This is a genomic window from Streptomyces sp. TSRI0107, from assembly GCF_001905845.1.
GTDB lineage: Bacteria > Actinomycetota > Actinomycetes > Streptomycetales > Streptomycetaceae > Streptomyces.
The window spans coordinates 1-47,893 of the sequence record NZ_LIVZ01000023.1 but is presented as its reverse complement, the minus strand read 5'-3'; the positions used below and the strand labels follow the sequence as shown (position 1 = coordinate 47,893).

General features: G+C 73.5%; 43 protein-coding genes and 1 pseudogene. 26 read left to right on the top strand and 18 right to left on the bottom strand.

Annotated features, from left to right (window positions below):
• Positions 1–51 precede the first annotated feature (51 nt).
• Together AMK31_RS38075 and AMK31_RS38070 are read right to left on the bottom strand one after the other, a co-directional pair.
• Positions 52–447 (bottom strand): hypothetical protein, encoded by a 396-nt coding sequence (locus AMK31_RS38075; protein WP_073945342.1) that lies wholly within the window; start codon positions 445–447, stop codon positions 52–54.
• A gap of 283 nt (positions 448–730) precedes the next feature.
• A complete protein-coding gene (locus AMK31_RS38070; RefSeq protein WP_073945341.1) occupies positions 731–1,303 on the bottom strand; it encodes a transglutaminase domain-containing protein in 573 nt (190 codons plus the stop codon).
• 191 nt (positions 1,304–1,494) lie between these two features.
• Between AMK31_RS38070 and AMK31_RS38065 the strand changes: the two genes are divergently transcribed.
• The gene (locus tag AMK31_RS38065) at positions 1,495–2,895 is read left to right on the top strand and encodes a hypothetical protein (protein ID WP_073945340.1); all 1,401 of its coding nucleotides are present in this window, start codon (positions 1,495–1,497) and stop codon (positions 2,893–2,895) included.
• Positions 2,896–2,959: 64 nt separating this feature from the next.
• Here AMK31_RS38065 and AMK31_RS38060 read toward each other — a convergent pair whose 3' ends face one another.
• Genes AMK31_RS38060 through AMK31_RS38050 form a run of 3 tightly spaced genes read right to left on the bottom strand, consistent with a single transcriptional unit; the run spans position 2,960 to position 6,209 of the window.
• The gene (locus AMK31_RS38060) at positions 2,960–4,030 is read right to left on the bottom strand and encodes a threonine aldolase family protein (RefSeq protein ID WP_073945339.1); all 1,071 of its coding nucleotides are present in this window, start codon (positions 4,028–4,030) and stop codon (positions 2,960–2,962) included.
• Positions 4,027–4,776: an SDR family oxidoreductase gene (locus AMK31_RS38055; protein WP_073945338.1), complete on the bottom strand. Its 750-nt coding sequence runs from the start codon at positions 4,774–4,776 to the stop codon at positions 4,027–4,029. The genes AMK31_RS38060 and AMK31_RS38055 overlap by 4 nt, the downstream gene beginning before the upstream one ends.
• A gap of 35 nt (positions 4,777–4,811) precedes the next feature.
• Positions 4,812–6,209, bottom strand: a complete 1,398-nt coding sequence (locus AMK31_RS38050) for a DUF6421 family protein (protein WP_073945337.1) — start codon at positions 6,207–6,209, stop codon at positions 4,812–4,814.
• A gap of 230 nt (positions 6,210–6,439) precedes the next feature.
• On the opposite strand from AMK31_RS38050, the gene AMK31_RS38045 reads away from it, so the two are divergent.
• Positions 6,440–7,123 (top strand): glycerophosphodiester phosphodiesterase, encoded by a 684-nt coding sequence (locus tag AMK31_RS38045; RefSeq protein WP_073945336.1) that lies wholly within the window; start codon positions 6,440–6,442, stop codon positions 7,121–7,123.
• Positions 7,124–7,126: 3 nt separating this feature from the next.
• On the opposite strand, the gene AMK31_RS38040 is transcribed toward AMK31_RS38045, so the two are convergent.
• A complete protein-coding gene (locus tag AMK31_RS38040; protein WP_073945335.1) occupies positions 7,127–7,666 on the bottom strand; it encodes a GNAT family N-acetyltransferase in 540 nt (179 codons plus the stop codon).
• A gap of 70 nt (positions 7,667–7,736) precedes the next feature.
• On the opposite strand from AMK31_RS38040, the gene AMK31_RS38035 reads away from it, so the two are divergent.
• The 4 genes from AMK31_RS38035 to AMK31_RS38020 all read left to right on the top strand — a co-directional run bounded on the left by AMK31_RS38035 (position 7,737) and on the right by AMK31_RS38020 (position 11,033).
• A complete protein-coding gene (locus AMK31_RS38035) occupies positions 7,737–8,129 on the top strand; it encodes a VOC family protein (protein ID WP_073945334.1) in 393 nt (130 codons plus the stop codon).
• Positions 8,130–8,233: 104 nt separating this feature from the next.
• Complete coding sequence (locus tag AMK31_RS38030) at positions 8,234–9,061, top strand: LppX_LprAFG lipoprotein (RefSeq protein WP_073945333.1); 828 nt, start codon at positions 8,234–8,236, stop codon at positions 9,059–9,061.
• Positions 9,062–9,139: 78 nt separating this feature from the next.
• A complete protein-coding gene (locus AMK31_RS38025) occupies positions 9,140–9,904 on the top strand; it encodes a VOC family protein (RefSeq protein WP_073945332.1) in 765 nt (254 codons plus the stop codon).
• Positions 9,905–9,980: 76 nt separating this feature from the next.
• Complete coding sequence (locus tag AMK31_RS38020; protein WP_073945331.1) at positions 9,981–11,033, top strand: aldo/keto reductase; 1,053 nt, start codon at positions 9,981–9,983, stop codon at positions 11,031–11,033.
• A gap of 214 nt (positions 11,034–11,247) precedes the next feature.
• On the opposite strand, the gene AMK31_RS38015 is transcribed toward AMK31_RS38020, so the two are convergent.
• Positions 11,248–11,802 (bottom strand): MarR family winged helix-turn-helix transcriptional regulator, encoded by a 555-nt coding sequence (locus tag AMK31_RS38015; RefSeq protein WP_073945330.1) that lies wholly within the window; start codon positions 11,800–11,802, stop codon positions 11,248–11,250.
• Positions 11,799–13,460, bottom strand: coding sequence for an FUSC family protein (locus tag AMK31_RS38010; RefSeq protein WP_073945329.1), 1,662 nt, complete (start codon positions 13,458–13,460; stop codon positions 11,799–11,801). The genes AMK31_RS38015 and AMK31_RS38010 overlap by 4 nt, the downstream gene beginning before the upstream one ends.
• A gap of 171 nt (positions 13,461–13,631) precedes the next feature.
• Here AMK31_RS38010 and AMK31_RS38005 point away from each other — a divergent pair, with 171 nt between their 5' ends.
• The 6 genes from AMK31_RS38005 to AMK31_RS37980 all read left to right on the top strand — a co-directional run bounded on the left by AMK31_RS38005 (position 13,632) and on the right by AMK31_RS37980 (position 17,935).
• Entirely contained in the window at positions 13,632–14,183 is a 552-nt protein-coding gene (locus AMK31_RS38005; RefSeq protein ID WP_073945328.1) for a DUF5134 domain-containing protein, read from the top strand.
• A gap of 91 nt (positions 14,184–14,274) precedes the next feature.
• Entirely contained in the window at positions 14,275–15,210 is a 936-nt protein-coding gene (locus tag AMK31_RS38000) for a M56 family metallopeptidase (RefSeq protein WP_073945327.1), read from the top strand.
• Between the two features lie 66 nt (positions 15,211–15,276).
• On the top strand, positions 15,277–15,948 hold the full coding sequence (locus AMK31_RS37995) for a phosphatase PAP2 family protein (protein WP_073945326.1): 672 nt from the start codon (positions 15,277–15,279) through the stop codon (positions 15,946–15,948).
• Positions 15,945–16,460 (top strand): hypothetical protein, encoded by a 516-nt coding sequence (locus AMK31_RS37990; protein WP_073945325.1) that lies wholly within the window; start codon positions 15,945–15,947, stop codon positions 16,458–16,460. Before AMK31_RS37995 ends, AMK31_RS37990 begins: the two co-directional genes overlap by 4 nt.
• A 9-nt stretch (positions 16,461–16,469) precedes the next feature.
• On the top strand, positions 16,470–17,159 hold the full coding sequence (locus tag AMK31_RS37985; protein WP_073945324.1) for an HAD family hydrolase: 690 nt from the start codon (positions 16,470–16,472) through the stop codon (positions 17,157–17,159).
• Between the two features lie 323 nt (positions 17,160–17,482).
• The gene (locus AMK31_RS37980; RefSeq protein WP_073945323.1) at positions 17,483–17,935 is read left to right on the top strand and encodes an excalibur calcium-binding domain-containing protein; all 453 of its coding nucleotides are present in this window, start codon (positions 17,483–17,485) and stop codon (positions 17,933–17,935) included.
• 64 nt (positions 17,936–17,999) lie between these two features.
• On the opposite strand, the pseudogene AMK31_RS37975 reads toward AMK31_RS37980, so the two are convergent.
• Positions 18,000–18,389: pseudogene (locus tag AMK31_RS37975) on the bottom strand (hypothetical protein); the annotation flags it as partial.
• Between the two features lie 188 nt (positions 18,390–18,577).
• Here AMK31_RS37975 and AMK31_RS37970 point away from each other — a divergent pair.
• On the top strand, positions 18,578–19,252 hold the full coding sequence (locus AMK31_RS37970) for a TetR/AcrR family transcriptional regulator (RefSeq protein ID WP_073945321.1): 675 nt from the start codon (positions 18,578–18,580) through the stop codon (positions 19,250–19,252).
• Here AMK31_RS37970 and AMK31_RS37965 read toward each other — a convergent pair.
• A complete protein-coding gene (locus AMK31_RS37965) occupies positions 19,240–20,742 on the bottom strand; it encodes an LVIVD repeat-containing protein (protein ID WP_073945320.1) in 1,503 nt (500 codons plus the stop codon). The two genes, AMK31_RS37970 and AMK31_RS37965, sit on opposite strands and share 13 nt — an antisense overlap.
• A gap of 194 nt (positions 20,743–20,936) precedes the next feature.
• Here AMK31_RS37965 and AMK31_RS37960 point away from each other — a divergent pair, with 194 nt between their 5' ends.
• Positions 20,937–21,581 (top strand): DUF305 domain-containing protein, encoded by a 645-nt coding sequence (locus AMK31_RS37960; RefSeq protein ID WP_073945319.1) that lies wholly within the window; start codon positions 20,937–20,939, stop codon positions 21,579–21,581.
• A gap of 7 nt (positions 21,582–21,588) precedes the next feature.
• Here AMK31_RS37960 and AMK31_RS37955 read toward each other — a convergent pair whose 3' ends face one another.
• Complete coding sequence (locus AMK31_RS37955; RefSeq protein WP_073945318.1) at positions 21,589–22,086, bottom strand: DUF6214 family protein; 498 nt, start codon at positions 22,084–22,086, stop codon at positions 21,589–21,591.
• A 237-nt stretch (positions 22,087–22,323) separates the two neighbouring features.
• Between AMK31_RS37955 and AMK31_RS37950 the strand changes: the two genes are divergently transcribed.
• Positions 22,324–23,676: an FAD-dependent oxidoreductase gene (locus tag AMK31_RS37950; protein ID WP_073945317.1), complete on the top strand. Its 1,353-nt coding sequence runs from the start codon at positions 22,324–22,326 to the stop codon at positions 23,674–23,676.
• 37 nt (positions 23,677–23,713) lie between these two features.
• A complete protein-coding gene (locus AMK31_RS37945; RefSeq protein WP_073945316.1) occupies positions 23,714–25,102 on the top strand; it encodes a nucleobase:cation symporter-2 family protein in 1,389 nt (462 codons plus the stop codon).
• Here AMK31_RS37945 and AMK31_RS37940 read toward each other — a convergent pair.
• Positions 25,022–25,378: an ArsR/SmtB family transcription factor gene (locus AMK31_RS37940; RefSeq protein ID WP_198948670.1), complete on the bottom strand. Its 357-nt coding sequence runs from the start codon at positions 25,376–25,378 to the stop codon at positions 25,022–25,024. The genes AMK31_RS37945 and AMK31_RS37940 overlap by 81 nt on opposite strands.
• A 122-nt stretch (positions 25,379–25,500) precedes the next feature.
• Here AMK31_RS37940 and AMK31_RS37935 point away from each other — a divergent pair, with 122 nt between their 5' ends.
• On the top strand, positions 25,501–26,580 hold the full coding sequence (locus tag AMK31_RS37935) for an NADH:flavin oxidoreductase/NADH oxidase (RefSeq protein ID WP_073945314.1): 1,080 nt from the start codon (positions 25,501–25,503) through the stop codon (positions 26,578–26,580).
• 540 nt (positions 26,581–27,120) lie between these two features.
• Here AMK31_RS37935 and AMK31_RS37930 read toward each other — a convergent pair.
• From AMK31_RS37930 to AMK31_RS37920, 3 genes are all read right to left on the bottom strand, one after another.
• Positions 27,121–31,437 carry a cation-translocating P-type ATPase gene (locus AMK31_RS37930; RefSeq protein ID WP_073945313.1) on the bottom strand — a complete coding sequence of 1,439 codons (4,317 nt, stop codon included), beginning with the start codon at positions 31,435–31,437 and terminating at the stop codon, positions 27,121–27,123.
• A 129-nt stretch (positions 31,438–31,566) separates the two neighbouring features.
• Positions 31,567–32,124, bottom strand: coding sequence for a hypothetical protein (locus tag AMK31_RS41945; RefSeq protein WP_241842870.1), 558 nt, complete (start codon positions 32,122–32,124; stop codon positions 31,567–31,569).
• A gap of 138 nt (positions 32,125–32,262) precedes the next feature.
• Entirely contained in the window at positions 32,263–33,591 is a 1,329-nt protein-coding gene (locus tag AMK31_RS37920) for an extracellular catalytic domain type 1 short-chain-length polyhydroxyalkanoate depolymerase (protein ID WP_079187116.1), read from the bottom strand.
• Between the two features lie 328 nt (positions 33,592–33,919).
• On the opposite strand from AMK31_RS37920, the gene AMK31_RS37915 reads away from it, so the two are divergent.
• Entirely contained in the window at positions 33,920–34,720 is an 801-nt protein-coding gene (locus tag AMK31_RS37915; protein ID WP_073945311.1) for a pectate lyase, read from the top strand.
• Positions 34,721–34,804: 84 nt separating this feature from the next.
• On the opposite strand, the gene AMK31_RS37910 is transcribed toward AMK31_RS37915, so the two are convergent.
• The gene (locus AMK31_RS37910; RefSeq protein WP_073945310.1) at positions 34,805–35,545 is read right to left on the bottom strand and encodes a PaaX family transcriptional regulator C-terminal domain-containing protein; all 741 of its coding nucleotides are present in this window, start codon (positions 35,543–35,545) and stop codon (positions 34,805–34,807) included.
• 74 nt (positions 35,546–35,619) lie between these two features.
• Between AMK31_RS37910 and AMK31_RS37905 the strand changes: the two genes are divergently transcribed.
• The 6 genes from AMK31_RS37905 to AMK31_RS37880 all read left to right on the top strand — a co-directional run bounded on the left by AMK31_RS37905 (position 35,620) and on the right by AMK31_RS37880 (position 43,572).
• A complete protein-coding gene (locus tag AMK31_RS37905) occupies positions 35,620–37,341 on the top strand; it encodes an acyl-CoA dehydrogenase family protein (RefSeq protein WP_079187115.1) in 1,722 nt (573 codons plus the stop codon).
• Positions 37,342–37,677: 336 nt separating this feature from the next.
• Complete coding sequence (locus AMK31_RS37900; RefSeq protein ID WP_385312983.1) at positions 37,678–39,462, top strand: HEAT repeat domain-containing protein; 1,785 nt, start codon at positions 37,678–37,680, stop codon at positions 39,460–39,462.
• 92 nt (positions 39,463–39,554) lie between these two features.
• Positions 39,555–40,697 (top strand): WD40/YVTN/BNR-like repeat-containing protein, encoded by a 1,143-nt coding sequence (locus tag AMK31_RS37895; RefSeq protein ID WP_073945309.1) that lies wholly within the window; start codon positions 39,555–39,557, stop codon positions 40,695–40,697.
• 81 nt (positions 40,698–40,778) lie between these two features.
• A complete protein-coding gene (locus AMK31_RS37890; protein ID WP_073945308.1) occupies positions 40,779–41,456 on the top strand; it encodes a uracil-DNA glycosylase in 678 nt (225 codons plus the stop codon).
• Positions 41,453–42,463: an N-acetylglucosamine kinase gene (locus AMK31_RS37885; RefSeq protein WP_073945307.1), complete on the top strand. Its 1,011-nt coding sequence runs from the start codon at positions 41,453–41,455 to the stop codon at positions 42,461–42,463. Before AMK31_RS37890 ends, AMK31_RS37885 begins: the two co-directional genes overlap by 4 nt.
• 185 nt (positions 42,464–42,648) lie before the next feature.
• Positions 42,649–43,572 carry a sirohydrochlorin chelatase gene (locus AMK31_RS37880; RefSeq protein WP_107468847.1) on the top strand — a complete coding sequence of 308 codons (924 nt, stop codon included), beginning with the start codon at positions 42,649–42,651 and terminating at the stop codon, positions 43,570–43,572.
• A 102-nt stretch (positions 43,573–43,674) separates the two neighbouring features.
• Here the strand turns inward: AMK31_RS37880 and AMK31_RS37875 are convergent, their stop codons facing one another.
• Positions 43,675–44,703: a lactonase family protein gene (locus AMK31_RS37875; RefSeq protein WP_073945305.1), complete on the bottom strand. Its 1,029-nt coding sequence runs from the start codon at positions 44,701–44,703 to the stop codon at positions 43,675–43,677.
• Positions 44,704–44,812: 109 nt separating this feature from the next.
• Complete coding sequence (locus AMK31_RS37870) at positions 44,813–46,312, bottom strand: FUSC family protein (RefSeq protein ID WP_073945304.1); 1,500 nt, start codon at positions 46,310–46,312, stop codon at positions 44,813–44,815.
• Between the two features lie 314 nt (positions 46,313–46,626).
• Between AMK31_RS37870 and AMK31_RS37865 the strand changes: the two genes are divergently transcribed.
• Together AMK31_RS37865 and AMK31_RS37860 are read left to right on the top strand one after the other, a co-directional pair.
• Complete coding sequence (locus AMK31_RS37865; RefSeq protein WP_073945303.1) at positions 46,627–47,103, top strand: Lrp/AsnC family transcriptional regulator; 477 nt, start codon at positions 46,627–46,629, stop codon at positions 47,101–47,103.
• Positions 47,104–47,161: 58 nt separating this feature from the next.
• Positions 47,162–47,842: an HAD family hydrolase gene (locus AMK31_RS37860; RefSeq protein WP_073945302.1), complete on the top strand. Its 681-nt coding sequence runs from the start codon at positions 47,162–47,164 to the stop codon at positions 47,840–47,842.
• Positions 47,843–47,893 lie beyond the last annotated feature (51 nt).

Sequence of the window (47,893 nt, the reverse complement as noted above, 5' to 3'; positions counted from 1 at the left end):
TGACGACGCACCACGAACAGACCAACGCGCCAACCACTTTGCGGACACGCCCTAGGACTGGGCGGCTGGATCGCCGAGCCGTACGTCCAGGACTGAATGCTGGTGCGCGGTGCCTGTTCGGGGGCGCTGCCCGGTGACGCCGTACGGCAACTGGCGAGCAAGGCGGACCACTTCGAGGACGCCGAGTCGAGGACGTACGAGGAGCTCGGCGACTACACCTGCCAGGTGACGAAAGTCGACGTGTGCCTCGCCGGGAGCGAGGAAGCGGCCGTACCGGCTGTGGCCCTCCTTGTCCGGTTCGGCCAGCTCCGGGGATGCCACCGGGAGGGCGGCAGAGCTGGAGGCGGACAGGTAACGGGCCTCGTCCACCACGTAGTCGGCCAGCACGCGGGCGACCGAGGGGGCCATGCCGTCGGGTACGTCCGCCCAGGAGAGGGCCGCGACCACGGCGTACGCAGCGCGCCTGGGCCACGGTGTGCGGTGCGCCGGGGTCGGCCGGGTCCTCGGCGAGGACCAGGGGGACGGCCGTGCCGGCGGCGAGCAGGGCGAGCACCGCGGCCGAGGTGAGCAGCCGGTGCTTCCTCAGGCGGGCGAACCGCACCCCGGATCGCTCTGCTGCCTCATCGGTGGCGGTGTCCTCCGGCGTCGCTCCCCCATCGCGCATGGCGGGGAGATCAGCGACCGTGACGGACCGGTGGCGCGGCGGGGTGCGCGTTCGGGCGGGGCGCGGTCAGAGGGCGGTGGGGAGCGTCCGCATCAGGTGCTCCCGGTCCGTGGCGGCCTTCAGGACAGCCACGACGGCCGGATGGGGTGCGGCGTACAGGACCGGGTGGTCCGTCTCGCCTGATTCCGGGTCGGTCACGAAGGCCAGCTGTTCGCCGTCCAGGGAGAACCGCGCGTTCACGCCGCCCACGTTGCCCCGGGCGTCCTGGCGGTGCCAGGCCCCCTGGAAGCGGACGGCGACCAGGCCGTGCACCACGTCGAACTTCTGGTAGCACAGCGCGGTCGGGATGTCCTCCGCGCGCAGCAGGGCCGCGAGCGCGTGGGCTTTGGCGTAGCAGATGCCGGTCCTCTGCTCCAGCACGTCGGAGGCCCGCCAGGTGACGCGCATGTCGCCCGAGTCCTGGGAGTGCGGGATGGCGTCGCGGACGAATTCGAAGGCCGCTCGCGCATATTCATACGAGTTGGACACATCGCGGGCGAGGTGGGCGGCCGTCTTCCGCACCAGCGGATGCTCGTGGTCGATGACCTCGTCAGCGGCCAAGTAGGCGGAGAGATCGGCGGTTTCCTGGATCAGCTGCATGCCCGTAGAGCCTAGGCGGGTAAATGATCAGGAGTCAATATAGTTTCTGAAGTCTGCATATATATGCAGCAGGCTCTTGCTAGTCCGAGAACGGCCGAAGACCGCCGCAACCCTTTCCCGCCACCACAACCCTTCCCGGGCCTCGCGTGTCTCGGCCACCGGCGGACCACCATCAAAAGGGGGATGAAGACATGCAGGACCGACGGACCGGACCGGCGCGACGCGCCGGGCGGCGGCTCCTCGGAGTGGCGCTCGCCGGCTCTGCCCTGGCGGCGGTCGGGACGGGGCCGGCGTACGCCGAGTCCGACCAGCTGTGGATCGGCGCGCCGTCCGAGACGGTGCTGCCCGGGCCGGACGCGGACGGCAGCGCGCGTGAGCGTACGGTCGCGGTGCGGGTCACCCACGACAACGTCGACAACGGCGTTCCGGCCGGGCGGCTGACCGTCGACGTGGCCGAGATCGCCGCCTTCGCGCAGGTCTCGTGGCCCGTCGGCTGTGTGCCCGAGTCGGCGGTGAAGGCGGTCTGCGACGTCCCGGAGATGCCGGCCGGGACGGAGAGCGTGCCGGCCGCGACGCTGGGCATCCGCGCGCTGCCGGACGCCGGCCTCGGCGCGTCCGGATACGTGCGCTACACGGCCGCCGCCGGCGAGCTGGAGGCGTACCCGGCGGAGACGCTGGTCTCCGTGGGCAACGGCCCGGACCTCGGGCTCAGCCAGGCCGAACGCCAGAGCGGGCTCAGGCCGGGGACCGGCACCGAGGTACGGGCGACGCTCTCCAACAGCGGCAACCGTGCCGTGGACCGGACCCTGCTGTCGCTGAACGCCTCGTACGGGCTGCGGTTCGCGGAGCGCAACTCCAACTGCGAGTACCGGGAGCACCCCACCGGCACGTCCGCTCTGTGCGTGCTGGACGAGGCGGTGGCACCAGGACAGGAGTACGCGCTGGTGACGGGGCTGGGGGTCCGGCGGCAGGCGCTGTACGAGCGTTTCGACCACTCGGTCCAGCCCTACTCGGACGAGGCCCTGGAGGAAGCGCGCGGCAACGAGACGTGGACGCCCGGCACCGGCTCCGAGCTTGATCTGCGTCCCCTGACCGGGACGCGGGCGGCGGCGTCGGAGCCCGATCTCGATCCGACGGACAACTACCGGACCGTCATGCTGGACGCCAGGAACACCGCCGACATCAAGCTCACCGGCAGCAGGGTGGCCGGGGCGGTCGACGACGTCGTGACCGCGCGGGTGACCGTCTCCAACCGCGGCCCCGCCTGGGTGGCGTCGCTGGGCGCGGGCGCCCCGGCGGCCACCGTACGGTTCCGGGCACCCGAGGGCACGTCGGTCGTCGGCCTGCCCGAGGACTGCTGGGTCCAGCCGCCGCCCGAGGACGGCACGGCCCCCGAGACCTACTACTGCGGAACGCCGATCCATCTCCACGACAAGGCGTCCCACACCATCGAGGTCCGGCTGCGGATCGACCAGGTGGTGCCCGGGGCCCGCGCCACGGTCGCGACGGTCGACGACAACCCGGAACTGGAGCTGCGGAGGTTCGACCCGGACCTGCGCAACAACAGGACGTCGATCGTGGTCAACGGATGAACGACGCGGGAGCGGCCGCCCTCGCCGGGACGGCCGCTCCCGCGCACCTCGCTCACTCGGGCCCTCAGCGGGCCATCTCCTCCTTGACGGCGGCGACGAACGCGTCCACGTCGTCCTCGGTGGTGTCGAACGCGCACATCCAGCGCACGACCCCGGCCGCCTCGTCCCAGAAGTAGAAGCGGAAGCGCTTCTGCAGGCGCTCGCTCACGTCGTGCGGGAGCCTGGCGAAGACGCCGTTGGCCTGCACCGGGTAGAGGATCTCCACCCCGTGCACCGCGCGGACGCCCTCGGCGAGCCGCTGGGCCATCTCGTTGGCGTGGCGGGCGTTGCGCAGCCAGAGGTCCTTGGCGAGCAGCGCCTCCAGCTGCACCGAGACGAAGCGCATCTTGGAGGCGAGCTGCATGGACAGCTTGCGCAGATGCTTCATCCGGCGGACCGCGTCCTGGTTGAGGACGACGACCGCCTCGCCGAACAGCGCGCCGTTCTTCGTCCCGCCCAGCGAGAGGATGTCGACGCCGACCGCGTTGGTGAACGTGCGCATCGGCACGTCCAGCGAGGCGGCCGCGTTGGCTATCCGGGAGCCGTCCAGGTGCACCTTCATGCCGTGCGCGTGGGCGTGCTCGCAGATGGCGCGGATCTCGTCGGGCGTGTAGAGGGTGCCCAGCTCCGTGCTCTGGGTGATCGAGACGACCTGCGGCATCGCCCGGTGCTCGTCCTCCCAGCCCCAGGCCTGCCGGTCGATCAGCTCCGGCGTGAGCTTGCCGTCGGGGGTGGGCACGGTGAGCAGCTTCAGGCCGCCCATGCGCTCGGGGGCGCCGCCCTCGTCGACGTTGATGTGCGCGCTCTCGGCGCAGATCACCGCGCCCCAGCGGTCGGTGACCGCCTGGAGCGCGACGACGTTGGCGCCGGTGCCGTTGAAGACCGGGAACGCCTCGGCCGTCGCCCCGAAGTGGCTGCGGATGATCCGCTGCAGGTTCTCGGTGTAGACGTCCTCGCCGTACGCGACCTGGTGCCCGCCGTTGGCGAGCGCCAGGGCGGCGAGCACCTCCGGGTGGGCACCGGCGTAGTTGTCACTGGCGAAACCGCGGACCGAGGGGTCGTGATGGCGACGCGCGTCGGTCTTCGGAGGGTTCACGGCTTCTCGGTCAGCCACAGACGGTTTCCGTTCACTTCCGCGGCGGGCTTGGCCCAGACGTCGACGATGGCCTCGGCGAGGTCCTTGACGTCCGTGAAGCCCGCGAACTTCGCGTTGGGCCGCTCGGCGCGCATCGCGTCGTGCACCAACGCCTTCACCACCAGGATCGCAGCCGCCGAGGTCGGCCCCTGCTCGCCGCCGGCCTTGCGGAAGTAGTCGGCCATGGCCAGCGTCCACGCCTCGGCGGCGGCCTTGCCGGCGGCGTAGGCCGCGTTGCCCGCGGTCGGCTTGGTGGCGCCGGCCGCGCTGATCAGGACGTACCGGCCGCGCTCGCTGCGCTGCAGCGCCTCGTGGAAGGCGAGGGAGGTGTGCTGCACGGTACGGATGAGCAGCAGCTCCAGGAAGTCCCAGTCGTCGAGGCTGGTCTTGGTGAAGGTCTCGCTGCCGCGCCAGCCGCCGACGAGGTGGACCAGGCCGTCGACGCGGCCGAACTCCTTCTCGGTGCGGTTGGCCCAGTCGCGGGTGGCGTCCAGGTTGAGCAGGTCGACCGTCTCGCCGGTGACGGCGGCTCCGCCGGAGGCGTAGCGCGCCGCGTCCACGGCCTCCGCGAGCCGCTCCGGGTCGTTGTCGGCGCCGACGACCGTGGCGCCGGCCTCGGCCAGCCGCAGCAGCGCCGCCCGTCCCGCGGGCCCGCCCGCGCCGGCCACCGCGATCACCGCACCGCTGAGAGCACCGTTCCCCGTCATGATCCTCGCCTCCTGAGCAGCGTTGTCGCGGTCGCTCACGCGGCGACCCGCTCGGCGCGGTCCGCCGTGATGCCCTTGGTCGAGGCAATCACGTTCTTCAGCTTCTTGGACAGCGCCTCATAGAACATGCTCAGCGGAAACTCGTCCGGAAGCACGTCATCGACGAGCTTGCGCGGCGGCTGGGTCAGGTCCAGGGCGTCGGGGCCCTTGGCCCACTTGGAGCCGGGGTGCGGGGCGAGGTAGGTGGAGACCAGCTCGTAGCCGGCGAACCAGTGGACGAGCTTGGGGCGGTCGATGCCGTCGCGGTACAGCTTCTCGATCTCGGCGCAGAGCTGGTTGGTGACCTGCGGGGCGCGCTGCCAGTCGATGTGCAGCTTGTTGTCGGTCCAGCGGACGACGTCGTGCTTGTGCAGGTAGGCGAAGAGGAGCTGGCCGCCGAGGCCGTCGTAGTTGCGGACCCGCTCGCCGGTGACCGGGAAGCGGAACATGCGGTCGAAGAGGACCGCGTACTGCACGTCACGGGCCTGCGGGACGCCGTCCGACTCCAGCTTCACGGCCTCCTTGAAGGCGGTGAGGTCGCAGCGCAGCTCCTCCAGGCCGTACATCCAGAACGGCTGCCGCTGCTTGATCATGAACGGGTCGAACGGCAGGTCGCCGTGGCTGTGGGTGCGGTCGTGGACCATGTCCCAGAGCACGAAGGCCTCTTCGCAGCGCTTCTGGTCGTGGACCATCGCGGCGATGTCCTCGGGCAGGTCGAGGCCCAGGATGTCGACGGCGGCGTCGGTGACGCGGCGGAAGCGGGCGGCCTCGCGGTCGCAGAAGATGCCGCCCCAGGTGAACCGCTCGGGGGCCTCGCGCACGGCGATGGTCTCGGGGAAGAGGACGGCGGAGTTGGTGTCGTACCCGGCCGTGAAGTCCTCGAACTTGATGCCGCAGAACAGCGGGTTGTCGTAGCGGGTGCGCTCCAGTTCGGCGAGCCAGTCCGGCCAGACCATGCGCAGTACGACCGCTTCGAGGTTGCGGTCGGGGTTGCCGTTCTGCGTGTACATCGGGAAGACGACCAGGTGCTGCAGGCCGTCCGCGCGGCTCGCGGCGGGCTGGAAGGCCAGCAGCGAGTCCAGGAAGTCGGGAACCTGGAAGCCCTCGTCGGCCCAGCGGCGCAGGTCCTTCACCAGGGCCGCGTGGTAGGCGGCGTCGTGCGGCAGCAGCGGGGACAGGGCCTCGACGGCCTCCGTGACCTCGCGTACGGCGGCCTCGGCCGCCGCGCGCTCCGGGGCGCCCTCGGCCTCGAAGTCGATCGATCCGTCCTTGGACTGCCATGGCCGGATCCGCTCCACGGCATCCTTGAGCACGGGCCATGCCGGGTGCTCCACCACCCTGGCCACGGGAGGAACCTGTCCCTCCGAACCCACCTGCACAAGAATTTCCGTCATGTCCCATCCTCCACTGGAGAACCTTGCGTATGGACACCGTATGCATATGGGGTTTCTCCCAGCAAGAGGAGGCTCGGGAAATTATCCTGCGCACCCGCATCGTCACCGCACTTTTTCCTGTCCGTTACGCCGGATGCGGCTCCTCCGTGCAGAGCGGCGCACACCCCGTTCCATCGTGGGGCGGGCGGACTAGGCTGGCGGGTCTGTCCGTCGACGGAAGCGAGCGAACCTTGAACTTCCTCACCATCGGTCATCGCGGAGTCATGGGCGTCGAGCCCGAGAACACCCTGCGTTCCTTCGTCGCCGCCGAGCAGGCCGGCCTCGACCTCATCGAACTCGATCTGCATCTCAGCAAGGACGGCGCGCTGGTCGTCATGCACGACGCCGAGGTGGACCGGACGACCGACGGCAGCGGCGCCATCGCCGAGAAGACCCTGGACGAGCTGCGCACGCTGGACGCGGGCAAGGGCGAGCGGATCCCGGTCTTCGAGGAGGTGCTGGACGCCGTCGACCTGCCGATCCAGGCCGAGATCAAGGACGTGGCGGCGGCGCGGGCGCTGGCGGAGGTGATCCGGCGGCGGCAACTGGCGGGGCGGATCGAGGTGTCCTCGTTCCACGACGAGGCCGTCGCCGAGACGGCCCGGCTGCTGCCCGGCGTCCGCACGGCGCTGATCGCCAGCCGCTACGGCACCGACATCGTGGAGCGCGCCGTCCGGGCCGGCGCCTCGACGGTCTGCCTCAACATCCGCCGGCTCACCCTGGAGGTCGTCGAGCACGCCCGCGAGGCCGACCTGCGGATCATCGGCTGGGTGGTGAACTCGCAGAAACACCTGCGGCTGGTCCGGGCGCTGGAGCTGGACGGCGCCACCACCGACCACCCGGACATCAAGCGCACCGGCCGCTTCACCGCGTGAGGCTCACACCAGCGGCTTGACCAGCAGCTCGAACCGCAGGTCGGGGCGCTGCGGAATGCCGAAACGCTCGTCGCCGTACGGGAACGGGGACATCCGGCCCGTACGGCGGTAGCCGCGCCGCTCGTACCAGGCGATCAGGTCCTCGCGCACGGAGATCACGGTCATGTGCATCTCCCGCACGCCCCAGCTCTCGCGCGCCTGCCGCTCCGCCTCCGCGATGACGACCTTGCCGAGACCCTCGCCCTGCAGCACGGGGCTGACCGCGAACATGCCGAAGTAGGCGTGCTCACCGCGGTGTTCGAGCTGGCAGCAGGCGACGACGGTGCCGTCCCGCTCCACCGTCAGCAGCCTGCTGTCGGGCGACTCGACGACCTCCAGCACGCCCTCCGGGTCGGTCCGCTGCCCTTCCAGGATGTCCGCCTCGCTGGTCCACCCGACCCGGCTGGCGTCCCCGCGGTACGCCGACTCGACCAACGCCACCAACGTGTCCACGTCGGCGGGTGTGGCATCGCGGAAGGTCAGTCCGGTGGTCGCGGTCTCCATGGGCGGCGTCTCCGATTCTCGGCGCGGCACGGGCACCGATGAGGGTATCCCTCCCACTACGCTCCCGTGCATGGTGCATGTACTCGGCAGCCGGATCCTGCTGCGCCCCACGGACCCCGAGCGGTCGCGGACCTTCTACGGCGAGCGGCTCGGCCTCGCCGTCTACCGGGAGTTCGGCACCGGGCCGGAGCGGGGCACCGTCTACTTCCTCGGCGGCGGCTTCCTGGAGCTGTCCGGCCGCTCCGACACCCCGCCCTCCCCCGCCGTCCGGCTCTGGCTCCAGGTCGCCGACGTGCACGCGGCCCACGACGAGCTGCGCGCCGGGGACGTGGAGATCGTGCGACCGCCGGTGCGGGAGCCGTGGGGGCTGGTCGAGATGTGGATCGCCGATCCGGACGGGACACCGATCGTGCTGGTGGAGGTCCCGGCGGACCATCCCCTGCGGTACCGGCCGGGCATCTGAGGCCGGTCCGCGGGCGACTTGTAGGATCCCTGCGCGAGGCGGTGCCGCAGTCCTCTGTCCGCGGAGTCTCGTCCCGGCCGGACCGAGACTTACGGAGAACCCCCATGCGTCGTCCTCTGCTGCTGACCGCCGCCGTCGCGCTGCTGTGCGCCGGCTGTTCCACGAACGACGGCTCCTCGGCCGACGGGTCCCCGGCCGATGCCGGGGACGGGAACCGGCGCGCGGGCGCGTCGGCTTCCCCCGACCCGGGCTCCGCCGTACGTGCGGCCGTCGAGGCCGTCGGCGAGGAGAGCGTCCGGATCGACGAGGAGATCGAGCTGGCGGCGGAGGGCGAGGAGTACGGGCTCACCCTCACCGGCGACTTCGACTTCGCCGCGGACCGGGGCCGGCTCACCGTCGGGCTCCCGGGCGGCGCCATCAGCCGCAGCGACGAGATCTTCGCCGAGGGAAGGATCTACGTCAGCGGCGTCGCGGGGATCGACGAGGGCGCCTGGGGCGTCATGCCCCGCAACGAGGCGGAGGCCCACTACGCGCTGCGGGCACCGCTCAACGACCCCGAGCACGTCCTGCGGCAGATATCGGCGATGCGGCGGACGACCGAGGAGGGCGAGGAGACCGTGCGGGGTGTGCGGGCCACGCACTACCGCGGCACGATCGACCACGACACCCTCACCCTGCGGATGGCCGGCGACGTCCGCGCGAGGACGGACCAGGCCCGCGACATGCTGGGCAGCGACCTCCCGGTCTTCGCGGACGCGTGGGTCGACGGCCGGGGACGACTCGTGCGGGTGCGCATGGACTTGAACATGTCCGGTACCCGGGTGACGGTGACCATGGACCTGTCGGACTTCGGGAAGCCGGTGAAGGTGACGGTTCCGAAGGCCTCGGACACCGTCGCCGTCAGCAGCGCCACGGGCGTGCTGAACGGCTGAGGTTCCGTTGGCCGCCGGGCGGGGTCGGGGCTAGCGTGCTGACCGGGGGACGTCCTGACGTGCTGCGGAAGGAACGCCATGAAGCTGAACGCGCCGGTGACCGGCGGCCCCTGCTGGACCGAGCTGGGCACCAGCGACCTGGAGTCCGCCAAGCGGTTCTACGGCACCCTGTTCGGCTGGCGGTCCGAGACGGACCCGCGTCAGGAGGCGGGCGGCTACACGATCGCGCACCTCGGGGACGCGCCGGTCGCAGCGCTGGCCCCGCTGTACCAGGAGTCGCAGCCGGTGGCGTGGAACGTGTCGTTCGCCGTGTCGGACGCCGACGCCACCGCCCGGCTGGTGCAGGAGACCGGCGGCAAGGTCCTGGTCGGCCCGATGGACGTGTTCGACGTGGGCCGTTTCGTGGTCGCCCTCGACCCGGGCGGCGCGGCCTTCCAGCTGTGGCAGCCGCGGACCTTCCCGGGCGCCGGGGTGTTCAACGCGCCCGGCGCGCTCGGCTGGGTGGAGCTGCTGACCCGCGATCCCGCCCGCGCGAGGGACTTCTACGCCACGCTCTTCGGCTGGACCGTCAGCGTCTCGGAGCACTACACGCAGTGGCAGGTCGGCGGGGCCGACTTCGGCGGCATGATCACGATGGACGACAAGTTCCCGCACGAGGTGCCGCCGCACTGGCTGCCGTACTTCGCCGTCGAGGACGTCGACGCCGCCGCGGCGACGGCGACCGGGGCGGCCGGCACCGTGCTCATGGAGCCCACCTCGGTGCCCGAGGGGCCGCGGATCGCGGTGCTGCGGGATCCGCAGGGGGCGGTGTTCGGCGTGTACCGGGCGGCCGACGAGGAGTGAGGCCCGTGGGGCTTGCGTTCGAGTGCGCTCCAGCTTCTAGCGTCGACCGCACGAACTGCTCGAAGGGGAAATCGACGTGCGGTACACACTGTTCGGCCGGACCGGTCTGCGGGTGAGCGAGCTGAGCCTCGGCACGATGGTGATGGGTGACGGCCTCGACTACGGCTCCGACCAGGACACCAGCGCGCGGCTCGTCGACGCCTACGCGGACGCCGGCGGCAACTTCATCGACACCGCCAACATCTACACCGGGGGCGCCTCGGAGACGATTCTCGGCCAGGTGCTGGAGGGGCGGCGCGACGAGTTCGTGCTGGCCAGCAAGTACACCTGCGTGATCCGGGAGGGTGATCCCAACGCGGCCGGGAACCACCGCAAGAACCTGGTGCAGTCGGTGGAGGCGAGCCTGAGGCGGCTGCGCACCGACCGGCTGGACGTGCTGTGGGTGCACGCCCGGGACAACTTCACCCCGGTCGAGGAGGTGATGCGGGCCCTGGACGATCTCGTACGGACCGGGAAGGTGCTGTACCTCGGCGTCTCCGACTGGCCGGCCTGGGAGATCGCGCAGGCCTCCACCCTGGCCGAGCTGCGCGGCTGGACGGCGTTCGCGGGCTCACAGCTGCGGTACAACCTGCTGGAGCGCACCCCGGAGCGGGAGCTGCTGCCGCAGGCGCGGGCGTACGACCAGGCGGTGCTGGCCTGGGCGCCGCTGGCGGCCGGGAAGCTCACCGGCAAGTACCTGCGGGGCGGCGCGGGCCGGCTCGGCGCGTCGGGCGGCGCGGCCGACGCCCGCGAGGAGGCCGTGGTCACCGCCGTCGTGGAGATCGCCGAGCAGGGCGGCTGGAGTCCGGCGCAGGTGGCGCTGGCCTGGCTGCTGGGCCGGCCCGGCAACGTGGTGCCCATCGTCGCGGCGACCATGGAGAGCCAGCTCGCCGACAACCTGGGCGCGCTCGACGTCCGGCTCGACGCGGACGCGGTGGCCCGGCTCGACGAGGTGAGCGCCGTGCCGCTGGGCTTCCCGCACGACTTCGTCCGGGACCCCGGTGTCACCCGCAACATCTACGGCGACCGCTGGCCGGAGATCGACGACCGCCGCTCCACGTACCGGCGCACCGCCCACGACGTCCTCTGAGCGGGTCCGGGCTCTAGGGGGTGTCTCGTCGATCAGGCCGGATCAGGGAGCGGCGTCTGGTGCCGTGCATCGCAAGGCGGAGGAGGGAGCCGATGCGATGGGGGTCCCCCCTGCTCGAGCGGAGCCGAGAGCTTGGGGGAATCGGGGACCGACGACAACGCGGCGAGGCGCGGTGCCAGGCGCCGCGAGCCCGGCATGATCGGCGAGACGCCCCCTAGGCCCGCAAGCCGCCCAGCCGGCCCTCGAGCCGGGCGAGCAGATCGCCGAGCAGTGCGGCGAGTTCGCCCTGCTCGGCGGCGCCCAGGACGGACAGCACGGCGGTCTCGTAGGCCAGCTGCTCGGGCAGGATGCCGTCGACCAGCTCCCGTCCGGCGTCGGTGAGGCGGACGTGGGCCACGCGGCGGTCGCGGACATCGCCGCGCCGCTCGACCAGCCCGCGCTCGGTGAGCTGCTTGAGGCGCTTGGTGACGGCGGCGCCCGAGGAGAAGGTCTCCCGGGCCACTTCGCCGGGGGTCAGCTCGTGGCCGGTGCGGCGCAGCGCGCCGAGCAGGTCGAACTCGGCGCGGCTGAGCCCGGCGCGGCGCAGCGGGGCGTCCTCGGCCTGCTGGAGGAGGGCGGCGCAGCGGTTGATCCGGCCGATGACCTCCATGGGCCCGGTGTCGAGGTCGGGATGGACTGCCCGCCACTGCCGTACGACGGCGGCCACGGTGTCGGTCCGCGCCGCCGTGCCGCCGTCCGCCGCGCCCGGCCGCCCGTTCGTCGCGCTCATGGCCGTACGTCCTCCGTGGTGTCGTGCGTGCCGTCCGGGAGCAGTCCCTGGCGGCGTACCGTCTCGGCGAGCGTACGGTGTCCGGCCTGTTCCGCGCCCTCGACCCGGTCCTCGGACGGGGTGTGCTGCCACCATTCGCCGAAGGCGGCGTCGGCCGTGGTGCGCAGTTCGACCAGGGCGGCGGCGAGGGAGCGGCGGGCGGCCTCCAGGGCGCCGGGGGCGGGGTGCGGCTCGGCGAGCAGGCGGGCGGCGCGCTCGCGGGCGCGTTCGGCGGCGGCGAGGGCGTGCCCGAGGCGGGTGCCCGCGCGGCGGTTGGTGACCGCGACGGCGGCGACGAGGCCGACCAGCGCGCCGACGACGGTGTCGACGATCCGCTCGGTGACGAGGTCGCCGGGGTTCTGGTAGCCGGTGAACTCGGTGATCAGCAGGGCCATCGGGGTCACGCAGACGCTGCCGAGCCAGTAGTTGCGGCTGATCAGCGCCTCGGCGCCGAAGCTGAAGGCGAGGCAGCACAGCACGAGGGCGGCCTGGCCGAGGTGGGCGAGCGGGGCGACGGCGGCGAAGACGAGGACACCGGCGAGGTTCCCGACGACGCGCTGGACGCTGCGGCTCCAGGTGAGGGCGAGGCTGGCCTGGTAGAGGGCGGCGGCGGTGACCAGGGCCCAGTAGGGGCGGCCGATGCCTAGGGCGAGCGAGGCGTATCCCGCGAGCGCGCAGCCGAGAGCGGTTCGGGCGGCGATGGGGGCGAGCGGCACCAGCCGGTGCCACAGCCGTTCGACGGCGGTCGCGGTCACGTCCGGCTCGGGGGCGGCCGGCTCGCCGTCGTGCGGGACGGGCCCGGTGCGGCGCAGCGCACGGGCCCAGCCGCGCAGCCGCCGCGGCTCCGCGTCGGCGGGGGCCGCGAGGGCGACCTCGGCGCGCAGCAGGAGGTGCGCGAGGGCCGGGCGGGCGGCCGCCGAGCGGGCGCCGCCGGCGAGCAGTGCCTGGCGGGCGGCGAGTACGGCGGCGGTGGCGGCCGCACGGGCCCGGGTGTGGCCGGGGCCGGTGCCGCGGGTCTCGGCGTACGCGGCGGCGGCGTTCAGCGCCTGAGCGGTGGCGCGGCGCTCCGGGCCGTGCGGGCGGGGCAGGCCGGGTGCCATGCACACGAGCCAGGCCCAGGCGCCCGCGGCGAGGCCCAGCGCGAGATGGCCGGGGACCTGGCCGAGGCTCTGCGGGGCGAACAGGGCGGCGGAGCTGACGAAGGTGAGGACCACGTTGCCGGGCGGTCCGAGGCGGGTGGCGTCGCAGAGTGCCTTCTGCGCGGCGGCGAGCAGCGCGCCGACGGTGACGAGCACGACCGCGTGGCTGGTGAGCGAGGCCGTGACCAGCGCGACCGCGAGGCCGCCGAGCATGCCGAGGACCACCCAGGCGAGGACGCGGGCGCGGGCGGCGTACGGGCGGTTGTGGGCGTAGAGCGCGCACAGCGATCCGGCCATCGTGTACATGGCCAGGTCGAGGCGGCCGAGCGCCAGCAGGGTCAGGTTGGGCGGCGCGATCGAGACGACGACGCTCAGCGCGGGTTTGAACCAGATGTCGGACGGGCGGCCGAGGCGCAGGGCGCCGGTGAGGGGGAGTCGTCGGGGGCGGGGGGTCGTCGGGGCCGGGCGCGCACTGCTCATGGGGAAATATATTAGCAGGTGTTTTACTCGTAAATGATGAGGGTCCGCCTACGACAACCTGCGGCAACACGCCCGTGCTCCCCCGGATGCCCCCCGCGTACACCCTTGCGCTCGCGTGCGCACCGCGCCGCCCGGGCATCCCTTGACCGACCGGCGAACGGGGAGGCGCGTGTGCACGGACCGGCTTCGTCCGGATGGCCGCTGGTCGCGCTGTGCGCGGCGACCGGCGTCTACTGCCTGCTGCGGATGCGCAGCAACGTGGAGGAGCAGCGCAGAGCCGCGGGCGGCGAGGCGCTGATGGGTTTCGGCATGGCCGCGATGGCCGTCCCGGCGGCGGTGTTCAGCCCGCCGTCGTGGACCTGGCCCGGGTACGCGGTGGTCTTCGGCGCGGCGGCGCTGCGCGCCCTGTGGGCGGCGCGGACCGGCCCGCACCATCTGCACCACCTGGTCGGCGCCCTCGCCATGGTCTACATGGCGGTGGTGATGTCCGCCGCCCCGGCGGGCGGCCACGCCGACGGCTCCGGCGGGGTGCCGCTGGTGACGGGCACCCTGCTGCTCTACTTCACCGGATACGTGCTGCTGACCGGCGCCCGGCTGATCCCCGTCCCCGCGACGGCGGGCCCGGGCCTGGCGGGCGCGGGCTGGGGGGACCGGCCGGAGCTGGCGCGGGCGTGCCGGCTGGCGATGGGGATCGCGATGGTGGCGATGCTGCTCACGATGTGACGCGTGGGCCGCAGGGCGGGTTCCGTGGTCTGCGTCACTTCACGGCAGCACGCCGTACCGCCGAGTAGCCCCCGCTCATAGGGTTGCCCCCATGATGGTCCCCGCGGCTCTGCTGCTGCTCGGCGCGCTGACCGCCGTGGCGGCCCCCCGGCTGCTCGCCCGGGCCGACTGGCCGGACCGTGAACCGGTGGTCGCCCTCTGGGTGTGGCAGTGCGTGGTGGCGGCGGTTTTGTTGTGCTGCGCGCTGTCGATGACGCTCAGCGCGGCGGCCGCCTGGCAGGCGGTGCGCGGCCATGTGTTCGCCTCGGCGCCGCGCGCGGTCGTGGAGGCCTACGCCCTCGGCGCGGCCGGACCCTGGGCGGCGACCACGGCGGTGACGCTCGCCCTGGGCGGGGTGTGGACCGCCACGATGCTGGTCCGCGAGATCGTACGAGCCCGGCGCCGGCGTCGGCTGCGCAGCGGCGAACTCCTGCTGCGCGCGCCGCTGCTGCCGGGCGAGGAACCCGGGCAGGGGCGGTTCGTCGTACTGGAGGGCGAGCGGGTGGACGCCTGGTGGCTGCCGGGTACGACGCCCCGGCTGGTCGTCACCACCGCTGCGCTGCGCCGACTCAAGGGGCGGCAGCTGGACGCCGTACTCGCCCATGAGCAGGGACACGCGCGGGCCCGGCACGACTGGCTGCTGCACTGCTCGGCGGCGCTGGCCGGCGGTTTCCCGCAGGTGCCGGTGTTCGCCGCGTTCCGGGACGAGATGCACCGGCTGGTGGAACTGGCAGCCGACGACATGGCGTCCCGGCGCTTCGGCCGGCTGACGACGGCGCTGGCGCTGGTGGAACTCAACGAGGACCGGGGTGTGTTCGGGCCCGGCGCGGCGCCGCACGCGTACGTCCCGCAGCGGGTGCACCGTCTGCTCACTCCCCCGGACCGGCTCACCGCGGCCCGCAGGCTGCGGCTGACCGCCGCCGCGGCACTGGTTCCGGTGGTGCCGGTGCTGGTGGCGCTGGTGCCCGCGCTGCGGGCGCTGGGGTAGCCGCCGGGTGAACCCGACTTGACCGGTACTTGACCTTCCGCCCCACCCGTCGGCGAGGATCGGACCATGCACTCCCCCTCCGTCGACTCCCCGCCCCGTCCACCCCGGCACGACCGCGCCGTGCGCACCGGTACCGGTCTGGCGCTGTGCTCGATGCTGCTGCTCGTCCTCGTCGCCGCGGAGTGGGGGCCATTGCTCTCCTTCGACGGCGACGTCGCCCGCACCACCCATCGCTGGGCGGTCGACGAGTCCGGCCTCACCCGGGCCAGCCGGATCCTGACGGACTGGGTATGGGATCCGGTCACCATGCGGATCCTGTGCTCGGTCGTCGTGGTGTGGCTGGTGTGGCGGGTCAGAGCGTGGTGGACCGCGGTGTGGCTGGTGGTGACGGTCGCGCTGGCCACCGGGTTGCAGCAGACCCTGAAGGCCGTGGTGGACCGGGCCCGGCCCGTCTGGCCCGACCCCGTCGACTCCGCCCACTACGCCGCGTGGCCCTCCGGCCACGCCATGACCGCCACCGTGGTCCTCGGCCTGCTCCTGTGGCTGATGCACCGCCACGGCGTGGGCCGCGTCCTGTGGCGTACGGCGGTGACCCTGGCGGTCGTCTCCGTCGCGGGCGTCGGCCTCACACGGGTGTGGCTCGGCGTCCACTGGCCGTCGGACGTCCTCGGCGGCTGGCTGCTCGGCGCGACCGTGGTGGCCCTCGCGGTCGCCGCCCACAAGCGGCTGCGGCCGTGAGCGCCCCGGGGCGGCGGTACGGGTACGTCGGCCCGCCGCACCTCCTGCGGACCGTCCGCCCCGGCACGGCGGGGCACGCCGTCCACGCCGCTGCCGACCTGGACGCCTGTGCCGCCGAGCGGGGCGGTGCCGAGTTGGCGGAGCCCTTCACCTTCGTCGTCACGCCCGACGGGCTGCTGCGGCTCGCGCCGCGCCGCAGCGAGCACGTGGCCTGTGCCGGTGGCGGGGACGTCCTGGCAGCGGGCGAAATAGCGTTCCGGCGGGTCGCGGGGCGCTGGACGGTGACCGAGGTGAGCAACCAGTCGACCGGCTACTGCCCCGACCCCGGCTCGTGGCCCGCCGTCGCCGCCGCCCTGGACCGGGCCGGTGTCGGCCGTCCAGGGCGCTTCACGCACGAGCTGGTGTTCCGGCGCTGCCCGGAGTGCCGGGAGCTGAACGTGGTGCGCGAGAACCAGTTCGTCTGCGTGTTCTGCGACGGCGACCTGCCCCCGCTCTGGAACGTCGCTCCGTAGGATCACCGCATGGCTGCCGTGCTGTTCGACTTCTCCGGGACCCTCTTCCGCGTCGAGTCCACCGCGGCGTGGCTGCGAGCCGTGCTGGACGAACGGGGACTCGTCTGGAGCGAGAGCGAGTTGACGCGGACGGCACGGGCACTGGAGGCGGCCGGGGCGCTGCCCGGCGGGGCTGGTCCGCGGCGGCTGCCCGCCGGGCTCGCCGCGTCGTGGGAGGTCCGCGACCGGAGTTCCGCCGACCACCGGGCCGCCTACACCGGTCTGTCCCGCCAGGTCCCACTGCCCGACCCGGCCCTGCACGACGCCCTCTACGACCGCCACATGACCCCGGCCGCCTGGTCGCCGTACCCGGACGCCGCCGAGGTGCTGGGCGGGCTGCGCGAGCGCGGGATCGCCGTCGGGGTGGTCAGCAACATCGGCTGGGACCTGCGCCCGGTCTTCCGGGCCCACGGGCTGGACCGGTTCGTCGACACCTACGCCCTGTCGTACGAACACGGCGTCCGCAAGCCGGACCCGCGGCTGTTCCAGGTGGCCTGCACGGCGCTCGACGTGGACCCGCGCACGGTGCTGATGGTGGGCGACGACCGCCACGCGGACGGGGGCGCGGCCGCGCTCGGCTGCGCCGTGCACTTCGTGGACCACCTGCCGGCCGACCGGCGGCCCGACGGCCTGCGTCCCGTGCTCGACCTGGTGGGCTGAGGGCCACCGGCCGCGCCGGACGCGCCGGTGATTGCAGTCTGCCCCGGTGCATCACGCCGGGGCAGACCTCAGCAACTGCCGCAACCCGACTTGTTCGTCGGAGTGATACCGGAACTGTACGACGCCCCACTGACAACGCTGGGGCGGCGCGGGCCGGCGAACGGCCGGCACCACCTCGCGGTCGTCCACCAGCCGGCGGACGCGCCGTCAGCCGGGCCCTCCCGCCACCGCCATCACGAAACGGTGACCCCTCCTCCGGAATTACACATTTCCTTCACGCAGCAGCTACCGTACTTGCTTCAACGCTCAACAAGGGGGGCGACATGACCAACCCGTACACGCCGTCGGCAGGACGGCCCGCGTCGAAGTGGGCGCGGAAGCGTTACGTCCTGCCCGCGCTCGGCCTCGCCTTCTTCCTCGGCATCGGCGCAGGCGCCGGCGACAGCGAATCGAAGGAAGACGCCAAGCCGGTGGCGGCCAAGCCGCAGCCCACCGTGACCGTCACCACCACGGCCACGGCGACGGCGACGGCCACCGCGAAGCCCGAACCCGCTCCGACGGTCACGAAGACCGTGAAGGTCAAGGTCACCGAGACCGTGACCGCCGAGCCCGCCTACGACAGCGGCAGCGACGACAGCAGCGGCGGCGGCAGCGTCTACTACGAGAACTGCGCCGCCGCCCGAGCCGCCGGCGCTGCCCCCGTCCACCGCGGCGACCCCGGCTACGCCAGCCACCTCGACCGCGACAACGACGGCATCGGCTGCGACTGGGGCTGACAAGAAGGCCCGCCTCGTCAGGGCACGAGGCGGGCCCACCGGTCGCACGGCGATCGCGTGACGGTCAGTCGACGACCTCCGCGACGGGCTCGCCGGCTTCGACGACTTCCCCTTCCACGACTCGGGGCGTCGGCTTCGTCAGCTCCAGGCCGGAGAGGTGCTTCTTCAGCCTCTTGGCCATCAGAAGGCAGGTCGCGAGCGTGAGCCCGCCGGACACGACGGCCCCGACGACGGGGACGGCCTTCGAGACGGTCTTCGCGAAGGTCTGCTTCGTCATCTGAACGCCGAGGTAGTCCGCGGCCTTCCCCACAGCCGCGTTCGCCGACTGGGTCCCGAACATCACGCCGACGAAGAGCGTGAGCACTCCCTTGGTCGCGTCGTCGAGGTCGTCGCCGTCCTCGAACAGGTCGGGCCGGCTGTAGAGGTGGGCGAGCTTCTGCGCGATCCGCAGCAGGAACCTACAGCACCCGCGCGCCGGTTGCTCCCGCATCGGTTCTTCGGAGTCGCAGCCACACCGACCGCCTCGGACGATCCCCCGCGTCGCCCGAGGCAGTCGGCGCTCCGGGCCGGGCCCGGGGCACGGGTCGGTCCGGACGCGCTGAGTATAGTTGGCTGGCAGCCAGTCAACGCAGGAGTTACAGGATGTCCCCTCGCAGCGCCGCGGTCAATGAAGAGTTGCGGCGCCGTTCGCGCGAACGGCTGCTGCAGGCGGCGGTCGAGCTGGTGAACGAACGCGGGTACGAGGCCACGACTTTGGGCGACATCGCCGACCGTGCCGGTTCGGCGCGCGGGCTGGTGTCGTACTACTTCCCCGGCAAACGCCAGCTGGTCCAGTCGGCCGTGCACCGGCTGATGCACCGCACGCTGGAGGAGGCCCTCGAACGCGAACCGCGTACGGAGGACGGACGGGAGCGGATGGCGCGGGCCGTCGACGCGATCCTGGGGCTGGCCCGCGACCGGACCGTGCTGATGCGTCAGCACATGGCGGGCCTGCTGCAGGCCGAGGGCTTCGTGAGGTGCCCGGAACAGCAGCGGCTCGCGGAGCTGTTGCGCGACACGGTGGTCCGGTACGGCTCGCGGGACGCCGACGCCGACTACCCGATGCTGCGCGCCCAGCTCATGGGCGCGGTCTTCGCGATGGTGCTGCCGAACGTGGGGATGTCCATCTCCCCGCTGCGCGCCGAGTTGTTCCGGCTCTACGGCCTCGACTGGGAGCTGGGGACCCCGCCGGACGCCGAGGCGCCCGGCGGGGGATGCGAGCGGGATCTGTCACGGTTCTTCGCGACGGGATCCCCGGCGGTCGATCAGTCGAAGTAGTCCGGCTGCGTCTGGACGTTGAGCTCGTCCAGCCGGACCCGCTTGGCGGGATCCGTGCGCCGGTCGTCGATCTTCAGGACGTCGAAGCCCTTCGCCATGTCGTTCGAGTAGATGTGGCCGTTGTAGTAGTACGCCGACCAGGAGCCGCCGGAGGCCAGGCGCTCGGTGCTGATCGGGCCACGCTCGAAGTAGGCGATCTCCTTCGGGGCGGACGAGTCGGTGAAGTCCCAGACCGAGACGCCGCCCTGGTACCAGGCCTGGACCATGAGGTCCTTGCCCTTGACCGGGATCAGCGAGCCGTTGTGGGCGACGCAGTTCTCGGTGTCCGCCTGGTGACGGGGGATCTTGTAGTAGCTGCGGAAGACCAGCTTGCGGTGGTCGCCCTTGCCGACCACGTCGTAGATGCCGTCCGCGCCGCGGTTCGGGCCCACGGCCGCGTTGCAGGTGGCCGCGCCGCCGCCGCCCAGCTCGTCGGTGAAGACGACCTTGTTGGCCTTCTGGTTGAAGGTCGCCGAGTGCCAGAACGCGAAGTTGACGTTGTCCTGCACCCGGTCGATGACCTTCGGGTTCTCCGGGTCCTCGATGGAGAAGAGGATGCCGTCGCCCATGCAGGCGCCCGCCGCGAGGTCCTTGGAGGGCAGCACGGTGATGTCGTGGCAGCCGGTGGTCTTGGAGACGCCCGGGTTGGTGGGTCCGCCCGGGTTGCCGCCGCCGTCGGGGCCCTCACCGGGGAACAGCACCGGGAAGCCCACGACCGCGGCCTTCTCGGGGGCCTTGCGCGGCACCTTGATGACCGAGATGCCGTCGTGCGGCGGCTGGCAGTCGGGGTAGGCGGCGTTCGGCGAGTAGGAGGAGACGTAGATGTAGACGTTGCGGCGCTCGGGCACCAGCGTGTGGGTGTGCGAGCCGCAGGCGGTCTCGACGGCGGCGACGTACTTCGGGTTGCGCTTGTCGCTGATGTCGAAGACCTTCATGCCCTCCCACGAGGACTTCTCGCTCGCCGGCTGGGTGGTGCTGTTGCAACTGCTGTCGCTGCGCGAGGAGTCGGTCGACAGGAACAGCAGGTCGCCGGAGACGGAGATGTCGTTCTGCGATCCGGGACACAGCACCTGGGAGACCGTCTTCGGTTCCTTCGGGTCGCTGATGTCGAAGATGCGGAAGCCGTCGTAGTTGCCGGCGAACGCGTACCTGCCCTGGAAGGCCAGGTCGGAGTTGGTGCCGGGCAGGACGTCCTTGGGGATGTTCGTCAGGTGCTCGATGTTGGCGGAGTGGACTATCTCGTCCTGGCCGGGTATCTCCCCGCTCTGCACCGCCTCCCTCACTTCGTCGCGGGTGCTCTCCGACACCCGCTTCTCCGTGGTCGGCGCGTCCCCCGGGTCGGGGGTGGCGACCGCGGGCTGTGCGGTGATCAGCGCGGCCAGGAGCCCGGCGGCAGCCGTGGCGATTCCCAGGCGTCTGCGCCGTGTTCGGGGATTGCTCAACAGGGTCACTGCATCCTCCCTTGTTCCGTTCGCAAGGGAACGGTTCACGGACCCCCGAAGTATCGTCTTCACCATGCACATATCAACAGGGGGCAACAGAGATGTAATGAATGTTTTCCATGAACAGTGCTCACCGGCGTGTTAAGACGGTCTCCAGCACTCACAAGGTGTCCCCCGCACCCCGCCCGTCACAGGAGGTCGTCGTGCTCTTCCGCCGCGCGTTGCGTGTCACGGTCCCGTTGACCGCGCTGGCCGCCCTCGGGCTCGGCGCCTGCGACTCCGGCTCGGCGTCCGAGCCGGACAAGGCGAACGGCCCCTCAGTTCTCGTACCGGGCAAGCCCGGTGAGGCCAACCGGACCCTGTCCGCCGAGGACGCGGCGCGGCAGCGCGCCGACGACGACACGCCCAACTCGGCGGACGTCGACTACGCCCGGATGATGATCGAGCATCACACCCAGGCCGTCGAGATGACCGAACTCGCCCCCGACCGCGCCGAATCCACGCAGGTGAAGAAGCTGGCCGAGCGGATAGCGGCGGCGCAGGAGCCCGAGATCGGCATGATGAAGGCGTGGCTGAAGGAGCACGGCAAGGCGGAGCGCGGCGAAGGTCATGAGGGGCACGCGATGCCGGGGATGGCGACCGAGGCGCAGCTGAAGCAGCTGCGCGCGGCAAGCGGGAAGGCCTTCGACGAGCTGTTCCTGAAGCTGATGATCACCCATCACGAGGGGGCGATCACGATGGCCGCCGACGCCAAGACGCAGGGCAACAACGTGCGGATCGAGGAGATGGCCGACGACGTGGTCGCGCAGCAGACGAGCGAGATCACGCGGATGCGGCGGATGCTCTGACGTCCGGTCAGGGCCGCCGTACGTGACGGGGGGTCAGGAAGCCGTCGTCACGTGCCTGGGCGATCAGCCTGAGGGACCTGCGGCGGCTGTGGCCGGTCGCGCACATCACGGCGAGCACCGGATCGGCGCCCTCCTGCTGGGCGGCCCGGTACTCCTGCGCGACCAGCCGGCGCCCCTCGACGCCGCGCGGCCACGGCGCCCGCGCCCGGCGCGGTCCCGCGGTCCCGTCCGGCTCGGCCCGGCGGTCGTACCCGCCCTCCCCCTCGACGACGCCGGTGCCGACCCCGCACGCCGCGAACAGCGGCACCTCGAGCCAGTCGGCGAGCACCGCCAGGTCGTCGAGGGAGAGCGCGGGGCGGGCCCGGACGTCCTCCAGGGAGACCTGCCCGTCCGCCACGACGGCCAGCGCCTCGACCCCGGCACCGTCGGGGAAGTCGAGCCGCACCTGGAACCAGGAGGTCGCCTCGTCGCCCTCCCGCACCTCCCACGCGGGCCACACGGACACCGCGCCGTCCTCCGGACGGCGATCGGAAAGATGAAGAAAGGACGCTTCCAGCACACACGCAACGTAACCGCATGATCACACTCCATACGAATGGACACGCGTCGGAAACCGCGCGCTGCACCCTGTCAGCGCAGCCCCCGTGGTGCGATGCTGGAACCACCAGCGATCTCCTGCCGATCAGCGCTCTTGTGTCGATCAGCGACCTGCTGCCGATCCCGGGGATGAAGGAGTTCCGCCGTGCTGCGTGTCGCCGTCGTCGGCTCCGGGCCGAGCGGGGTCTACTCCGCCCAGAGCCTCGTCCAGCTGGAGCCCCTGGCACTCGTCGACGTCCTCGACCGGCTGCCGTGCCCGTACGGGCTGGTGCGCTACGGCGTGGCGCCGGACCACGAGAAGATCAAGTCGCTGCAGAACAACCTGCGCACGGTCCTGGAGCACGACCGGGTGCGCTTCCTCGGCGGGGTCCAGGTCGGCGCCGGCGGGGTGCCGGCGGCGCGGCTGCGGGAGCTGTACCACGCGGTGGTGTACTGCGTGGGCGCCGCCACCGACCGGCATCTGGGGATCCCGGGCGAGGAACTGCCGGGGAGCTGGTCGGCGACCCAGTTCGTGTCCTGGTACAGCGCCCACCCGGACGCCGTGGACGACGGGTTCGTGCGCGGCGCCCGGTCCGCGGTGGTCATCGGGGTCGGGAACGTGGCGGTGGACGTCACCCGGATCCTGGCGCGCGGCGCGCCCGAGCTGAGCCCGACCGACATGCCCGACGCGGCGCTGCGGGCGCTGACGGCGAGCCGGGTGACCGAGATCCAGATGGTGGGGCGGCGCGGCCCGTCCCAGGCCCGGTTCACCACCAAGGAGCTGCGCGAGCTGGGCGGGCTGCCGGAGGCGGAGGTGACCGTCGACCCGGCAGAACTGGCACTGGATCCGGCCTGCGCCGACCCGTCCGCGCTGGCCGCGCCGCAGCGCCGCAACGTGGAGGTGCTGCGCGGCTGGGCGGACCGGGTGCCGCGCGGCGCGCCGCGCCGGATCCGGCTGCGGTTCTTCCTGCGCCCCGTCGAACTGCTCGCGGAGGGCGGGCGCGTGGGCGCGGTGCGGTTCGAGCGGACGGCGCCGGACGGGCGGGGCGGGGTGACGGGCACCGGTGAGTTCGAGGTGGTCGAGGCGCAGGTCGTCCTGCGGTCGGTCGGCTATCGCGGGGTGCCGCTGGAGGGGCTGCCGTTCGACGCGGACCAGGGGACGGTGCCGCAGCTGGCGGGGCGGGTGCTGCGCGACGGGGCCGTGTCGCCGGGCGAGTACGTGGCGGGCTGGATCAAGCGGGGCCCGACGGGCGTCATCGGCACCAACCGGCCGTGCGCCAAGGAGACGGTGACCTCGCTGCTGGAGGACGCCCCGGTGCTCGTCCGCCGGGAACTGCCTGAGGATCCGCTCACCGCGCTGCGCGCCGAGGGCGTCGAGCCGGTCGAGTGGTCCGGCTGGCAGGCGATCGAACGGGCCGAGGCGCGGCTCGGGGCGTCGCTCGGACGCGGGGTGGTCAAGCTCCCGGACTGGCAGTCCCTCATGGCCGCCGCCGGAGAAACGAACCGGCAACACCCCTGAAATCAACAAACTGTTCAACGCGCCTACGGTCTCGGACATGGCCGAAACCACCCCTGTGCACCCCGTCGACGAGATACCGCCGACCCGCCAGCTCGCCGCCTTCGGACTGCAGCACGTCCTCGCCATGTACGCCGGCGCGGTGGCCGTGCCGTTGATCGTCGGCGGTGCGATGAAACTGCCGCCCGCGGACCTGGCGTACCTGATCACCGCCGATCTGCTGGTGTGCGGCATCGCCACCCTCATCCAGTGCGTCGGCTTCTGGCGGTTCGGCGTCCGGCTGCCGATCATGCAGGGCTGTACGTTCGCGGCGGTCTCGCCGATGGTACTGATCGGCACGACGGGCGGCGGACTGCCCGCGATCTACGGCTCGGTGATCGTCGCGGGTCTCGCGATCATGCTGCTGGCGCCCGTCTTCGGCAGGCTGCTGCGGTTCTTCCCGCCGCTGGTCACCGGCACGGTGATCCTGATCATCGGGGTCTCGCTGCTGCCGGTCGCGGGCAACTGGGCCGCGGGCGGCGCCGGGGCGGAGGACTTCGGGGAGCCGCGGAACCTGGCTCTCGCCGCCTTCGTCCTGGTGGTGGTGCTGGGCGTGCAGCGGTTCGCGCCGGTGTTCCTGAGCCGTATCGCGGTACTGACCGGCATCGCGGCGGGGCTCGCCGTGGCGGTTCCGCTCGGGTTCACGGACTTCGCCGGGGTCGGGGACGCCGACTGGGTCGGCATCAGCACGCCGTTCCATTTCGGGGCGCCCGTGTTCGAGGCGTCGGCGATCGTGTCGATGCTGGTGGTGGCGTTGGTCTGCATGACGGAGACGACCGGTGACTTCATCGCCGTCGGCGAGCTGACCGGGCGCGGGCTCAAGCCCCGGGCGCTCGCGGACGGCCTGCGCGCCGACGGTCTGTCGACCGTGCTCGGCGGCGTCTTCAACACCTTCCCGTACACGGCCTACGCGCAGAACGTCGGCCTGGTCGGCATGACCCGGGTGCGCAGCCGCTGGGTGGTCGCGGCGGCGGGCGGCATCCTGGTGCTGCTCGGGCTGCTGCCCAAGCTGGGCGCGGTGGTCGCGGCGATTCCGGCGCCGGTGCTGGGCGGCGCGGGCCTGGTGATGTTCGGGACGGTCGCGGCGAGCGGGCTGCGGACCCTGGCCGAGGTCGACTTCAAGGGCAACCACAACCTGACCGTGGTGGCCGTGTCGGTGGCGATCGGCCTGCTGCCGGTGGGCGTGCCGACGGTCTACGACGAGTTCCCCGACTGGTTCCAGACCGTCATGCACAGCGGCATCAGCGCGGGCTGCCTGACCGCGATCGTACTCAACCTGCTCTTCAACCACCTGCCCGCGCGGGGCGGTTCAGCCGTCGCCGAGCCGGGCGGACTGGCGGGCGGCGGCGGCGAGGAGGGCGTCGAGAAGCCCCGGGAAGAGAGCGTCTAGGTCCTCCCGGCGCAGGCCGTTCATCTTGGCCGTGCCCCGGTAGACCTGCCGGATGACGCCGCTCTCGCGCAGCACCCTGAAGTGGTGCGTGGTGGTGGACTTGGTGACCGGCAGATCGAAGTGCGAACAGGAGAGCTCGTCGCGGCCCGCGGCGAGCTCTCGCACGATCCGCAGCCGCATCGGGTCGGACAGGGCGTGGAGCACGCCTTCCAGCCGGATCTCGTCGCGCAGCGGGTGCGGCAGGGATCGGCTGGCGCTGGCACTGGCGGTGGTCACGGCGGCTGGCTCCACTTCGTCGGGAGCACCATTGTACGAGGGTCTTCGTAGTTTGACATCTGCCGTACTACGATGCCTATCGTACGAGCGAAGCCTTCGGCCGTGACGAATGGAGCCCGCCCGTGACCGCCCTCTTCGAGCCCTTCACCCTGCGCGACGTGACCATCCCGAACCGGGTGTGGATGCCGCCCATGTGCCAGTACTCGGCCGCCCCCGACGGGCCCGACGCCGGAGCGCCGCACGACTGGCACTTCGCGCACTACGCCGCCCGCGCGGCCGGCGGTACCGGCCTGATCGTCGTCGAGGCCACCGCGGTGAGCCCCGAGGGCCGCATCTCCCCCTACGACCTGGGCCTGTGGAACGACACCCAGGTCGAGGCGTTCCGGCGGATCACCCGCTTCCTCACCGGCCACGGCACGGTCCCGGCGGTCCAGCTCGCCCACGCCGGCCGCAAGGCGAGCACCGACCGGCCCTGGAAGGGCGGCGCGCCCGTCGGACCGGACGCGCACGGCTGGCAGCCGCTCGGCCCGAGCCCGGTCGCCTTCGACGACCGGCACCCGGTGCCGACCGAGCTGACCGTCGAGGAGATCCAGGAGATCGTCGGCCGGTTCGCGCAGGCGGCCCGCCGCGCCCTCGCCGCCGGGTTCGAGATCGCCGAGATCCACGGCGCCCACGGCTACCTGATCCACGAGTTCCTGTCCCCGCACTCCAACCGGCGCACCGACGCCTACGGCGGCTCGTACGAGAACCGCGCCCGGTTCGCCCTCGAGGTCGTCGCCGCCGTGCGCGAGGTGTGGCCGGACGACAAGCCGCTGTTCTTCCGCGTCTCGGCGACCGACTGGCTGGAGGAGGGCGGCTGGACCCCCGACGACACCGTCCGCCTCGCCCGCGACCTCCAGGCCCACGGCATCGACCTCCTCGACGTCTCCACCGGCGGCAACGCCGCCCACGTCCGCATCCCCACCGGCCCCGGCTACCAGGTGCCCTTCGCCGCCCGCGTGAAGGCCGAGACCTCGCTGCCGGTCGCGGCCGTGGGCCTGATCACCGAGGCCGAGCAGGCCGAGAAGATCCTCGCCAACGGTGAGGCCGACGCCGTCCTCCTCGGCCGTGAACTGCTCCGCAACCCGTCGTGGGCACGCCACGCGGCCCGGACACTGGGCGGGGAGGTACGGGTACCGGACCAGTACCACCGCTCGGTCTGAGGGCACGCCGCCGGCCCCGCCGTCCGCGGGGTCGGTGGGGTCAGCGGCTTTGTCGAGCCGGAGCGCGACGCCGTCGCCCGGCTGGACCCGGCGGGTCACCGGCCGCGTAGGCCAAGAGCCCGACGCCCTCACCCGGTTGGACCCGGCGGGTCACCGGCCGCGTAGGCCGAGAGCCCACCCCCGAACCGGCGGGGTCGGTGACGGTGTCGACCGCGACTCCGATGCCCGTCGCCGGGCTTGCGACCCGGCGGACCACCGGTCTCATCGGCCGCCAGCCCGCCGCCATCGCCCGTCGGCTCACCGGACTCGTGGACGGCTAGCCAGCCGGCGGGCCAGCGGGCCAGCGAACTGGTCGATCGAGACCTCGACACCGTCACCCGGCTGCGACCCTGCAGACCAGCGGCCTCATGGGGCAGCGAGCCCACCCGCGAGCCGGCCGGGCAGGCGACCTCGTCGGCCGCGCGCCCGACGCCGTCGCCCGGTTGCAACCCGGCGGACCACCAGCCGTATTGGCCGTAAGCCCGTCCGCGCGCCCAGCCGTCAGCGGGCCAGGCGCAGTACCGCCCGCTCCAGGTCCGGCAGTACCCGCTGGCCCGTGACCGCGAGGGCGATGGCGGCCGCGACGCCCGCCCAGGCGATCGGGCCGAGCGGGGTACAGCCGACGAGTCGGCTGGCGCCCGGCGTCTGGACGAGGGCGACCAGGGCGGCGGCCGAGCCGAGGGCGGTGAGCTGCACCAGCGGGCTGTCGCGGCGGTCGAGCAGGGTCTGGGCGAGCTGGGTGCCGACCACGGCGCACAGGGCCATCGTCGTCGTACGGCGGGCCGTGCCCGGGGTGAACCGGCCGAACAGCCAGGCGGCGACCGCGCCCAGGCAGGTGGTCAGCGCCCGGTGCCGGATCTGCCGCATCAGCGGCGCGCCCAGCAACGACGTGCCCAGCGGCCCGTCGGACTCCGTGACGGCCGGGTCCTGGCTCGGTGTGACCGCGACGGCCATCGCCGGGAACAGGTCCGTGAACAGGTTGACCAGCAGCATCTGACGGGTCGACAGGGGCGCGGCACCGGCGAGCAGCGTGCCGATGATGCCGAACCCGACCTCGCCCGCGTTGCCGCCGATCAGGATGGCGACGGAGTCGGCGACGCTGTGCCACAGGGCACGGCCCTCCCCGACGGCCTCCACCAGGACGGTCAGGTCGGCGTCGGTGAGCACCAGGTCTGCGGCGTTGCGGGCGGCCGCCGAGCCGCGGGCGCTGATGCCCACGCCGATGTCGGCGGCGCGGATGGCGGCCGCGTCGTTCGCGCCGTCGCCGACCATTCCGACCACCCGCCCGGCGTCCCGCAGCGCCTCGACGACCTGGAGCTTCTGCTCGGGCGCGACCCGGGCGACGACGTCGGCGTCGCGCAGCATCCGGGCCCGCTCGGACCGGTCCACGGCGGCCAGGTCGTCGCCGGTGACGACGGCGGTGTCCTCCGGCCAGCCCAGCTCCAGCGCGATCGCCTTCGCGGTCTGCGGATGGTCGCCGGTCAGCATCACCGGCCGTACGCCCGTCTGGCGCAGCCCGTGCACGAGGGCGGTGGACGTCTCGCGCGGCACGTCCGCCAGCGCGAGCAGCCCGGTGAACTCCAGGTCGCGGGGCTGCTCGTCGCAGACCTCCGCGTCGTTCTCGGTGTCGGCCAGGCGCCGCTTGGCGACCGCGAGGACGCGCAGTCCGTCGGCGGCCAGCGCGTGCGCGGTGTCCTCCGCGTGCTCCGGCAGGTCCCGGCAGGCGGGCAGGACGATCTCGGGGGCGCCCTTGACCACGAACAGCCGCTCCCCGTCCGCCGTACGGCCCACCGCGCCCGCGTAACCGCGGCCCGCCTCGAACGGCCGGGCCTCCGTCTGCTCCCAGTCCGGGTCTCGGCCGGCCGCCTCCAGCACCGCCTCGTCCGTGGCGTGCACCGGCTTCTCGCCGCCGCCGTTGAGCCGCGGGCAGGCCCGTACGGCGATCCGCAGCGTCTCCGAGTCGCCCGCCTCGGCGAGCTTGCGGACGGCGCCGTCCACCGCGGCGACCCGGACCAGGCGCAGCCGGTTCTCGGTGAGGGTGCCGGTCTTGTCGAAGCAGATGGTGTCCATCCGGCCCAGCGCCTCCAGGGTGCGCGGGGTGCGCACCAGGACGCCGCGCCGGCTCAGCCGCCGCGCGGCCGCCAGCTGGGCCACCGTCGCCACCAGCGGCAGCCCCTCGGGGACCGCGGCCACGGCCACCGCCACACCGCCGCTGACCGCCTCGCGGATCGGCGTGCCGCGCAGCAGCGACAGACCGGTCACGGCGGCGCCGCCCGCCATCGTCAGCGGCAGGGCCTGCCGGGTGAGTTCCTGCAGCCGGGCCTGGACACCCCCGGCGGGCGGGGTGCGGGCGGCGAGATGGACGGCGCGGGCCGCCTCCGTGCGGTCCCCGGTCTCGACGACGACGGCCCGGGCGTGCCCGGCCACCACGGTCGTGCCCTCGAACACCATGCAGCTGCGGTCCGGCACGGCGGCGCTCGGGGTCGGCTCCACCTGCTTGTCGACCGGCAGCGACTCCCCGGTCAGCGCCGACTCGTCGACCTCCAGTCCGTCCTCCCACAGCAGCCGGGCGTCGGCGGGCACCACGTCGTCGGCGTTGAGTTCGATCACGTCGCCGGGCATCAGCCGTGCCGCGTCCACGGTGCGCGGGCCCTGGCGGCGCCGGTCCCGACGCGACTCCGGCGTTCCGGCCGGGCCGTGGCCGTCGGCCGTCACCCGCGCCTTCTGCTTCTGCTCGGCGACCAGCCCCGACAACGCCCGCTCGGCGCGCAGCCGTTGCAGGCCGCCGACCAGCGCGTTCAGGTCCAGCGCGCCCACGACCAGCAGGGCGTCCGCGACGGAGCCGAGGATCGCCGAGGCGGCGGAGCCGACCGCCAGCACCGGGGTGAGCGGGTCGTCGAGTTCGCCGCGCACGGCCCGGGCGAGCTGGAACGACCAGCGGGCCGGCGCCATCGCGGGCATCCGGCCGACCGTGCCGAACGCCTCCCGCACCCGGCCCGCCGCCTGCTCCACGGCGGTCTCCTCGGACTTCAGCCGCTCGGCCAGCCGGGCCTGTACCGAGCGGTGGTCCAGGGCGTGCCAGGCCACCCGCGGCTGGGGGTGCGGCGCCCTCGTCAGCGCCGCGCCGACGGCCGCGCGAATCCCGCCGAGCAGGGCCACCGCCGCGGCCACGTCGACGGGCGCGTGCCGCAGTCCGGGCAGCCACGGGTTGGTCTGCCGGCGGGCCTCGCCGACCGCCACGAGCAGCCCGGACAGCGCGGCACCGGACCGGGCCAGCGTCTGGGACCGGCGTCCGACCCGGCGGGCCGCGGGCACCGCGGCCAGCAGCCGCCACACGTCGGGCAGGCCGTCCGGGGTGAGCACGTCCGCGCCCCAGGCGACCGCCGCGTCCCGGTCGGCGAGCGCGACGGCCAGGTCCCCGGCGAACAGCCCTTCGAGGACGTCGATGTCGTCGGAGGAGGCGGGGCGGGCGACGGTGATCACGCAGCCGTCGGCCTCGCGCAGCCGCCGCACCGCCTCCGCTGCCGACCGGTCGGCGGGCACGATGTGGTCGGCGAGGCCGATGAAGTCGGTGAGCGCTGGGTCGTCGCCGACCACCACGCGCAGTCCCGCGCGCCGTGCCGCGTCGAGGACCGGCTCGGCCCACGGGTCGGCCTCGCCGTCCGCGGTGAGCAGCGCGCTCGGGTGCAGGAAGACCGTGCCGGCCGTCTCCAGCCTGCGCAGCCGCTGCTGGTCGCGGACCAGCACGCCGGTGCGCGCGAGGGCGCAGCTGAGGGCGGCGTGGAAGGCGGCGGGGCCGTAGCGGGCGGCCTTCGGGGAACCGGCGAGCACCGCCTCGGCGGCCTCCCCCGCGTCATGCTTGACCAGCAGGGTCGCGAGGGCGCCCACCAGGCTGCCGGACTCGGCGTGGACGGCGTACTCCTGGGCCGGGGTGCGGCGCAGCGGCGGGCGCGGGAACCGGTCCATGGCCACGCCGTGCCGGTCGGGCACGCACAGCCGGTCGTGTACGGCGTCGAAGGCCGCCGCCCGCGTCAGTGTCTCCGCCAGTCCGCAGGCGCGCAGCGAGCCGTCGAGGAGGAGGGCGACGGGGTTCTGGCCCGAACCGTGCACGGCCGCGTTGACGACGGCGAGGACGAGGTCGGCGCGGGAGTCGCCGAGCCGGCCCCGCAGCCAGGAGCGGAACCGGGGGTTCTCCCGGAGCAGGGTGTTGCCGGCGGACACGAACCGGGGTGTGGGCGGCAGGCGCAGCGCGGACACGCCGAACGCGGCGCCGATGCCGAGCGCGTCGACGACGAGCGCCGCCACGGCGGTGCGCACCCCGATCGGGTCACCCGGGTGGGCGAACTCCTCCACCAGCTCGTCGTCGGGTGTCAGCCCGTGCCGTTCGGCGAGGTCGGCGGCCTTCTCCAGCACCGTGTCGGCGACGGCGGCCTCGGTCGCGGCCACCACCAGGCGGGACAGCCCGCCGTCCCAGTAGGCGTAGGCCACGTCGGGCCGCTCCGCGAGAGCGGCGGCCACCCGCCGCGCGGCGTGGGCGGTCGCCTCCGCCTCGTGCACCAGCCCCGGTCCGGCCGACTTCAGCGCGAGGTGCGCCCGTGGTCCGGACCGCCAGTGGCGCCCGCGTCCGGGCACCACCGCGGCCCGCACGACCCGGGCGACGCGCCCGGCGGAGTCGGCTCCGCGAACTCCGGCCCGCGCGGCGCCGGCCGCTGCCCCTGCCGCCATGCCCGCCGCCGGCGCGGCACCGCGCGCCAGCAGCCGGGGCCCGGCCAGCAGGGCCCCGGACACTGCCGTCGCCGACCCCGTCAGCAACCCCATCGCTCACCCTCAGCTCGTTGTCAGCTCGTTCTCAGCTCGTCGTCGGGTCGTTTCTCGGCTCGTCGTCGCCGCGTCGTCGGGTCGTTTCTCAGCTCGTCGTCGGCCGTCGTAGTCGTCGTCGGCTCGTCGTCAGCCCGTCGTCGCGCTGCCCCGCCGGGCCGCCATGCGCCGGTGGGCGGTCGCCGCCCTGATGGTCGTGGTGCCGGTGCCGTGCGCCGCGCGGGTACGGGCCCCGGACGCCGTCGTACGGCCGGGTGAGGCGATACGACCGGGGGACGCCGCCGTGTCACCGCCCGCGGACGCTCCCATGCCCGCGCGCGTCGCCGCGGACGTCGTGGTGCCGCCCGACCCCGTACGGGACGCGGCGCTCGTCATGGTCCTGGTCTTGTGGCCCTCGGTGCCCGCCGTCCGTTCGTGGGCGGTGCCCTGTTCGGGCTTCGGCTGGGTCAGCCAGGCGACGGCGGCCCCGGCGACGGCCACGGGCCACTCCACGACACCCGCGACGCCGAGCAGCCCGGCTCCCGTGTACACCGCCATGCGACGCCCGCGCGGCGACACGTTGCCGACCGCGTCCAGCGTGCCCTCGGCGGCCCTGCTCACCATTCCGGCGCCGGGTACCCGGCGCAATGCCGAGCCGGTCATGTGAACCGGCTTCGTCACAACGGACGACGGCTTCAGCCGTGTCATGACGCTCCCCGCCTCCCTGAAAGATGGGTTCGGTGCACGGGCCCGAGTTCCCGCGAAACTCCTAGTCACCCATGGGGAGCGGGGGAAACACGAGTGGCCGGGGACACCGCCTCCCGGCCACTGTGCCACGCCCGTGAATCAGGCGCTCGCGCAAGCGGTCCCGTTGAGCGTGAAGGTTTTCGGGGCCGCGCTGTCGCCGCCGTGGTTCGCCTGGTAGCCGATGGTGACGCTGCCGTTCGGCGCGATCGTGCCGTTGTAGGCCGCGTTCGTCGCCGTCACCGCGCCGGACGCCGGTGTGTAGGTGGCGCCCCAGCCGTTGGTGATGGTCTGGCCGCCGGGCAGGGTGAAGCCCAGCTTCCACCCGTTGACCGCGGTCGTCCCGGTGTTGGTGATCGTCACGGAGCCGGTGAGTCCGGTGCTCCAGGCGCTGGTCGTGGCGGTCACCTTGCAGCCGGCCGGCTGGGGCTGCGGGGCGGGGCCGGAGCCGTCGAGGCCGAAGAAGGTGAGGACGCGGGCGCCCATGGTGCCGTAGGAGTACAGGTTGTGCCCGACGCCCTGGAGGCTGATCGCCTCGACGGGGGCCTGGTCACCGGTGCCGCCGTAGCGGGTGCGGGTCCAGCCGGTGGCGGGGGTGTCGGTGGACGCCGGGGTGCGGCTCACGCCCAGGACGTTCGTCCACTGGTCGATCTCCTCGCCGAAGTTGGGGTAGCGCAGCACGTCGTCCTCGGTGCCGTGCCACAGCTGCATGCGGGGCCGGGGGCCGCTGTAGCCCGGGTGGGCGCCGCGGACCAGGTCGCCCCACTGCTGCGGGGTGCGGGTCACGGTGCCGTTCGCGCAGGCGCTGTTCCACTCGGAGCCGTCGGTGGTGGCGAAGCAGCCGAAGGGGACCCCGGCGAAGGCGGCGCCGGCGGCGAAGACGTCCGGGTAGACGCCCAGCAGGACGTTGGTCATCATCGCGCCGGAGGAGATGCCGGTGGCGAACACCCGCTTCGGGTCGGCGTCGTAGGTGCCGAGGACCCAGTCGACCATCGACTTGATGCCGGCCGGGTCGCTGCCGCCGCCTCGCCGCAGGGCCTGCGGCGAGGAGACGTCGAAGCACTTGCTGGCGCGGGTGACCGACGGGTAGACGACGACGAAGCCGTAGCGGTCGGCGAGCGAGGCGTATTCGGTGCCGTTGTACATGGCCGGCCCGGAGCCGGTGCAGTAGTGCACGGCCACCAGGACCGCCGGGTTCGGGGTGACGCTCTCGGGGACGTACAGGTACATCTGGAGGTTGCTCGGGTTGCTGCCGAAGTCGGTGACCTCGGTGAGGGTCGCGTACGGCACGTCGGCGACGGCGTCGGTGCGGGCGGCGGCCGGGGGCGCGGCGAGGAGCAGCGCGGCGAGCAGCGGTACGAGCGCTCCGTAGAGCGCCACGAGTACCGGACGCAGGGGTCTTCTGACGGTAGTGCCGGGGGTGGCGGACACGTGGTCGTCCCTTCCTGTTCGCGGCTCGGGATCGTCGGTGAAGGGAGCACCGCCCAAGCGTGGAAGCGCTCCCACACCATCACACGGGGGCAACCGCTCCGCCGTTCACCATCGGTCCCGAGCGGCACGGGAGTGGCCGAATGTGTTCTGCGCGAAGCGTTGACCAGAAAGCGCTTGCCCTCTACGGTCCGTTCAACAGTGTGACCGACCGGCGTCCCCAAGGGCTGGAAAAGGTCGCACAGGCAAGCAAGGCTGTTCAACAGGCGAAACAACGTTCACAGACAGGAACAGAGAGAATCCCCTAACGCATCCGAAGGGACGCACCCGCATGCGTACACACCCCCACACGCACAGCCGCCGACGCGCGCTGACCGGAGCGCTGGCCGCGCTCGGCGTGTCCGTTGGCATGCTCATGACTACCGCACCGTCGGCGAACGCCGCGACCTGGCCCACCCCGAACGGCAGCCAGGCGGTCTCCTCGACCATCTCCCTGTCCGGCACCAAGGACTACGGGATGCAGCGCCTGTACGGCAGCGGCAACCTCGGCAGCGGCGGCCAGGACGAGGACCAGGGGCCGATCCTGAAGCTGGCCGCCGGCACCGTCCTGAAGAACGTCATCATCGGCGCACCCGCCGCGGACGGCATCCACTGCGAGGGCAGCTGCACGCTGCAGAACGTCTGGTGGGAGGACGTCGGCGAGGACGCCGCCACGTTCAAGGGCTCCTCGTCGTCGAACGTCTACACCATCTCGGGCGGCGGCGCGAAGGAAGCCAGCGACAAGGTGTTCCAGTTCAACGGCGCCGGAACGCTGAACATCTCGAACTTCGCGGTGAAGAACTTCGGCACCTTCGTCCGCTCCTGCGGCAACTGCTCAAGCCAGTACAAGCGGACGATCAACCTCAACACGATCGAGGCCACCTACAAGGGCGGCCGGCTCGTCGGCATCAACACCAACTACGGCGACAGCGCGACCCTCCGGGGCATCACCATCGTCGGCGACACCGGCAAGAAGATCGTCCCGTGCCAGAAGTACATCGGCAACGACGACGGTGACGAGCCGACCAGCAACGGCTCCGGCCCGGACGGCACCTACTGCAAGTACTCGTCGTCCGACATCACCTACAAGTAGCCCGCCCCGCACCGCCCCGGTGCCCCCGGCCGTACGAAGTGCCCGCACGGCGCTTCGTACGGCCGTCGCGTCGTGCGCCGCCCGTCAGTGGCTATCCACGCGCGCGTGGACCCGCGCCGCCAGCTCGCCCTGGTAGTCCGCGTAGGCCGCCCGCAGCCGCGCGCCCGGCCACTCGGCGGGCAGCAGCGCCTCGGGCAGGACGGGGTCCGCCAGCAGATGCCGGACGACGGCCGCGAACGCGGTGAGCCGGTCGGCCGGTCCCTCCGCCCGGGCGACATGGTCGAGCAGGGCCCGCGCGGTGCCGGCCCAGCCGTCCAGCGGCCACAGGTCCGCCGCCAGTTCGGCGGCCGGCCGCGCGGGGCGGACCGTGTAGCGCTCGGCCACCGGGTCCAGGTCGTCCGGCAGCGGCCGGCTCAGGTTGGCGGGGCGCAGCCAGACCCCTTCGCGCCGCTCGGCCAGGCGGAGGGCGGCGAGCCGGGTGCGCAGCTCCACGCGTTCGGCGGGGCCGCGACCGGTCGCCGTGACCACGACCATCTCCCAGTCGCCGTCCCACGCGCGCGTGCGCGGCCGCACGGCGTCGTCCTGGCGGCGCTGGCGGGCCAGCAGCCGGTCGCCGATGCGGTAGCCGGTCGGGGTGCGGCGCAGATCGCCGGCGGCCGTCATCCGGCTGAGCGCGGCGCGCAGCGTGGAGCCGCCGACGCCGAACGGGGCGACCGCGCGTGCCAGGTCCTTACCGGACAGCTCCGGCGGGTGGGCGCCGAGCAGCAGGCTCAGGACGACCGACCGCGCGGAGAGCGGGCGCAGGTCGAGTTCGTTCGTCGGCATGGAGCCGTACTCTATGGCGCGACTTCGCGTGTTGCACTATTGCTGCGGTCGAAGCGAGAGTGCAACACTCGGGTATGACCTCGACAGTCGCCCAGCCACAGCAGGACGCCACCACGCAGAGCGTCACCGCGCAGACCGTGACCGCGCAGACCGTGACCGCGCAGACCGCCACCACGCACACCGTCACGAATCAGCCGCCACCGCTCACGCCGTACGACGCCTCGGAGGACGCCGCCCTCCTGGAGGGCCTGCGCCGGGAGGGCGCCGGATGGGCCGAGGCGGATCTCCGGCGGCTCGGCCTGCGGGCCGGGAGCGAACAGGCCCAGGAGTGGGGCGACCTGGCCAACCGGCACGAACCGGTGCTGCGCACCCACGACCGGTACGGCCATCGCGTCGACGAGGTCGACTTCCATCCCGCCTGGCACCACCTGATGGAGGTGGCCGTCACCGAGGGGCTGGCCGGGGCGCCCTGGGCGGACGACCGGCCCGGCGCCCACGTCGCCCGCACGGCGGGCGGCCTGGTGTGGGGCCACGCGGAGGCCGGACACGGCTGCCCCACCTCCATGACGTACGCGGCCGTCCCCGCGCTGCGCCGCACCCCCGAGCTGGCCGAGGTGTACGAGCCGCTGCTGACCAGCCGGGAGTACGACCCCGGCCTGCGGATCCCGGCGGAGAAGCGCGGGCTGCTGGCCGGGATGGGGATGACCGAGAAGCAGGGCGGCTCCGACGTCCGGACCAACACCACCACCGCCACGCCCACCGCCGAGCCCGGCGTCTACACGCTGCGCGGGCACAAGTGGTTCACGTCGGCGCCGATGTGCGACGTGTTCCTGGTGCTGGCGCAGGCTCCCGAGGGCCTGTCCTGTTTCCTCGTCCCGCGCGTGCTGCCCGACGGCACCCGCAACGCCTTCCGCATCCAGCGGCTCAAGGAGAAGCTCGGCAACCGCTCCAACGCGTCCTCCGAGCCGGAGTTCGACGGGACCGTCGCCTGGCTGGTCGGCCCCGAGGGGCAGGGCGTCAAGACCATCATCGAGATGGTCAACTGCACCCGCCTGGACTGTGTGATGGCCTCGGCCACGCTGATGCGCAAGACCCTGGTGGAGGCGGGGCACCATGCGCGGCACCGCGGCGCGTTCGGGGCGCGGCTGCTCGACCAGCCGCTGATGCGCAACGTGCTCGCCGACCTCGCCCTGGAGTCGGAGGCGGCGACGACCCTGACGCTGCGGCTCGCGGGCGCCGCCGACCGGGCCGTGCGCGGGGACGCCGGGGAACGGGCGCTGCGCCGCATCGCCACCGCCGTCGGCAAGTACTGGGTCACCAAGCGGGGTCCGGCGTTCACCGCGGAGGCGCTGGAGTGCCTGGGCGGCAACGGCTACGTGGAGGAGTCCGGGATGCCCCGGCACTACCGCGAGGCCCCGCTGCTGTCGATCTGGGAGGGCTCCGGGAACGTCAACGCCCTCGACGTGCTGCGCGCGCTGGGCCGGGAACCCGCCGTCGCGGAGGCCCTGTTCGACGAACTCGACCTCGCGCGCGGAGCCGACGCGCGACTGGACGCGGCGGTGACCCGGCTCAAGGACGGCCTCGCCGAGGCGTCGCCCGTCGGTGCCCGCAGGCTGGTGGAGCACATGGCCCTCGCCCTGCAGGCCTCCCTGCTGGTCCGGTTCGCCCCGCCCGCCGTCGCGGACGCGTTCTGCGCCACGCGGCTGGGCGGTGACTGGGGGCACTCGTTCGGCACGCTGCCCGATTCGGCCGACCTCGACGCGATCCTCGAGCGGGCGCTTCCCGGCGGCGGCTGACCGCTCCGCGCGGGCACGCCGAGGTTGGCTCACAGTCGCCGGTCGATTCCGCCTCGTTGTCGGTGCCGTGGTGCAGACTCACGAGCGGTGGGGCACCGGGCGTGGGGAGGACGGCGTGTTCACGGGGATCGACGAGGTCGACTGGGCCTCGCTGCGGCATGCGTACGGCAGCGCGGAGGACGTGCCCGGACTGCTCCGGGGACTCGCCTCCGCGGACCCCGCCGAGCGGGAGACGGCGCTCGACGGGATGTACGGGGCGGTGCACCACCAGGGCGACGTGTACGACTCGACGCTGGCCTGCGTGCCGTTCCTGCCAGGCTGGCCGGCCGCGCGGAGGTGGCGGACCGGGGCGGCCTCGTCGAGCTGCTGGTCAGCATCGGCGGGCACGGCGAGGAGGAGGGCGAGGGCGGGGCCGACGGCCTCCGCGCGGCAGCCGGGGCGGCCGTGCGGGCGGGCGCCGACACCTTCACGCGGCTCGCCGGGGACGCGGACCCGGGAGTGCGGCGGGCGGCCGCCGGGGCGCTCGTCCGTTTCCTGGACGAGCCGGACCGGGTGCTGGCCCTGGTGCGCGAGCGGATCACGGTCGAGCGGGACGACCGGGTCCTCATCGCGCTCACCGAGGCCCTCGGCCGCTTCGCCCGCATGCACCCGGCGCACGCCGCCGACGCCGTGGCCCTGCTGGCCGCGCAGAGCGCACCGCCGTACGGCCCCGGGCTGCGGCTCGCGGCGCTCGGCCAGCTCGCCGCGAGCGCGCCCGACCGGCTGCCGGCCGACCTCGCGCCCACCGTCGTAGGACTGCTGCGGGAGCGGTCCGAGCGGCGGCCCCGGCGGCCGGACCGGCCGAGCCACCCGCACACCGACACCCTGGTCGGCCGGCTGCGGCGGCTGCGGCCCTCGGACGAGGAGGGCGCCCGGCTGCTGCGCACCCTGCACGGCGCCCTCGACGACCGCGTGGACGACCGGATCGCCCTGCTCTGCGGGCAGCTGACCGGCCCCGACCCCGTCGACCGGTGCAACGCGGTATGGATGGCACCGGGCCTGTTCCACACCTGGCGGGCCGACTACGCCCGCCCCGTCGCCCTGATCGGGGAGCAACTCGGCGAGGAGCACGACCGGTTGCGGGACGCCGCGGTGGCCGTGCTCGAGGACCTTTTCAGCCTGGCCGCCCCGGCCGCCGACTCCCTCGCCGCGCTGGTCGCCTCGCGCCCCGACCTGTGGACACGCCGGTGGGAGCACGGCCCGCCGAGTCTGGGCCGCCCGCTGAAGGCCCTGGCCCGGATCGGGGACGCGCGGTCCGTGCCGGTGCTCGCCGAGGTGCTGGCGGGCCCGGTCGTGCCGGACGACGCGGCAGCGGCGGTCGTCCACCTGGGACCGGCCGCGGCCCCGCTCGCCCCGGCGCTGCGGCACCACCTCGAAGAGGCACCGCTCGACTCGCCGGAGGCGGGCACCCGGATCCACTGGCTGCTGTCGGCGCTCGGCGCACTGGGCGACACGGAAGCGCTCCCGAGGGTGCTGCGGATCCTGCGGCGGCCGGCCGACGGCTCGCACCCCTCCGCCGACACGCTCGTCCCGCTCGCGCTCCGGACGCTCGCCGCGTTCGGTCCGGCCGCGCGCGAGTCCCTGCCGGTGGTACGGCGGCTGCTGCGCTCCGGGTACGCGGTGGCGGCCGCGGAGGCGTGGTGGGCGGTGGCGCGGGACGCCGACGCGGTCCTGCCGGTGCTGCTCGGCGAGCTGGAACGGGAGGGCCGTACGGCCGCGCGGGTGCTGGAGCTGCTGGGGCCCGAGGCACGTCCGGCGGTGCCCGCGCTGCGGCGCCTGGCCGGGTCCGAGCGGCTGTGGGACCGGACGGCCGCCGCGTGCGCCCTCTCGCGGATCACCGGGGATGTCGGCTCCGTCGCGCCGCTCCTGCGCGCCGCCTGGGCGGAGAACCCCTGGACCCGCCAGCCGATCGCCGACTGCCTCGCCGCGCTCGCCGACGCCGCCGCGCCGCTGCGGGACCTGGCCGAGACGGAACTCGCCACCCGCCGCCGGCACACGGCCCGGCCGGACGGGCGCGGCAGCCATGACGTGCCGGCGGACGAGGCGCTGCTGCGGGTGTGCCGGGTGGTGGCGGAGGCGTAGGCGGGCGTTCCCGGGCGGTGCCCGGACAGGTCGCCGTCCGTCGCCGACACGGCTCTGACCTGCTGCGACGGCGTCCTGAGAGGTGACTGTCAGTGGTGGGGTGCAGACTTGCCGATGTCTGGGACGAAGATGTCGCGGAGGTGATCGGCATGACCGACGTACTGCTCGCCGTGGGCACGCGCAAAGGCCTGTTCATCGGGCGCCGGCGAGGTGGCGTGTGGGAGTTCGACGAGAGTCCCTACTTCAACGCGCAGGCCGTGTACTCGGTCGCCATCGACACCCGTGGGCCCACACCGCGCCTGCTGGCCGGGGGCGACAGCGCGCACTGGGGACCGTCCGTGTTCCACTCCGACGACCTCGGCCACACCTGGACCGAGCCGTCACGGCCCGCCGTCAAGTTCCCGCAGGACACGGAGGCCTCGCTGGAGCGGGTGTGGCAGCTGCACCCGTCGGCCGCCGAGGCGGACGTGGTCTACGCGGGCACCGAACCGGCGGCGCTGTACCGCTCGGAGGACCGCGGGGAGAGCTTCACCCTGGTGCGGCCCCTTTGGGAGCACCCCACCCGTTCCCAATGGGTGCCGGGCGGCGGCGGGGAGGGCCTGCACACCGTGCTGACCGACCAGCGCGATCCGAAGTCCGTGACGGTCGCCGTGTCGACGGCCGGGGTGTTCCGCACCACCGACGGCGGAGCCAGCTGGGTCCCGTCCAACTCCGGTGTGTCCGCGGTGTTCCTGCCCGACCCGAACCCGGAGTTCGGCCAGTGCGTGCACAAGGTCGCCCGGGACGCGGCCGACCCGGACCGGCTGTATCTGCAGAACCACTGGGGGGTGTACCGCAGCGACGACGCGGGCGCCCACTGGACCGACATCGGCGAGGGCCTGCCGTCCACGTTCGGTTTCGCCGTCACGACCCATCCGCGCCGCGGGGACACGGCGTACGTGTTCCCGATCACCGCGGACTCCGACCGCGTGCCCGCCGGGCGGCGCTGCCGGGTGTTCCGCACCGCGGACGCGGGCCGGACCTGGGAACCGCTGGCGGCGGGCCTGCCGCAGGAGGACCACTACGGCACCGTGCTGCGCGACGCGATGTGCACGGACGACGCCGACCCCGCGGGCGTCTACTTCGGCAACCGCAACGGCGAGGTGTACGCGTCGGCCGACGACGGCGACAGCTGGCGGCAGTTGGCCCACCACCTGCCGGACGTGCTGTGCGTGCGGGCCGCGGTGGTCGCGTGAGCCGATGACGAGCGTGCCGGTCCGGTCCGGCCCTTGGCCACCGGTTGATCACCCTGTGCCGTACGGCAGTAGGGTGACGCCGTGGCACCACGACCGTTGCATGAAATCGTCGAACCGGGCTGGGCGAAGGCCCTCGAACCCGTCGCCGGAAGGATCGCCGAGATGGGCGACTTCCTGCGCGCGGAGATCGCCGCGGGACGCACCTATCTCCCGGCCGGACAGAACGTCCTGCGGGCCTTCCAGCAACCCTTCGACGAGGTGAGGGTCCTGATCGTCGGACAGGACCCTTACCCGACACCGGGGCACGCGGTGGGGCTGTCGTTCTCCGTGGCCCCGGACGTCCGGCCGCTGCCCGGCAGTCTGATCAACATCTTCCGCGAGCTGCACACCGACCTGGGACTGCCCCAGCCGTCGAATGGCGACCTCACGCCGTGGACCCGGCAGGGCGTGCTGCTGCTCAACAGGGCGCTCACCACGGCCCCGCGCAAGCCGGCGGCGCACCGGGGCAAGGGCTGGGAGGAGGTCACCGAGCAGGCCATACGCGCGCTGGCCGCCCGCGGCAAGCCACTGGTGTCGATCCTGTGGGGCCGGGACGCCCGCAACCTGCGTCCGCTGCTCGGCGACCTGCCGGCGGTGGAGTCCGCGCACCCCTCCCCCATGTCTGCCGACCGCGGCTTCTTCGGCTCACGCCCGTTCAGCCGCGCCAACGACCTGCTGATGCGCCAGGGCGGCCAACCGGTGGACTGGCGCCTGTCGTGACGTCCGGGGCCGGGACCTCAGCGGGCGTCGGGCCGTCCGGTTCCGCCGGATTCCTCGCCGTCGACTCGGGAGGTTCCGGGCTGCGCGTCGTCGTCGGCACGGCGGATGCCGGGCCGCTCGGGCAGCGCGAGTCACGGGTGCCGGTGCGCACAGGCTCGCGGGGCATCGACGCCGGGCACCTGATGGAGCAACTGGTGCCGCTGGTCCGGTCGTTGACCGCCGAGACGGGTGTCGTGGAGCTGACGACGGCCGCCGTCGGCGCCGCCGGTTTCGGGACGCTGGGTGACGCGCTGCGCGCCGAACTGCCGGACGCCCTGCGGCGGGAGTTCGGCATCCACGCGGCCGCCCTCGCCGCTGACGCCGTCACGGCGTACGTCGGCGCGCTGGGCCCGCGCCCCGGCGCCGTGATCGCCGCGGGCACGGGTCTGATCGCTCTGGGTACGGATCTGGCCGAATGGCGGCGCGCGGACGGCTGGGGCCATCTGCTCGGCGACTGCGGCGGCGGCGCCTGGATCGGCCGGGCGGGACTGGAGGCGGCGCTGCGCGCCCACGACGGCCGGGAGGGCGGCTCCGCGCCGCTCATGGCCTGCGCGCGGGCACAGTTCGGCCCGCTGCCGGAACTCCCCGGCGCGCTGTATCCCCGTACGGACCGTCCGGCCGTCCTGGCCTCCTTCGCGCCCCAGGTGGCGGCGTGCGCGGAGACGGATCCCGTCGCCGCGGACATCCTCCGCGCCGCGGCCCGGCAGATGGCCGACTCGGCGGCCGCGGTGTGCCCGTCGGAGGGGGAGCCGGAAGTCGGCCTCACCGGAGGCCTGTTCAAGATGGGCGAGCCGCTGCTCGCCCCGGTGCGGGCGGAGCTGCTGAAGCGGCTGCCGCACGCGCGCTGCGTGTGGGCCGAGGGCGATCCGCTGCACGGCGCGGTGCGGATCGCCACCGCGCTGGCGACGGGCACGCTCGCGCTCCCGAGGGACGAGCGGCTGCTCTGCACGGCGACCCTGCCGGACTGATCCGGCGACGGCGATTCGGCCATAAAGTTTCGGCCATTCGAGCGAGGGTCGACGCGAGTGACTGTAGGTAAACCCGCTGATCAGTTCGGATCTCCCCGTAACTCATCAGACAAAACCGGACGGAAACCGCTCACCTGCACCCTCCCCGAACAGGGGAACCCAGTAAGCCAGTAACATGCGGCGCCATGAGCTCCCCCACTGGGCCCGCGTCCGGCCTGCCAGTACGAATGCCGCGCCCCCGCCAGCCCGGGCGGCACCGCCGACCCGAGCCCCTGGCGGCTCCCGAGGGCGCGCCCGCGCTCGTCCTCGCGGTACCGGGCACGCCCAGCGCCGCCACCCGCGGCCTCGCCGAGGAGATCGTGAGCATCGCCCGCTCCGAGCTGCCCGGCCTCGACGCCCGGATCGGGTACGTCGACGGGGACGACACCGAGTTCCCCACGCTCCAGGCCGTGCTGGCGCACGCCGCCGACGAGCGCACCGCCCGCTACGAGCAGGCACTCGCCGCGGGTCTCGAGATCAAGGAGCCCGAGGGCCCCGTCGCCGTCGTGGTGCCCCTGCTGGCCGGTCCGGACGCCGCGCTGCTGCGCCAGGTCCGCCAGGCCGTGATGGACAGCCGCGTCGCCGCCGAGCTGACCGATGTGCTCGGCCCGCACCCGCTGCTCGCCGAGGCGCTGCACGTGCGCCTGTCGGAGGCCGGTCTGGCCCGCGCCGACCGCGCCCGGCTGTTCACCGTGGCGACCGCCGCGGACGGCATCATCCTGGCGTCCGTCGGCGGCGAGGAGGCCGTTCAGGCGGCCGGGATCACCGGCATGCTGCTCGCCGCGCGGCTGGCCGTGCCGGTGATGGCGGCGGCCCTCGACCAGGAGGGCTCGATCGCCTCCGTGGCCGAGCAGCTCCGCTCCTCCGGCTCGCAGCAGCTGGCGCTGGCGCCGTACCTGATCGGCCCGGAGATCGACGCCGCGCTGGTCGAGGCGGCCGCCGCCGAGGCCGGCTGCTCCGCCGCCGAGGCGCTGGGCCCGTACCCGGCGATCGGCAAGCTGGCGCTGGCCAAGTACACGACGGCGCTGGGCATCGCCCCGCAGCAGCCGCAGGGCACGCCGGTCCGCTGACCGGGCCCTGCCGCAGGCCGTTCGACGCGTAAGAGGCCGTACGACCCGTAGGACGGCCGTACGGCGCAAGGGCCCGCTCCCCGCCGGGAGCGGGCCCTTCGCTCATCCGACGACCACGCAGGAGGCCGCCGGCACGTCGACCGCGCCGCCGCGCCGGGGCCGGCCCGTGGCCGGGTCGGCGTCGAACCAGGTGACGTCGCCGGAGCGCTCGTTCGCGACGTACAGGCGGCCGTCCGAGGCGGTGAGGGCGCGGGGCCAGTGGCCGCCGCAGGGGACCGTCGCGGTCAGCCGCAGCGTGTCGCCCTCGACGGTGAACACGGACAGCACGTCCTCGCCGCGGGTGGCGGTCCACACGAAGCGGCCGTCGGGCGAGACGACGATGCCCGACGGGTAGGCGTCGCCGGCCGGTGCGCCGGGCAGCACCGGCGTCTCGGTCAGCGGCCGCAGCACGCCGTCCTCGGCGTCCCAGCGGCAGACGGTGACGGTCGGGCTGAGTTCGTTGACGACGTACGCGTACTCGCCGTCCGGATGGAAGGCCAGGTGGCGCGGTCCGGAGCCGGGCCGCAGCGGGGTCTCCCGGTGCGGGACGAGACCGCCCTCCTTGAGGACGCTCACGCGCGCGGAGTCGGTGCCGAGGTCGACGCTGACGATCCACCGTCCGCTCGGGTCGGGCTGCACCTGGTGGGCGTGCGGGCCCTGCTGGCGGGGCGTGCAGGGACCGGATCCGGTGTGCTGGAGGGTGGCGGAGGCGGCGGCCGCGAGGGTGCCGTCGGGGCGCAGCGGCACGACGGTGACGCTGCCGGAGCCGTAGTCGGCGGTCAGGACGTGTCCGGCGTGCACGCCGAGGTGGGTCGGCCCGCCGCCGACGGGGACGAGCGGGCCGGCGAGCTCGGGCACCCCGCCGTCCACCCGGTACGCGGCCACCGCGCCCTGGGCCGTCTCACTGACCGCGTAGAGCATGCGCCCGCCGGGTGCCAGGGCCAGGTAGGAGGGATCGGGCACACCGTCGACGCTCGCGCCGAGGGTCAGCGCGCCAGTGCCCGGATCGACGTCCGCCACCACCACGCCGGGGCCGCCGGCCGCCGTGAACGACCCGATGAACGCCCGCCGCCGCTGTCCGCCGTCTGCCACCGCTGTCCCCTCTCGGTCCTGGGCTTCCGGAGGTGACGTTAGCAGCGGATCGCAGAAGGTCTAGACCAACAGGGCGAAATCTCTGGCAGGCGACACCCGGCCACCGGGGTCACGCCCCGACGAGCGGCGACCCCGACGGCGCCCGCAGCGGCGTGGCGAGTTCCGCCAGCGCGCGCTCCAAGCCGTGGAGATGGGCGAGCGCCGGCTCCGCGGCGGGTGGCTGCGGCGCCAGGGCGGGAACGCCCTGCTCGGCCGGACCGCCGGTCAGGGCCTCCACCGCCGCCTGGACCCGCCAGCACGCGGCGGCGAGGCGGGCGTCGTGGGAGGCCTCCGGGTCGGCGGCGACGGCGACCAGGCCGCGGACCTCGCGGGCGCAGTCGTCGAGCAGGGCCAGCACCCGGCGGGCCCGCCGCTTGCGGCCCAGCATCGGGTTCAGCGGGTGCACCAGAGGGGCGACGGCGAGCCGGACGCGGGCGAGCAGCAGTTCCAGGTCGGCCACGCCCGGGGCGGGGTCGGCGTCCGGGTCGCCCGCGAGCCGGGCGGCGGTCTCGGCGGTGCAGGCGTGCACGGAGCGCAGGGCGCGCTGGATCCAGGCGTCGGTGACCCGGTGGGTGGTGACCGGGAGGACGAACAGCACGGCCAGGACGGCGCCGAGCGCGCCGACGCCGGTCTCGACGAGGCGCAGGGCGAGCAGCGCGGGGTCGAGCACGCCGAGGAGGCCGTAGAGCAGCCCGGCGAGGAGGGTGACGCAGAGCATCATCCAGGTGTAGGACACCGCGGCCGTGTAGAAGATACCGAAGACGCAGACGGCGATCAGCGCGACGGAGGGGGCGGCGGCGCCGTGCAGCGGGACCGCGGCCAGCACGGCGAGGCCGATGCCGAGCACCGTGCCGAGGACCCGGCGGAAGCCGCGGACCAGGGTCTCGCCGCGCGAGGTGGTGTTCACGAAGATCCACCAGGTGGCGCCGACGGCCCAGTACCAGCGCTCCCCGGACACCAGCTGGCCCACGACCAGCGCGAAGCCCGCGCCGACGGTCGCCTGGATCGCCTGCCGGGTGGTGATCCGGGCGAGGCCGGCGCCGGCCGGCGGGGCCACGGTGGGCGCCGGGGGCAGCCGGCGCTCGTAGCACCACAGCCCGAACCGCACCGCCGCCGCGACGAGCACGGACAGCACGACGGCGGCGTACAGCTCGGGCAGCTGCCGCGGGGTCGCCTGGAGGAACTGGGCGATGAAGTAGGTCATGAACGCGAACACGCCGAGGCTGTGCCCGCGCGGGCCCCAGCGGCGGGCGTAGACGCCCGCGCCGACCACGGCGAGGAAGACGAGGTCGCGGACCACGGGCCGATCGTGCACCACGGCCGCCACGGCGAGCACCGGCAGGCCGACCAGCGGCAGCGACGCCGTGGTGACGGCCTGACGGCGGACGGTGGCGTCGGTGACGGTGAACAGGGCGAGCAGCGCGGCGAGGCCGCCGATGACGGCGCCGACGAGGGAGTGGCCGGCGAGGCCGCAGACGGCCACGGCGAGGCCGATACCGAGAACCGCGCGCGTCGCGAAACGCAGCCGCGTCCGCCCCGGGTCCGGAGCCACGAACACCCTCTTCAGCACTGCTTACCGCCCCCTGGAATGGATCTGGAGATGATCTGGAGATGTCGGCATGAAAAAGGCGCCGCGGAATCCGCAGCGCCATCGACCTCCACATGACAGCACCTTCTCCGCCAGTGGCTCAAGTGCTCCCGGATTCACTGGTCCATTGGCCCAGCGGGGCGGCTCGGGATGCGGCCGGCACCGGACCATCGGACCATGGCGAGTGGTTCAGCCGGGCAGGCGAGTGGTTCAGCCGGGCGGCGGACAGCCGGGCCATTGGTACAGTCGATCTTGATCACCAGGTCTTCGTGATCACCGTAGGAGGGGCCGGGCACATGGCGGTGGACGAGCTGGACACCCGCATCCTGCGGCTGCTGCTGGAGCAGCCGCGCACGAGTGTGCGGGAGTACGCCCGCATCCTCGGGGTCGCCCGCGGCACCCTCCAGGCCCGGCTGGACCGGCTGGAGCGGGACGGGGTGATCACCGGCACGGGCCCGGCGCTCTCCCCCGCCGCCCTCGGCCACCCGGTGCTGGCCTTCGTCCACATCGAGGTCACCCAGGGCCATCTCGACGACGTGGGCGACGCGCTCGCCGGGGTGCCCGAGATCGTCGAGGCCTTCTCGATCACGGGCGGCGGCGACCTGCTCACTCGGGTCGTGGCCCGGGACAACGCCCACCTGGAGGACGTGATCCAGAAGCTGATCAGTCTCCCCGGCGTGGTCCGCACCCGCACGGAGGTCGCCCTGCGGGAGCGCGTGCCCCACCGCCTGCTGCCGCTCGTCGAGTCGATCGGGCGGGCCTCGAAGGGTTGAGCCCACGGCTCCCGTCCCCGCCGATCCCGCCGTGATCCATTCTTGGCATCCTGGTTCCATGAGCACTCTCGGCGGCATCTCGGTCATCTTCGATCTCGACGGAACGCTCGTGGACAGCGAGCCGAACTACTACGAAGCGGGCCGACAGGTCCTCGCCGAGCAGGGCGTACCCGGCTACACATGGGCGGATCACGAGCGGTACGTCGGCATCAGCACGCTGGACACCATCGCCGACTGGAAACGGCGGTACGACCTGACCGCGCCCACGCAGGAGCTGTTCGCCGCCAAGAACCGCCGCTACCTGGAGCTGGCCCGCGCCGCGACGCCCACCTACCCGGAGATGCGCAAGTTCGTGGAACTGCTCGCCTCCGAAGGCGTCCCGATGGCGGTGGCGTCCGGCTCGTCACCGGAGGCCATCGCGGCGATCCTGGCCGCGACCGGCCTGGACGCGTTCCTCCGTACGACCGTCTCCGCCGACGAGGTCCCGCACGGCAAGCCCGCCCCCGACGTCTTCCTGGAGGCGGCCCGCCGGCTCGGCGCGGCCCCCGCCGACTGCGTGGTCGTGGAGGACGCCGCCCCGGGCGCCACCGCCGCACAGGCGGCCGGCATGCGCTGCATCGCCGTCCCGTACGTCGCCGACCAGGCCGACGACCCCGGGTTCGCCGGCGCCGGCCTGCTGTTCCGCGGTGGCCAGCCGGAGTTCACGGCACGGGCGGCGTACGACTGGCTCACCCGCTAGGTGTATTGGCCTGGAGCGTTGTTCACTCGGCTGATTGGCGATTGGCCTGCG

Coding starts and splice junctions, on each gene's coding strand:
- AMK31_RS37970 (WP_073945321.1), top strand. CDS start 18,578: ATGTCCCCTCGCAGCGCCGCGGTCAATGAAGAGTTGCGGCGCCGTTCG.
- AMK31_RS37880 (WP_107468847.1), top strand. CDS start 42,649: ATGAGCTCCCCCACTGGGCCCGCGTCCGGCCTGCCAGTACGAATGCCG.
- AMK31_RS38040 (WP_073945335.1), bottom strand. CDS start 7,666: ATGGAGACCGCGACCACCGGACTGACCTTCCGCGATGCCACACCCGCC.
- AMK31_RS37930 (WP_073945313.1), bottom strand. CDS start 31,437: ATGGGGTTGCTGACGGGGTCGGCGACGGCAGTGTCCGGGGCCCTGCTG.
- AMK31_RS37995 (WP_073945326.1), top strand. CDS start 15,277: ATGCACTCCCCCTCCGTCGACTCCCCGCCCCGTCCACCCCGGCACGAC.
- AMK31_RS37860 (WP_073945302.1), top strand. CDS start 47,162: ATGAGCACTCTCGGCGGCATCTCGGTCATCTTCGATCTCGACGGAACG.
- AMK31_RS38000 (WP_073945327.1), top strand. CDS start 14,275: ATGATGGTCCCCGCGGCTCTGCTGCTGCTCGGCGCGCTGACCGCCGTG.
- AMK31_RS37905 (WP_079187115.1), top strand. CDS start 35,620: ATGACCTCGACAGTCGCCCAGCCACAGCAGGACGCCACCACGCAGAGC.
- AMK31_RS41945 (WP_241842870.1), bottom strand. CDS start 32,124: ATGACACGGCTGAAGCCGTCGTCCGTTGTGACGAAGCCGGTTCACATG.
- AMK31_RS37985 (WP_073945324.1), top strand. CDS start 16,470: ATGGCTGCCGTGCTGTTCGACTTCTCCGGGACCCTCTTCCGCGTCGAG.
- AMK31_RS38035 (WP_073945334.1), top strand. CDS start 7,737: ATGGTGCATGTACTCGGCAGCCGGATCCTGCTGCGCCCCACGGACCCC.
- AMK31_RS37910 (WP_073945310.1), bottom strand. CDS start 35,545: ATGCCGACGAACGAACTCGACCTGCGCCCGCTCTCCGCGCGGTCGGTC.
- AMK31_RS38055 (WP_073945338.1), bottom strand. CDS start 4,776: ATGACGGGGAACGGTGCTCTCAGCGGTGCGGTGATCGCGGTGGCCGGC.
- AMK31_RS37865 (WP_073945303.1), top strand. CDS start 46,627: ATGGCGGTGGACGAGCTGGACACCCGCATCCTGCGGCTGCTGCTGGAG.
- AMK31_RS38010 (WP_073945329.1), bottom strand. CDS start 13,460: ATGAGCAGTGCGCGCCCGGCCCCGACGACCCCCCGCCCCCGACGACTC.
- AMK31_RS38065 (WP_073945340.1), top strand. CDS start 1,495: ATGCAGGACCGACGGACCGGACCGGCGCGACGCGCCGGGCGGCGGCTC.
- AMK31_RS38030 (WP_073945333.1), top strand. CDS start 8,234: ATGCGTCGTCCTCTGCTGCTGACCGCCGCCGTCGCGCTGCTGTGCGCC.
- AMK31_RS37980 (WP_073945323.1), top strand. CDS start 17,483: ATGACCAACCCGTACACGCCGTCGGCAGGACGGCCCGCGTCGAAGTGG.
- AMK31_RS38050 (WP_073945337.1), bottom strand. CDS start 6,209: ATGACGGAAATTCTTGTGCAGGTGGGTTCGGAGGGACAGGTTCCTCCC.
- AMK31_RS38015 (WP_073945330.1), bottom strand. CDS start 11,802: ATGAGCGCGACGAACGGGCGGCCGGGCGCGGCGGACGGCGGCACGGCG.
- AMK31_RS38025 (WP_073945332.1), top strand. CDS start 9,140: ATGAAGCTGAACGCGCCGGTGACCGGCGGCCCCTGCTGGACCGAGCTG.
- AMK31_RS37915 (WP_073945311.1), top strand. CDS start 33,920: ATGCGTACACACCCCCACACGCACAGCCGCCGACGCGCGCTGACCGGA.
- AMK31_RS38070 (WP_073945341.1), bottom strand. CDS start 1,303: ATGCAGCTGATCCAGGAAACCGCCGATCTCTCCGCCTACTTGGCCGCT.
- AMK31_RS37945 (WP_073945316.1), top strand. CDS start 23,714: ATGGCCGAAACCACCCCTGTGCACCCCGTCGACGAGATACCGCCGACC.